General features: G+C 66.8%; 45 protein-coding genes, 1 tRNA gene, 1 pseudogene and 2 riboswitches (1 of these 49 running past the window's edge). Of the genes and pseudogenes, 29 read left to right on the forward strand and 18 right to left on the reverse strand.

Going from position 1 to position 57,671, the window contains the following annotated elements:
• From ACFPOU_RS12520 to ACFPOU_RS12530, 3 genes are all read left to right on the forward strand, one after another.
• The coding region (locus ACFPOU_RS12520) for a class I SAM-dependent DNA methyltransferase (protein WP_379721561.1) at positions 1–1,018 on the forward strand (1,018 nt) is incomplete at its 5' end.
• 103 nt (positions 1,019–1,121) lie between these two features.
• Positions 1,122–2,672, forward strand: coding sequence for a PQQ-dependent sugar dehydrogenase (locus tag ACFPOU_RS12525; RefSeq protein WP_379721564.1), 1,551 nt, complete (start codon positions 1,122–1,124; stop codon positions 2,670–2,672).
• A 478-nt stretch (positions 2,673–3,150) separates the two neighbouring features.
• Positions 3,151–3,609: a hypothetical protein gene (locus tag ACFPOU_RS12530; RefSeq protein ID WP_379721567.1), complete on the forward strand. Its 459-nt coding sequence runs from the start codon at positions 3,151–3,153 to the stop codon at positions 3,607–3,609.
• 12 nt (positions 3,610–3,621) lie between these two features.
• Here the strand turns inward: ACFPOU_RS12530 and ACFPOU_RS12535 are convergent, their stop codons facing one another.
• The 3 genes from ACFPOU_RS12535 to ACFPOU_RS12545 all read right to left on the reverse strand — a co-directional run bounded on the left by ACFPOU_RS12535 (position 3,622) and on the right by ACFPOU_RS12545 (position 9,202).
• Positions 3,622–7,512, reverse strand: a complete 3,891-nt coding sequence (locus tag ACFPOU_RS12535) for an ATP-binding protein (RefSeq protein WP_379721570.1) — start codon at positions 7,510–7,512, stop codon at positions 3,622–3,624.
• Between the two features lie 157 nt (positions 7,513–7,669).
• Complete coding sequence (locus ACFPOU_RS12540) at positions 7,670–8,317, reverse strand: CatA-like O-acetyltransferase (protein ID WP_379721572.1); 648 nt, start codon at positions 8,315–8,317, stop codon at positions 7,670–7,672.
• Between the two features lie 102 nt (positions 8,318–8,419).
• A complete protein-coding gene (locus ACFPOU_RS12545; protein ID WP_379721885.1) occupies positions 8,420–9,202 on the reverse strand; it encodes a 3-hydroxybutyrate dehydrogenase in 783 nt (260 codons plus the stop codon).
• 151 nt (positions 9,203–9,353) lie between these two features.
• Here ACFPOU_RS12545 and ACFPOU_RS12550 point away from each other — a divergent pair, with 151 nt between their 5' ends.
• From ACFPOU_RS12550 to ACFPOU_RS12575, 6 genes are read left to right on the forward strand one after another with little or no spacing between them, the layout of a single operon-like run.
• On the forward strand, positions 9,354–10,253 hold the full coding sequence (locus ACFPOU_RS12550; protein ID WP_379721575.1) for an alpha/beta fold hydrolase: 900 nt from the start codon (positions 9,354–9,356) through the stop codon (positions 10,251–10,253).
• A 27-nt stretch (positions 10,254–10,280) separates the two neighbouring features.
• Complete coding sequence (locus tag ACFPOU_RS12555; protein ID WP_379721887.1) at positions 10,281–10,631, forward strand: RidA family protein; 351 nt, start codon at positions 10,281–10,283, stop codon at positions 10,629–10,631.
• Between the two features lie 3 nt (positions 10,632–10,634).
• The gene (locus ACFPOU_RS12560) at positions 10,635–12,872 is read left to right on the forward strand and encodes a RelA/SpoT family protein (RefSeq protein ID WP_379721578.1); all 2,238 of its coding nucleotides are present in this window, start codon (positions 10,635–10,637) and stop codon (positions 12,870–12,872) included.
• A 52-nt stretch (positions 12,873–12,924) separates the two neighbouring features.
• A complete protein-coding gene (locus ACFPOU_RS12565) occupies positions 12,925–13,743 on the forward strand; it encodes an MlaE family ABC transporter permease (RefSeq protein WP_379721581.1) in 819 nt (272 codons plus the stop codon).
• Between the two features lie 9 nt (positions 13,744–13,752).
• Positions 13,753–14,682 (forward strand): MlaD family protein, encoded by a 930-nt coding sequence (locus ACFPOU_RS12570; protein WP_379721584.1) that lies wholly within the window; start codon positions 13,753–13,755, stop codon positions 14,680–14,682.
• Positions 14,679–15,311 carry a hypothetical protein gene (locus ACFPOU_RS12575; protein ID WP_379721587.1) on the forward strand — a complete coding sequence of 211 codons (633 nt, stop codon included), beginning with the start codon at positions 14,679–14,681 and terminating at the stop codon, positions 15,309–15,311. Before ACFPOU_RS12570 ends, ACFPOU_RS12575 begins: the two co-directional genes overlap by 4 nt.
• 18 nt (positions 15,312–15,329) lie before the next feature.
• Here the strand turns inward: ACFPOU_RS12575 and ACFPOU_RS12580 are convergent, their stop codons facing one another.
• Together ACFPOU_RS12580 and ACFPOU_RS12585 are read right to left on the reverse strand one after the other, a co-directional pair.
• A complete protein-coding gene (locus ACFPOU_RS12580; RefSeq protein WP_379721590.1) occupies positions 15,330–16,277 on the reverse strand; it encodes an NAD(P)/FAD-dependent oxidoreductase in 948 nt (315 codons plus the stop codon).
• A gap of 32 nt (positions 16,278–16,309) precedes the next feature.
• On the reverse strand, positions 16,310–17,290 hold the full coding sequence (locus ACFPOU_RS12585) for a cation diffusion facilitator family transporter (RefSeq protein WP_379721593.1): 981 nt from the start codon (positions 17,288–17,290) through the stop codon (positions 16,310–16,312).
• A 148-nt stretch (positions 17,291–17,438) separates the two neighbouring features.
• Between ACFPOU_RS12585 and ACFPOU_RS12590 the strand changes: the two genes are divergently transcribed.
• From ACFPOU_RS12590 to ACFPOU_RS12640, 11 genes are all read left to right on the forward strand, one after another.
• Positions 17,439–17,515, forward strand: a tRNA-Val gene (locus tag ACFPOU_RS12590).
• Between the two features lie 207 nt (positions 17,516–17,722).
• Entirely contained in the window at positions 17,723–19,633 is a 1,911-nt protein-coding gene (thrS, locus tag ACFPOU_RS12595) for a threonine--tRNA ligase (RefSeq protein WP_379721596.1), read from the forward strand.
• Between the two features lie 11 nt (positions 19,634–19,644).
• On the forward strand, positions 19,645–20,193 hold the full coding sequence (infC, locus tag ACFPOU_RS12600) for a translation initiation factor IF-3 (protein WP_227496758.1): 549 nt from the start codon (positions 19,645–19,647) through the stop codon (positions 20,191–20,193).
• 338 nt (positions 20,194–20,531) lie between these two features.
• Complete coding sequence (gene rpmI / locus ACFPOU_RS12605; RefSeq protein ID WP_026354218.1) at positions 20,532–20,729, forward strand: 50S ribosomal protein L35; 198 nt, start codon at positions 20,532–20,534, stop codon at positions 20,727–20,729.
• Between the two features lie 20 nt (positions 20,730–20,749).
• The gene (gene rplT / locus ACFPOU_RS12610; RefSeq protein WP_379721600.1) at positions 20,750–21,109 is read left to right on the forward strand and encodes a 50S ribosomal protein L20; all 360 of its coding nucleotides are present in this window, start codon (positions 20,750–20,752) and stop codon (positions 21,107–21,109) included.
• Between the two features lie 150 nt (positions 21,110–21,259).
• Positions 21,260–22,276, forward strand: a complete 1,017-nt coding sequence (pheS, locus tag ACFPOU_RS12615; RefSeq protein WP_379721603.1) for a phenylalanine--tRNA ligase subunit alpha — start codon at positions 21,260–21,262, stop codon at positions 22,274–22,276.
• Positions 22,277–22,489: 213 nt separating this feature from the next.
• Positions 22,490–24,916, forward strand: coding sequence for a phenylalanine--tRNA ligase subunit beta (pheT, locus tag ACFPOU_RS12620; protein ID WP_379721606.1), 2,427 nt, complete (start codon positions 22,490–22,492; stop codon positions 24,914–24,916).
• A gap of 113 nt (positions 24,917–25,029) precedes the next feature.
• On the forward strand, positions 25,030–25,383 hold the full coding sequence (locus ACFPOU_RS12625; protein ID WP_379721609.1) for an integration host factor subunit alpha: 354 nt from the start codon (positions 25,030–25,032) through the stop codon (positions 25,381–25,383).
• 84 nt (positions 25,384–25,467) lie between these two features.
• On the forward strand, positions 25,468–25,872 hold the full coding sequence (locus ACFPOU_RS12630) for a MerR family transcriptional regulator (protein ID WP_379721612.1): 405 nt from the start codon (positions 25,468–25,470) through the stop codon (positions 25,870–25,872).
• 147 nt (positions 25,873–26,019) lie between these two features.
• Entirely contained in the window at positions 26,020–26,652 is a 633-nt protein-coding gene (locus tag ACFPOU_RS12635) for a response regulator (RefSeq protein ID WP_379721615.1), read from the forward strand.
• Between the two features lie 253 nt (positions 26,653–26,905).
• Positions 26,906–28,375 carry a CHASE3 domain-containing protein gene (locus tag ACFPOU_RS12640; protein WP_379721618.1) on the forward strand — a complete coding sequence of 490 codons (1,470 nt, stop codon included), beginning with the start codon at positions 26,906–26,908 and terminating at the stop codon, positions 28,373–28,375.
• Between the two features lie 78 nt (positions 28,376–28,453).
• On the opposite strand, the gene ACFPOU_RS12645 is transcribed toward ACFPOU_RS12640, so the two are convergent.
• Positions 28,454–29,263, reverse strand: a complete 810-nt coding sequence (locus ACFPOU_RS12645; RefSeq protein WP_379721621.1) for a Crp/Fnr family transcriptional regulator — start codon at positions 29,261–29,263, stop codon at positions 28,454–28,456.
• 290 nt (positions 29,264–29,553) lie between these two features.
• Between ACFPOU_RS12645 and ACFPOU_RS12650 the strand changes: the two genes are divergently transcribed.
• Positions 29,554–30,225, forward strand: coding sequence for a response regulator transcription factor (locus tag ACFPOU_RS12650; protein ID WP_379721624.1), 672 nt, complete (start codon positions 29,554–29,556; stop codon positions 30,223–30,225).
• On the forward strand, positions 30,222–31,553 hold the full coding sequence (locus ACFPOU_RS12655) for an ATP-binding protein (protein ID WP_379721627.1): 1,332 nt from the start codon (positions 30,222–30,224) through the stop codon (positions 31,551–31,553). Before ACFPOU_RS12650 ends, ACFPOU_RS12655 begins: the two co-directional genes overlap by 4 nt.
• A 6-nt stretch (positions 31,554–31,559) precedes the next feature.
• Here the strand turns inward: ACFPOU_RS12655 and ACFPOU_RS12660 are convergent, their stop codons facing one another.
• The 6 genes from ACFPOU_RS12660 to ACFPOU_RS12685 are packed head-to-tail and all read right to left on the reverse strand — an operon-like array spanning position 31,560 to position 38,014.
• The gene (locus ACFPOU_RS12660) at positions 31,560–34,877 is read right to left on the reverse strand and encodes a pilus assembly protein (RefSeq protein ID WP_379721630.1); all 3,318 of its coding nucleotides are present in this window, start codon (positions 34,875–34,877) and stop codon (positions 31,560–31,562) included.
• A gap of 13 nt (positions 34,878–34,890) precedes the next feature.
• On the reverse strand, positions 34,891–35,460 hold the full coding sequence (locus ACFPOU_RS12665; protein ID WP_379721633.1) for a hypothetical protein: 570 nt from the start codon (positions 35,458–35,460) through the stop codon (positions 34,891–34,893).
• A complete protein-coding gene (locus ACFPOU_RS12670; protein WP_379721636.1) occupies positions 35,457–36,527 on the reverse strand; it encodes a PilW family protein in 1,071 nt (356 codons plus the stop codon). Before ACFPOU_RS12670 ends, ACFPOU_RS12665 begins: the two co-directional genes overlap by 4 nt.
• 22 nt (positions 36,528–36,549) lie before the next feature.
• A complete protein-coding gene (gene pilV / locus ACFPOU_RS12675) occupies positions 36,550–37,134 on the reverse strand; it encodes a type IV pilus modification protein PilV (protein ID WP_379721639.1) in 585 nt (194 codons plus the stop codon).
• A gap of 5 nt (positions 37,135–37,139) precedes the next feature.
• On the reverse strand, positions 37,140–37,610 hold the full coding sequence (locus ACFPOU_RS12680) for a GspH/FimT family pseudopilin (RefSeq protein ID WP_379721642.1): 471 nt from the start codon (positions 37,608–37,610) through the stop codon (positions 37,140–37,142).
• Positions 37,604–38,014 carry a type IV pilin protein gene (locus ACFPOU_RS12685; RefSeq protein WP_379721645.1) on the reverse strand — a complete coding sequence of 137 codons (411 nt, stop codon included), beginning with the start codon at positions 38,012–38,014 and terminating at the stop codon, positions 37,604–37,606. Before ACFPOU_RS12685 ends, ACFPOU_RS12680 begins: the two co-directional genes overlap by 7 nt.
• Positions 38,015–38,231: 217 nt before the next feature.
• Here ACFPOU_RS12685 and ACFPOU_RS12690 point away from each other — a divergent pair, with 217 nt between their 5' ends.
• The gene (locus ACFPOU_RS12690; RefSeq protein ID WP_379721647.1) at positions 38,232–39,890 is read left to right on the forward strand and encodes a peptide chain release factor 3; all 1,659 of its coding nucleotides are present in this window, start codon (positions 38,232–38,234) and stop codon (positions 39,888–39,890) included.
• Positions 39,891–39,947: 57 nt separating this feature from the next.
• Here the strand turns inward: ACFPOU_RS12690 and ACFPOU_RS12695 are convergent.
• Positions 39,948–40,126: pseudogene (locus ACFPOU_RS12695) on the reverse strand (IS1595 family transposase); the annotation flags it as partial.
• Positions 40,127–40,637: 511 nt separating this feature from the next.
• Between ACFPOU_RS12695 and ACFPOU_RS12700 the strand changes: the two are divergent.
• Positions 40,638–42,350, forward strand: coding sequence for a methyl-accepting chemotaxis protein (locus ACFPOU_RS12700; protein ID WP_379721650.1), 1,713 nt, complete (start codon positions 40,638–40,640; stop codon positions 42,348–42,350).
• An 86-nt stretch (positions 42,351–42,436) separates the two neighbouring features.
• On the opposite strand, the gene gcvP is transcribed toward ACFPOU_RS12700, so the two are convergent.
• The 3 genes from gcvP to gcvT form a co-directional block, all read right to left on the reverse strand.
• Positions 42,437–45,322 carry an aminomethyl-transferring glycine dehydrogenase gene (gene gcvP, locus ACFPOU_RS12705; protein WP_379721653.1) on the reverse strand — a complete coding sequence of 962 codons (2,886 nt, stop codon included), beginning with the start codon at positions 45,320–45,322 and terminating at the stop codon, positions 42,437–42,439.
• Positions 45,323–45,455: 133 nt separating this feature from the next.
• A complete protein-coding gene (gcvH, locus tag ACFPOU_RS12710) occupies positions 45,456–45,836 on the reverse strand; it encodes a glycine cleavage system protein GcvH (protein ID WP_379721656.1) in 381 nt (126 codons plus the stop codon).
• Positions 45,837–45,881: 45 nt separating this feature from the next.
• Positions 45,882–47,000 (reverse strand): glycine cleavage system aminomethyltransferase GcvT, encoded by a 1,119-nt coding sequence (gene gcvT / locus ACFPOU_RS12715; protein WP_379721658.1) that lies wholly within the window; start codon positions 46,998–47,000, stop codon positions 45,882–45,884.
• 59 nt (positions 47,001–47,059) lie between these two features.
• Positions 47,060–47,153: riboswitch (glycine riboswitch) on the reverse strand.
• Positions 47,154–47,166: 13 nt separating this feature from the next.
• A riboswitch (glycine riboswitch) is annotated at positions 47,167–47,254 on the reverse strand.
• Between the two features lie 222 nt (positions 47,255–47,476).
• On the opposite strand from gcvT, the gene ACFPOU_RS12720 reads away from it, so the two are divergent.
• Positions 47,477–48,037 carry an ATP-dependent Clp protease proteolytic subunit gene (locus ACFPOU_RS12720; RefSeq protein WP_379721661.1) on the forward strand — a complete coding sequence of 187 codons (561 nt, stop codon included), beginning with the start codon at positions 47,477–47,479 and terminating at the stop codon, positions 48,035–48,037.
• 316 nt (positions 48,038–48,353) lie between these two features.
• On the opposite strand, the gene ACFPOU_RS12725 is transcribed toward ACFPOU_RS12720, so the two are convergent.
• The gene (locus tag ACFPOU_RS12725) at positions 48,354–48,674 is read right to left on the reverse strand and encodes a hypothetical protein (RefSeq protein WP_379721664.1); all 321 of its coding nucleotides are present in this window, start codon (positions 48,672–48,674) and stop codon (positions 48,354–48,356) included.
• A 202-nt stretch (positions 48,675–48,876) separates the two neighbouring features.
• Entirely contained in the window at positions 48,877–50,136 is a 1,260-nt protein-coding gene (locus ACFPOU_RS12730) for a methyl-accepting chemotaxis protein (protein WP_379721667.1), read from the reverse strand.
• A gap of 212 nt (positions 50,137–50,348) precedes the next feature.
• On the opposite strand from ACFPOU_RS12730, the gene ACFPOU_RS12735 reads away from it, so the two are divergent.
• The 4 genes from ACFPOU_RS12735 to ligA all read left to right on the forward strand — a co-directional run.
• A complete protein-coding gene (locus tag ACFPOU_RS12735) occupies positions 50,349–52,649 on the forward strand; it encodes a DUF1631 family protein (RefSeq protein ID WP_379721670.1) in 2,301 nt (766 codons plus the stop codon).
• A gap of 182 nt (positions 52,650–52,831) precedes the next feature.
• A complete protein-coding gene (gene smc / locus ACFPOU_RS12740; RefSeq protein WP_379721673.1) occupies positions 52,832–56,356 on the forward strand; it encodes a chromosome segregation protein SMC in 3,525 nt (1,174 codons plus the stop codon).
• Positions 56,353–57,498: a cell division protein ZipA C-terminal FtsZ-binding domain-containing protein gene (locus ACFPOU_RS12745; protein WP_379721677.1), complete on the forward strand. Its 1,146-nt coding sequence runs from the start codon at positions 56,353–56,355 to the stop codon at positions 57,496–57,498. Before smc ends, ACFPOU_RS12745 begins: the two co-directional genes overlap by 4 nt.
• Positions 57,499–57,505: 7 nt before the next feature.
• A protein-coding gene (ligA, locus tag ACFPOU_RS12750; protein ID WP_379721680.1) for an NAD-dependent DNA ligase LigA crosses the window boundary here: on the forward strand, positions 57,506–57,671 show its beginning. It continues 2,246 nt past the right edge of the window; the window shows 166 of its 2,412 coding nt (coding positions 1–166); its start codon is at positions 57,506–57,508; its stop codon lies off the right edge, out of view.

A 57,671-nucleotide genomic window follows, 5' to 3' on the forward strand; every position in this document is an offset into this window, starting at 1 on the left:
GGCCCTGGCCGAACAACCCGGCTATCCCGAGGCGGCCTGCGTGCGCGCGAATGCGCTGTTCCAGCTGCGCCGCTTCGAGGCCGCCCTGCGCGCCTACGATGCGGCGGTCGCCGCCGATGCGGGCATGCCCGAAGCGCATGCGGGACGCGGCCTGGCCCTGCTGAAACTGGGGCGCGCGCGGGAGGCGCTGGCCTGTTTCGAGACCGCGCTGGCGCTGCGCCCCGGCCATCCGGCCAGCCACCGCCAGCGTGGCGAGGCCCTGCTGGCCCTGGGCGAGCGCAGCCAGGCCATCGCCGCCTTCGGACAGGCGCGCGAGTCGGCACGGCAAGCCGGCCAGGACGCCGCGGACATCGACTTCGCGCTGGCCGCGCTCGGCGTCGGCGCGCCGCCCGAGCGGGCACCGCTTGTCTACGTGAAAGCGCTGTTCGACCAGTATGCGGGCCACTTCGACCGGCACCTGACCGGCGTGCTGGACTACCGCACGCCGGCGCTGATCGGCGCGGCCCTCGCGCGCCACGCCGGCGCGGCGCATCTCGCCACCGCCGACCTGGGTTGCGGCACTGGCTTGTGCGCGCCTTTCCTGCGGCCGCTCGCGCGCAGCCTGGCCGGGGTCGACCTGTCCGCCAGGATGCTGGAGCAGGCGCGCGCCACCGGCCTGTACGACGAACTCGCCCGCGCCGACATCGGCGCCTGGCTTGAAGCGCGTGCCGACGACCTCGACCTGGTCGTGGCCGCCGACGTGCTGGTGTATTTCGGCCCGCTGGAAACCTTGTTCGCGCAGGTGCGCCGCGCCTTGCGCCCGGGGGGCTGGTTCTGTTTCTCGACCGAGGCGATCGAGGCCGACGCGGGGCCGGACCATGTGCTGCTGCCCTCGAGCCGCTATGCGCATTCGCCGGACTACCTGCGGCGCCTGGCCCGCGAACGCGGCTTCGTGACGGTCGAAGCCGAACGCGCGGTCGTGCGCAGCGAGGACGGCGCCGGCGTCGCCGGCCACCTGCTCGTGCTGCGCGCGGCGTGAGCGGCCGGGCGGCGCCGAACGAACCCCGAATGCGCTTTGTGGTCCAACACTGACCTACGGAACCCCGCCCGGCGCTCGTGCGCCGGAGAATTGGAGGATCATCATGTTGGATACATGCGCTGGAAGAACAAGCAAGACGCAGCGGACCGGGGCGCGGCCGGTACTGGCCATCGCCATGCTGCTCGGCCTGGCCGCGCCTTTCGCGGCCGCCGATACGATCCCGGTCGCCATACTCGACCCGAACCTGCAGGTCGGCACCTATATCGGCGCGGGACTCGACCAGCCGATCGGGATCGCCTTCATCGGCACGGACGACGCCCTGGTCCTGGAAAAAGGCACCGGTCTCGTGAAACGGGCGATCGGGGGCGTGATCCAGGCCGCGCCGGTCCTCGACCTTGCCGTCAATTCCGCCTCGGAGCGCGGTCTGCTCGGCATCGCCCTGCATCCGCATTTCCCGGCCGTGCCCTTCGTCTACATCCGCTGGACCGAAAGTGCGACCGGGCTCGATACCGCCGTGGTCGGCGAGGTGCCGCTGCTGGGCAACCGCGTCGACCGCTTCCTCTGGGACGGCAACAGCCTGCGGCTCGACCCGAATTTCAAGACCGTGTTCCTGCGCGCCCGGCAGACCGACAATCTGCCCGTGCGCGGCCACGAGGAAGCGGTCAATCCGGCCGAACGCGCCAACCACAACGGCGGGCAAATCCGCTTCGGCCCCGACGGCAAGCTGTATGTCTTCACGGGCGACCTCGGGCGCCGCGGCCACATGCAGAACCTGCCCATCGGCCCCTTCGAAGGCCCGTCCTTCCGTGACGACACCTACGGCGGCCCGGCGCCCGACAGCGCCCACCTGTCCGGCGTGGTCCAGCGCTTCAACGACGACGGCAGCACGCCGCGCGACAATCCTTTCCATCTCGTCGGCGCCATCATCGGCGGCGACACCGGCCGGTCGATCCAGACCGTCTTTTCCTACGGCCACCGCAACGGCTTCGGCATGGCCTTCGATCCCTACAGCCGCTACCTGTGGCTGACCGAAAACGCGGACGACGCCTTCAGCGAATTGAACCGGGTAGTGCCGGGCATGAACGGCGGCTGGATCCAGGCGATGGGACCCTTGCGCCGCATCGCCGAATTCAAGACCATCGAAACCACGCTGTTCGGCGGCTCGCTGCAGCAGGTGCGCTATCCTCCCACCCGCATCGCCGGCACGGCCGGGCGCGCCCGCGCGCGCATGGTCATGCTGCCCGGCGCCGCGTATGTCGATCCGCAGTTCAGCTGGCGCTACGAGATCGGGCCGGCGGGCGCGGCCTTCGTGCGGGGCGACGCGCTGGGCCAGGAGTACCTCGGCAGCTTGTGGATCGGTTCGTCCCGACCCTTCATGGCGACCGGCACCAGCGGCGGCAGCCTGTACCGGATGCGCCTGACGCCCGACCGGCTCGGGCTCGATCTCGGCGCGGACGCGCGCCTGGCCGACAAGGTGGCCGACAACCTGGGCAAGTTCGATCCGACCGAGAGCGAGACCCTGCTGATCGGCCGCGGCTTCGGCATCACGCCGGACATCGCACAGGGACCGGACGGCAACCTGTACGTCGTGTCGCTTTCCGACAACGTAGTCTACCGCATCGGCCGCGCGACCTCGCCCGCAGGGACGCGATGACCAGCCCGGCCCAGGGCGCAGCGGCACGCCCTGGGTAATCGGCGCGCGCTTTCGCGGGACGCGTCCCGGCCGCCAGGCGGCGCCAGGCGCGATTTCGCTTTGGCCCCGCCGTTTCGACCGCCTGCGCCATCGAAAGCGCGTCCTGTCCGCCGGCGCCTTGTGTGTCCATCCGGATTTTCCCATCGTGCCCCATCGATCGAACCGCCTTCGAAGGATGCACCATGCTCAAACGCCGCGCCGCAGTCCTGCTCCTGCCGCTCCTGGCCATCGCCATGCCGCTCACGTCGCGGGCACGGCTCGACCTGACGGCGCTCGACCGCGACATGGCCGGGCCGCGCGCGCGGGTGCTCACGCTCGGCACGTTCCACTTGCGCACGCTGCCGGCGAGTTTCGACCCCGCCGCGCTCGACGACCTGCTGGACCGGCTGGCCGCGTTCCGCCCCGAGATCGTTACCATGGAAACCGAGAACGGCGAGGAATGCGATCTCGCCGCGCGCCACCCGGCCAGGTACGGCGCCGATTACTGTCCCTCGACGCCCCGGCCGCGATGGCCGCGGCGCATACGCTGCTGGAGGCCTGGCCGGTCCGGCCGACACCGGCCCAGCGGCGCCATCTCGCGGCCCCGTTCCTGGCCTCGTACAACCGCGCGCCCGACCTGCTGCCCCTGTACCGCGCAATCAACGACCCGCAGCGCCTGCGCGTGCTGGCCGAAGCCAATGTGGCGCCGATGATGCAGGCTCCGTTCGAGCGTGGCTATCCGCGGATCTGGGTCGCCGGCCGGGAAATCCGCAACCTGCGCATGGTCGCCAATGTCCGCGAACGGCCGGGGGCGCGCGTGCCGGCCGTGGTCGGCGCCTCGCACAAGCCCTGGTTCGACAGCTGGCCGGGGATGCTGCAGGGGGGCGAGATCGTCGATGCGCTCAAGGTGCTGGAATGAACGAAGGCGCCGTCATGGCGTCGTAAGAACCGACGTGACCGGACCTGGCGCGCCGGATGCGGGCCAGCGGCGCCTGGCGGCGCTTTCGAGCAAGGCATGCAGCTTGTCGATATCGGCCGGTTTCGCGAAATAGGCGTCGAAGCCCGCGTGCAGGCCGGCGTCGCGGTCGCGCTGCTCGCCATAGCCGGTCACGGCGATGAGCGTCGCGTCATGCGTTTCAGGCCGCTGGCGCAACTGGCGCGCCAATGCATTGCCGTCGATGTCGGGCAGGCCGATGTCGAGGATGCAGACGTCGGGCGCCTGCGCCGCGGCCAGCGCCAGCGCCGCATGCGAATCGTGTTCGACCATGACGCTGTAGCCCAGTTCTTCGAGCAGCATCGCCAGCGTGCGCGCGGCGTCGACGTTGTCGTCGACCAGCAGGATGCGCAGGCGGCGCGCCGAGTCGGATGCGTCGGCCGCCGCCTGCGCCGGCGCGGCCGCGAGCGCCTGCAGCGAGGAGGGCAGGGTGATCGCGAAGGTCGAGCCGCGGTTGGTGCCGGCACTGCGGTAGTTGATCGCGCCGCCATGCAGTTCGACCAGGCTCTTGGCCAGCGCCAGGCCCAATCCGAGCCCGCCCTGGGAACGGTCCGGCGTGCGCGTGGCCTGCGCGAACAGGTCGAACATGCGTTCGTGCAGTTCCGGAGCGATGCCGATGCCGTTGTCGCTGACCGACAGCGTAAGCTCGCCGTCGCCGGCGGCGAGTTCCAGCGCGATCGCGCCGCCCGCCGGGGTGAACTTGGCGGCGTTGTTGAGCAGGTTGGCCACCACCTGCACCAGCCGCTTCTGGTCGCCCATCACGATCGCCTGGTGCTGCGGCTGCGATACCGTCAGGCGGTGCTTGCGCGCCTCGATCAGGGGCCGGGTCTGTTCGACCGCATTGGCGACGATGGTGTTCATGTCCAGCGCCTGGCGCTCGATCGTGACCAGGCCGCGCGTGACGCGCGACACGTCCAGCAGGTCGTCGACCAGTTCGGTCATATGGCGTACCTGGCGCGTGATGATGCCGCTGGTGCGCTTGATCTTGTCGGCGTCGAGCATCGCCCGGCCCATCAGTTCGGCCGCGGCGCTGATCGGCGCCAGCGGATTGCGCAGTTCGTGCGCCAGCATGGCCAGGAATTCATCCTTGTTGCGGTCGGCGTTGAGCAGCTTCAGTTCGGCCGCCTTGCGCTCGGTGATGTCGAGCACGACCGCCAGGATGGCGCCCGGGTCGCCGCCGTCGGTGCCGGGCAGGCGGGTGACGGCCTTGGTGACCCAGACCACGCGCCCGTCCGGCCGCACGTAGCGGTTGTCGATCTCGAAGGAGCTGCCGCCGACCTCCATCCGCGCGAACGTTTCGAGGTTGGCGCGCACGTCGTCCGGGTGGATCAGGTCGCCGAGGTGGCTGCCGATGAGCTCATCCTCGCGCCTGCCCACGATTTCGCAATAGCGCGCATTGACCCGCACCAGCCGGCCCGACAGGTCGGCCTCGGCGATGCCGGCGGCCGTTTGCTCGAACAGGGAAGCGATGTGCGCCTCGCTGCGGCGCAGGGCGCTGCGCGTGCTCGCCGTCTCGATGTCGACGCGCAGCGCCGCCTCGCGCGCCATGGCCTGGCGCCGCAGGCGCGCCAGGCGGATCGCGCCATCGACCCGCGCCAGCAGTTCGCGCGCGCTGAAGGGCTTGACGATGTAATCGTCGGCGCCGGCGGCCAGTCCCTCGACGCGGGCTTCCTCGCCGGCGCGCGCCGACAGCAGCAGCACCGGCAGTTCGCGCAGGCGGGCGTCGGCCCGAATGTTCGCGAGCAGGGCGAAGCCGTCGATATTGGGCATCATCACGTCGCTGATGACCAGGTCCGGCAGGGGGGCGGCCTGCAGCAGGGCCAGCGCCTCGGCGCCGTCGCGCGCGGCGATCGTCGCATGCCCCGCGTTTTCCAGGGCCCGCTGGATGTAGTTGCGCATGTCGCGGTTGTCGTCGACCAGCAGCACGCGGGCGCCGCCGCCCGCCTCCGGCGCCGCGAGCGCAGGCGCGGGCGCCGGAGCGGGCGCGGGAGCGGGTGCGGCGGCGCCATCGAGCCATTGCCGCGCTTCGCCGGCATAGGCCAGGGCGCGCATGGACGGCGTGGACGGGGGCGCCGCCGGCGGTGCGTCGGCGGCCTCGCGCGGCGCCAGCGGAATGCGCACGAAGAAGCCGCTGCCGCGGCCGATCTCGCTCTCGACGCGTACCTCGCCGTCGTGCAGCGCGACCATTTCCGCGACCAGGGACAGGCCGATGCCGGTACCTTCCATCGAGCGCCCGCGCTGGCCCTCGATGCGGTGGAAGCGGTCGAACACGCGCCCCAGTTCCTCGGACGCGATGCCGACCCCGGAGTCGGTGACGGCCAGTTCGACGGCCTCGCCGTCGGCGCGCATGCGCACCGTGATCGCGCCCTCGAGGGTGAACTTGAAGGCGTTCGAGACCAGGTTCAGGACGATCTTCTCCCACATGTCGGGATCGACCCAGACCGGCACGCCGAGCGCCGGGCAGTCGACGTGCAGCGCCAGGCCGGCGCTCTCGCAGGCCGAGCTGAAGTGGCTTGCCAGTTCGGCCGTGGCCGCGGCCAGGTCGACGGGCTGGAACGAGACCGCGGCGCGCCCTGTCTCCAGGCGCGAAAAGTCGAGCAGGGCATTGACCAGCTTGAGCAGGCGCTGGGCGTTGCGGTCGGCCGTGGCCAGCAGGTCGAGGTGGGCCGCCGGCAGCCCGGGCGTGCGCAGCGCATCCTCGAGAGGGCCGAGCATGAGCGTGAGCGGCGTGCGGAACTCGTGGCTGATGTTGGTGAAGAAGACCGTCTTGGCGCGGTCGATCGCGGCCAGCATGTCCAGGCGCCGGCGCTCTTCCTCGCTGGCCGCCACGCGCGCGAGCGCGGCGCCGAGGGCCGCGCCGATCAGTTCGAGGAAGCCGCGAAATTCGTCCGACTGCGGCAGGCGCGAACTGGCGGCCGTCATCAGCAGGGCCACCGGCTGGGCGGCGCCGGGTCGCCAGACCGGCACGGCGAACGCGGTCTCGGGCGGCTCCGGATACGGTCCGCAAGGCGCGCCGCCGAGTGCATCGCCCAGACCGGCCAGCTCGACGATGGCCGTGGCGCCGGCCAGGCGTGCGAGCGGCCAGAAGCCAGGGGCGCCCGCTTCCAGGCTGGCGGGCGCGACACCGCCGCCAGGGGCCATTCCCGCATGCTGCCTGAGGCCGTAGCGCGCGCCGTCGGCCTCGCGTTCGTAGAGCAGCAGGAAGGGCAGGTCGAAGTCGAAATTGCGCAGCGTGCCGGTGACCAGTTCGAACACTTCGGTGCTCGTGCGGGCGCCCACCAGGCAAGCGGTCAGGTCGCGCAGCGCGCGGGTGCGCCGTTCCGACACCATGGTCTTGGTGGTCTCGGTGACCGGATGGAACAGGCCGCCGATCTCGCCGCTTTCGTCGCGGATGGGGCTGAGCGAAAAGGTGAAGAAGGTCTCTTCCAGATAACCGTTCCGGAACAGGAACATGCGCTGGTTCTCGAGATAGGAAGTGTCGCCGCGCAGCGCGCGCTCGAATGGCGCCTCGAGCGCGGACCAGGCCGACTCCCAGCACACCGTGTAGTCCATGCCGAGCGTGGCCGGATGGCGGTCCCCGCACAGGACGCGGTAGCCATCGTTGTAGATCTGGATATGCTGCGGTCCCCACACGATATTGATGGGAAAGTTCGAGGCCAGGCACAGGCTGACCGTCGTGCGCAGGCTTTGCGGCCAGGTCGAGATCGGCCCGAGCGCACTTGCGGTCCAGTCGTGGGACCGAATGAGCGTCGCCATTTCGCTGGAATCGCCAAGGAACCTGGAGTCGGTGGCCATGATCCGGCCGGCGTTCGGTAAAGAGTCTGACATTGTGCGTGCTACCGGACGAAGTAATGGGAATCCTTGCCTGGAACGGCTGGAACTCGTCGGGCACGGTCCGGCAACGCTGCGATCATAGCAGACTGAAAAGCGCGCACTGTTGCTGTCACTGCTGCTGTCCCGATTACGACCCGCCGTGCAGGCGCGGTCAGGCGCGCGGCTGCATCATGCCGGCCAGTTCCGCCCCGATCCGCAGCGCCAGCTGGTGGATATGAAAGCCGTCGACGAAGCCATGGTGCGCCTGCACCGAGAGCGGCAATTGCAGGCGGCCGTTCGGCGCGTCCTTGAACCTGCCCCAGGCCAGCGAGGGAATGTCGGGCGCGCCGAGGGTCGCGGTCGGGTGCTGGATGGCCGTGAAATCGAGCCAGGGGATGCAGGTGATGAAGACCTGGTCCTTGCACCGGCGCGCCGACAGGTCGGCATAGGCGTTGTTCAGCGCCGTCATGGCGCAGGCCTGTTCGCGCGCCCGGACGCTGCGCGCGACGAATTCGCGCAGGTCGTCGGACCAGTCGAAGAGCGCGAAATTCAGGTCCCCGTTCTGGTTGACGACGGTGAACGAGGGCATCAGGCGGTCGATGGCGATGACCTCGCCCTCGAACACGCGGTAGCGGAAGTTTTCGATGCCCAGGATCGCGCGCAGGACGGCGCACAGCAGCACGTGAAAGGGCGGCAGGCCTTGTTCCTTGCACCAGGGCCGGTAATCCGGCAGGTCGAGCGGAAAGCAGAGGTTGACCGCGGGACTGTCCATGCGGTCGAAGAGGTCGAAGCGGTCGCGCCGCTGGTCGAAATTATGCATGGGTGGCGAAAGAAAGAAGCGCGGCACCGGTTTCCGGGTGCCGCGTCGATACGGCCGGCCAGGCATGCGTGGACACGCACGCCTGCCTATGAGAACAGGTGCTTACTGCGCGGCCCAGCCGCCATCCATGTTCCAGGCAGCGCCGCGCACCTGGCTGCCGGCCGGGCTGCAGAAGAACACGGCCAGCGCGCCCAGTTCGTCCGGCGTCACGAACTGGCCCGACGGCTGCTTCTCGGCCAGCAGGGCCTTGCGCGCCTCGTCGTTCGACAAGCCGTCGCGCGCGGCGCGGTCGTCGACCTGTTTCTGCACCAGCGGCGTCAGGACCCAGCCGGGGCAGATGGCGTTGCAGGTGACGCCGGTCTGCGCGGTTTCGAGCGCGGTCACTTTCGTGAAGCCGACCAGGCCGTGCTTGGCCGCGACATAGGCCGATTTTTGCGCAGAGCCGACCAGGCCGTGCACCGAGGCCAGGTTGATGATGCGGCCCCAGTTTTTCTGCTTCATGCCGGGCAGGGCCAGGCGCGAGGTATGGAAGGCGGAGGTCAGGTTGATGGCGATGATCGCGTCCCATTTCTCGGCCGGGAAATCTTCGATGGCGGCCACGTGCTGGATGCCGGCATTGTTGACCAGGATGTCGACGCCGCCGAACTTTTCCTGGGCGAAGGCCATCATCGCCTCGATCTGCTCGGGCTTGGACATGTCCGCGTTGTGATAGGCCGTCTGCACCCCGAACTCCTGGCCGATCTCGGTGTAGAGCTTCTCGATCTGCTGGGCGTCGCCGAAGCCGTTGAAGACCAGGTTGGCGCCTTGTCCGGCCAGCGCGCGCGCGATGCCGAGGCCGATGCCGGAGGTCGAGCCGGTGACGAGTGCCGTTTTGCCGCTTAGCATGCGCGATTCGATAGTCGTTTTCATTATTTCCTCTGACGGGTAAGTGAGCGGGGTGTTCGTACGGAATTGGTAGAATTCTAATCGCTCGGGCGGGTAAAATGTGGAGCTGGCGTTTAACGACGCGACAATATTGCGATTTGGAGCGTGGAAGATGAGCGAAGTGCGGAGCGAAGTGCGTAGCGAAGCGAGGTTGAAAAGCGTGCAGTGCAGCTCGCCCGCCGGCCTGCACCGCATCGCCTACAAGGAGTGGGGCGACCCGGACAACACGCGCGTGCTGGTCTGCGTCCATGGCGTGACCCGCGTGGCCGACGACTTCGATGCGCTGGCGCGCGCCTTGTGCACGACCTACCGCGTGGTCTGTCCGGACGTGGCCGGCCGCGGCCGCTCGGGACGGCTCGCCGATCCGCAGCTGTACGCCTTGCCGCAGTACCTGGCCGACATGGTGACGCTGATCGCGCGCGTCACCGCCGGGGGCGAGGACAAGGTGCACTGGTTCGGCACCTCGATGGGCGGCTTGATCGGGATGGTGCTGGCCTCGCTGCCGGAATCGCCGGTCACGCGCCTGCTGCTCAACGATATCGGGCCGACCCTGGACGGCGCGGCCTTGCAGCGCATCGCCGACTATATCGGCCAGGACCTGCGCTTCCCGGACTACGCGAGCGGCGCGAAATTCGTGCGCGAGGTCTCCGCCTCGTTCGGCCCGCATACCGACGAGCAATGGGACAAGCTGGCCGGCGACGTGCTGCGCCAGGAACCGAACGGGGAATGGGTGCGCCATTACGACCTGGCGCTGGCCCAGCCGTTCAAGAAGATGAACGTGGAGCGCGCGAAACAGGACGAGGCTTTCCTGTGGCGCGCCTGGGATGCGATCGCCTGCCCGACGCTGCTGGTGCGCGGCGAGCATTCCGACCTGCTTTCGCGCGAGACCGCGCAGCTGATGACGACGCGCGGGCCGAAGCCGCGGCTGGTCGAGATCCCCGGCGTCGGCCATGCGCCGACCTTCGTGCAGCCCGAGCAGATCGCCATTGCCAGGGAATTTTTTACAGGCTGAGGCCTGAACATTGACATGAAAGAGATTATGCAAATCACACGACTTCACGTAGGCAAGCGACTGTCCGAGATCGCCATCCATAACGGGACCATCTACCTGGCCGGCCAGATTGCCGAGGACACGAGCCAGGACATCGACGGCCAGACGCGCGAAGTGCTGCGCCACGTCGACCGCCTGCTGCAGGAAGCCGGCAGCGACAAGACCTGCATCCTGATGTGCCAGATCTACATTGCCGACATGGCCCATTTCGCCGGCATGAACGCGGTCTACGACGAATGGGTCGCCTCCGGCCACACGCCGCCGCGCGCGACGGTCGAAGCAAAGCTCGCCAATCCGGCCTGCCTGGTGGAGATCGTCGTCACCGCCGCATTGCGCTGATCGATGGTTTCCACCGCCGCGCTCGGCGACGCCACCACCCAGCTCGTGTCGGGCCTCAGTTCCGAGGAATGCGTGCGCGTACGCGATGCGCTCGACTATGCGGCCGCCGCCTACGGCGAGCGCGCCTGCAGCTCGGGCCAGAACGCCTTCGAGTTTTCGCTCGGGGTGGCCGGCACGCTGGCCTACCTGCGCGGCGACGTCGAGACGCGCATCGCCGGCTTGCTGTTCGAGCTGGCGATCGTCGAGCCGGCGCTGGTGGAAACGCTCGAGCAGCTGTTCGGCGCCGAGGTGGCGAGCCTGGTGCGCGGCGTCCAGCAGCTGATCCGCCTGCACGACCTGACCGTCGGCCACCAGGGCGTCTGGCGCGGCAAGAACGCGGCCCAGCAAGCCGTGGCGCAGGTGGAAACGCTGCGCAAGATGCTGCTGGCGATGGCGACCGACATGCGCGTGGTGCTGATTCGCCTGGCATCGTGCGTGACGACCCTGCGCTGGTTCGCCGACCAGAAGCGCTTCGACGACCTGACGCGCGACTACGGGCGCGAAGTGATGGACCTGTACGCGCCGCTGGCGAACCGCCTCGGGATCTGGCAGCTGAAGTGGGAGCTGGAAGACCTGGCCTTCCGCTTCCTGGAACCCGAGACCTACAGGCGCATCGCCAGGATGCTGGAAGAGAAGCGGATGGCGCGCGAAGGCTTCGTCGCTTCCTCGATCGAGCGCCTGCAGCGCGAGCTGCACGCGGCCGGCATCAAGGCGGAGGTGAGCGGACGGCCGAAGCATATCTACAGCATCTATAACAAAATGCGTGGCAAGGAGCTCGATTTCTCCTCGCTCTACGACGTGCGTGCCTTCCGCGTGATCGTGGCCGACGCCAGGACCTGCTACACGGTGCTGGGACTGGTGCACAACATCTGGACCCCGATTCCGGCCGAATTCGACGACTACATCGCGCGTCCGAAGCCGAACGGCTACCAGTCGCTGCACACGGTCGTCACCGCCGAGGACGGGCGGCCGCTGGAAGTGCAGGTGCGCACCCAGGAAATGCACAACTTCGCCGAGTACGGCGTGGCCGCGCACTGGCGCTACAAGGAAGAGGGCGGCTCGACCTTCAAGAGCCAGAAGTACGACGAGAAGATCGCCTGGCTGCGCCAGCTGCTGGCCTGGAAGACCGACGTCACCAACGTCGTGGCCGCCGAGGAGGACCAGAAGGAATGGGTCGAGAAACTGAAAGCGGCGACGCTCGACGACCGCATCTTCGTGCTGACCCCGCAGGCGCGCGTGCTGGAACTGCCAGTGGGCGCGACGCCGATCGACTTCGCCTATCACCTGCACAGCGAGGTCGGCCACCGCTGCCGCGGCGCCAAGGTCGACGGCGCGATGGTGCCCCTGAACACGCCGCTGTCGAACGGCCAGACCTGCGAGATCATCACGGCCAAGGGTCCGGCCGGCAGCCAGGGCCCGTCGCGCGACTGGCTCAGTCCGGGCTACACGGTCAGCAGCCGCACCCGTTCCAAGATCCGCGCCTGGTTCCATGCGATGGAGCTGGCCGAGACGCTGGCGCAAGGGCGCACGCTGGTCGAAAAGTCGCTCCAGCGCGAAGGCAAGACCGCGGTCAACCTGGAAGCGCTGGCGCATAAACTGGGCTTCGCCAAGGTCGACGACCTGTTCGTCGCGGTCGGCAAGGAGAAGTTCAGCCTGCGCCATGTGGAAGCGGCGCTGCACGAGACGGCCGAGGCGCCCGCGCCGGACGATGCGGCCGTGGTCAACAAAAGCCGCGCCTCGAGCGTGGACCAGGGCGCGAAATCGGGCGTGCTGGTGGTCGGCACCGAAGGCCTGATGACGATGCTGGCCAAGTGCTGCAAGCCGGCGCCGCCCGATCCGATCGTCGGCTTCGTCACGCGCGGCAAGGGCGTCTCGATCCACCGCCTATCGTGCAAGAATTTCGCCGAGATGCGCAGCAAGGCGCCGGAGCGCGTGATCCAGACCGACTGGGGCAAGGGCGTCATCGAGACCGTGTACCCGGTCGACATCTTCATCCTCGCGCTCGACCGCCAGGGCTTGCTGCGCGACGTGTCCGATGCGTTCCTGCGCGAGAAGATCAATGTGACGGGCGTGAACACGCAGTCGACGAAAGGGCAGGCGCGCATGGTGTTTACAGCCGAAATCGGGTCGACGGCGCAGTTGCAGAAGGCCTTGGCGGGCATCGCCGAGGTACCCGGAGTCCAGGAGGCGCGCAGATCGTAACGGTCATGATACGAAAACCCATGCATCGTTGCTAAAATCGTATCATATGCCCATGCGCCGCTCCCTCTACCTCGCCACCCGCCCCAGCCTCTGGGGCCTCGCGCTCGTCCATTACCTGCGCAGCTGGTGGTACATGTTCCACCTCGGCGCGGTCGCCATCGTCACCGCGCTCTCGCCTTCGACCTATCGCGGCGCCAACCGCCGCGCCAACCGCCTCGCGACGGCGCGCTACATCCACGCCAGCACCTGGCAGGTGCTGCCCTGGTTCACGGTGCTCTCGGCCCTGATCAGCCTCGTCATCATCCGCATCGTGCTGGTCACCGCGATGAGCTACGGCCTGTCGCGCTATGCGCTCGAGATGGTGGTGCGGGTGCTGGTGCTCGAACTCATACCCCTGTCGGCCGCCCTGTTCGCGGCGCTGCGTTCCGGCATGGCCTTCGACGCCACCGCGCTGGGCCTGGCGCGCGCCGGCCTGCCGACGGCCGCGGTCAACGCCGAGGCGCTGCGGCGCATGCGGCGCGACCTGGTGCCGCAGCTGTTCGCCAACGCCTTCTCGGTGCTGAGCCTGGCCATGGTCAGCTCGAGCATCGTCCTGCTGCTGGCCTACCTGAACGTGTACGGCGTCTCGCCCTGGGGCGTGTCCGACTACACGCGCACGGTCGGGCGCGTGTTCGACCCGGCCGTCACCGTCGGCTTCGTGCTCAAGACCGTGCTCTTCGGCCTGGCGGTGGCCGTGATTCCGACCGCCGCCATCCTCGAACTGCAGCGCTATCCGCGCCGGCTCTCGTCGAGCGTGCAGCCGGGCGCGCTGCGCCTGCTGTTCGTGCTGCTGCTGATCGAAGGCGCTTCGCTTGCCCTCAAATACATCTGACTCCCACCTATGACCGATACCGATCCCGACGAGCCGGCCCATGTCGAAACCAAGGCCATGATCCTGCTCGGCCTCGTCGCCGCGCTGATCATCGCGTTCGTCCTGTACGTGATGTATGCACGCGGCGTGTTCGAGCCAACCCAGACGCTGGTGCTCACCACCGAGAACTCCGAGGGGGTCATTCCGGGCATGGACATGACCTTCGCCGGCTTTCCGATCGGGCGCGTGCGCCTGGTCGACCTGGCCAGGGACGGCAAGGTCCAGGTGCTGGTCGACGTCTCGAAGTCCGATGCCAAGTGGCTCAAGGCCTCGAGCGTCTTCACGCTCGAGCGCAGCGTGGTGGGCGAGACGCGCCTGCGCGCCTTTACCGGCGTGCTGGACGACGCGCCGCTGCCCGACGGCGCGGTGCGCCCGATCCTGCGCGGCGACGTTACCGCCGAGATTCCCGGCCTGGTCGCGACCGCGCGCTCGCTGCTCAACAACCTCGACAGCATGACCGCCGAGGGCTCCAGCGTGGCCGGCAGCCTGGAGAACCTGCAGACCCTGACCGGGCGCATGTCCGGCAGGTACGGGCTGCTCGGCGGTGCGCTGGGCGACGAGGAAGCGAAGAAGTTCGCCGGCACGCTGCAGCGGCTGGACCTCCTGCTGGCGAAAACCGACCAGCGCCTGTACGGCAAGAAGGGCATGGTCGACGACGCCCAGGCCGCGGTGGTCGAGCTGCGGGGCGTGCTGCAGGATGCGCGCGCCACCCTCAAGCGCGTCGACGCGGTGCTGGTCGAGGCGCAGGCGGTCGGCGCCAACGCACGCGTGGCCACCGAGGACCTGGGCGCCCTGCGCGGCGAGGTCGATGCCAGCCTGCGCAAGGTGAACCGCCTGGTCGACCAGGTCAACCGCAAGTGGCCGTTCGCCGGCAAGAACGAGGAGATCAAGCTGCCATGAGAATCGCACTGTTGACGATCGCGCTGGTGCTGGCCGGCTGCGCCAGCCGGCCCGCGCCGCCGAGCTGGCAGCCGAATGCGAAGGATGCGCTCGACGCTTTCACGGATGACTACCTGCGCGGGAACACGGGCGCGGCCAACGCGCAGTTCGCGCGGGCGCGGCGCGAGACCACCAGTACCGGACGCGCCGACCTGGTGGCGCAGGTGGAGCTGGTGCGCTGCGCGGTGCTGGCCGCCAGCCTCGAATTCGACGGGTGCCCCGGATTCGCGGCGCTGGCCGGCGATGCGTCGGCGCAGCAGCGGGCGTATGCGGCCTACCTGGCCGGGCGCTGGGACGGGATCGACGTGGCGGCGCTGCCGGAGCAGCATCGGGCCGTGGTCGGTTCCGGGTCGGCGGCGGGCGTGGCCGATCCGCTGGCGAAGCTGGTGGCGGCGGGGGCGCTGTTCAAGGCGGGGCGGATCGCGCCGGCCGACATCGGCGCGGCGACCGAGGCCGCTTCGGCGCAGGGGTGGAGAAGGCCTTTGCTGATGTGGCTGGGCGTGGCGCAGCAGCGGGCGCAGGCGCTGGGCGATGGCGCTGCGCTGGAACGGATCACGCGGCGGATCGCGCTGGCGTCGGGACAGAAATAGCGCTTGCCCGGCCGCCGCCTACCCTTGCACCTTCGGCCGCAGGGCCCAGGGCAAGGCGTTATGGATCGCGGTCGCCGCGATCGCTCCCTGTCCGGCCGCCACCGCGATCTGGTTCAATCCCCGCACCACGTCGCCGATCGCATACAGCCCCGGCACGCTGGTGCGCTGGTGGTCGTCGACCACGATCTTGTCGCACTCGGCCGTCTCCACGCCCAGGGCGGCGGCCAGCCCGGAGCGGGCCGACTCTCCCAGCATCGGATAGAACACGTCGAACTCGCGGCTCTCGCCGTCGGCGGTGTTGAGGACCGGCTTCATGCCGGGGCTCATCGACACCCCCAGCAACGGCGACTCGATATAGCGCACGCCGGCCGCTTCGACCTGCCTGCGCTCGTCGATGCTCAGCATCGACTCCTCGCCGCGGTCGAACAGCGTCACGTCCGCGCTGAACGAGCGCATGAAAAGGGCGTGGCCGACCGGGTTGGTTTCGTTGGTGACGACCGCGATGCGGCGGTCGATCACGTCGTAGCCGTCGCAGACCGGGCACAGGCGCACGGCGCCGCAGGCGACGGCCTCGCGCCAGTTCTCGATCGGCAGGCCGGCGTCGGCCACCCCGGTGGCGACCAGCACGGTCAGGGCCCGGATCGGGTGGGTGGCGCCTGCGTCGTCGACGTAATCGCCGACGAAGCTGCCGTCTTCCAGGCGCAGGCCGGTCACCTCGCCACGCAGGACCTCGCCGCCGTAGTTGCGCAACTGGCGTGTCAGGTTGCCGAGCAGATCGGCGCCGGGCACGCCCTCGGGAAAGCCCGGATAGTTGTGCGACACGGGAATCAGGCCCAGGCGGCTGTTGCCCTTGTCGACCACGGCGATGTTGCGCGTGAAGCGGCGCAGGTAGATGGCGGCGGTCAGCCCGCCGGGGCCGGCGCCGATGACCAGGGTATCGAAGACACGTTCGGTAAGTTCGCTCATGAAGCGATTATCGCGACAAACGGGAAGCGCACCTATCGGCGCGCGTGCCCGCTCTCGGTAAGCGCAGGCTTACAGTGGCCCGGGTCGAGCGGCAGGCCGCCCTCGGCTTCGGGCTGGAGCGTGACGTGGTCGATGCCGTGGCGCTCGAGCAGCATCTCCTTGACGCGGCGCAGTACCGCGGGCCAGTCGGCCAGGTCCTTGATTTCGAGGTGGCCGATGAGGGCCGGATGGCCGGGCGACATGTCCCAGACGTGCAGGTCGTGCACCGAGAGCACGCCCTCGACCCCGGCCAGGTCGGCGCCCACCTGCAGGTAGTCGATCCCGTGCGGCACCCCTTCCATCAGGAAGTGATAGGACTCGCGCAGGATGCCCCAGGTCGATTTCAGGATCAGCAGCGACACGAAGATCGACAGGATCGGGTCGATCCGGACCCAGTCCGTGAAGTAGATGACGGCGCCGGCGGCGATCGCCGCGACCGAGCCGAGCAGATCGCCCATCACGTTGACCAGGGCCGCGCGCGTATTGATGCTCTGCGTTTCGCGCGACAGCACCCATGCGACCAGCAAGTTGATGCAGGCGCCGATGGTCGCCACCACCAGCACGACGCCGCCCTGCACCGGTTCGGGATGGGCCAGGCGCTGCGCCGCCTCGTAGACGATCCAGGCGACCAGGGCCAGCATCGCCAGGCTGTTGACGAAGGCGGCGAGCGCCTCGGCGCGCACGAAGCCGAAAGAGTGGCGCGAGGAGGGCGGACGCTTGGCGATCAGCTGCGCCAGCAGGGCCAGGCCGAGCGCGGCGGCGTCGGTGACCATGTGGCCGGCGTCCGAAATCAGGGCCAGCGAATTGGACATGAAGCCGGTGACGACCTCGATGACGGCGAACAGCAGCGTCATCGTGAGCGCGATGCCGAGCGCGGTCTGGCTGCGCGCCTCGATGAAGTGGCCATGGCTGGCGTCGCCGTCGAGGTGGGCGTGGAGGTGCTCGGAACTGGGTGCGGCGTGATCGGATGACATGGGAAAATCGGTCGATTGGAACAACCGGCAAGTGTAATGGATAAGCGCGGTGGGTCAGCCTCATGCGAGGTGCAAGTTTTCTGTCTCAGCACTTAATTCTGGACAAGCCTTGCGCGACGTCCACGCACCCCCTATAATGCACGTCATTGGGCGGTTAGTTCAGCTGGTTAGAATACTTGGTCGACATCCAAGGGGTCGCAGATTCGAATTCTGCACCGCCCACCAGAATACTTGGTAAGAGCGAGAAAGGCATCGACGGTTATGACACCGCGAACTACAACTCAGTTGTGGGGGAATCGCTAGACGCGGTTGTGGTGTTCTTTTGCTCAATACACTGAAATCAACGCGGCTAGCCCGCGTTTTTTTTCGTCCAGATTTTTAAAGTTTCAAATCTTTTAATATTTCGGCGCGGTGCGCCACATGGAGATCACTATGCTGAATGTGCGACTTCCCGATGGCTCCAGCCGTCAGTTCGACGGCCCCGTGACGGTTGCCCAGGTGGCGACGAGCATCGCCCCCAGCCTCGGCAAGGCCGCGCTGGCCGGCAAGGTCGACGGCAAAGTGGTCGACACCTCCTTCCTGATCGAGCAGGACGCCGATTTCGCCGTCATCACCGATCGCGATCCGGAAGGCCTGGACGTGATCCGCCACTCGACCGCCCACCTGCTGGCGCACGCGGTCAAGGAGCTGTTCCCGGACGCCCAGGTCACGATCGGTCCCGTCATCGAAAACGGTTTCTATTACGACTTTTCCTATAAGCGCCCGTTCACTCCGGAAGACCTGGCCAAGATCGAAAAGAAGATGGCGGAACTGGCGAAGAAGGACGAGCCGGTCACGCGCAAGGTGCTGCCGCGCGACGAAGCGGTAGCCTATTTCAAGTCGATCGGCGAAGAATACAAGGCGGAGATCATCGCCTCGATTCCGGCCGGCGAGGACGTGTCGCTGTATTCGGAAGGCAGTTTCACCGACCTGTGCCGCGGCCCGCACGTGCCGTCCTCGGGCAAGCTGAAGGTGTTCAAGCTGATGAAGCTGGCCGGCGCCTACTGGCGCGGCGATTCGAAGAACGAGATGCTGCAGCGCGTCTACGGCACCGCCTGGGCCAGGAAGGAAGACCAGGAGCAGTACCTGCACATGCTGGAAGAAGCGGAAAAGCGCGATCACCGTAAACTCGGCAAGGCATTGGACCTGTTCCACTTCCAGGAAGAAGCGCCGGGCCTGATCTTCTGGCACCCGAAGGGCTGGACGGTCTGGCAGCAGGTCGAACAGTACATGCGCCACAAATACCAGGTCAACGGCTACGACGAAGTCAAGGCGCCGCAGATCCTCGACGTCACCCTCTGGCAGAAGACCGGTCACTGGGACAATTATCGCGAGAACATGTTTACGACCGAGTCGGAAAACCGTTCCTACGCCCTGAAGCCGATGAATTGCCCCGGCCACGTGCAGATCTACAACTCCGGCATGAAGAGCTACCGCGACCTGCCGCTGCGCTACGGCGAATTCGGCCAGTGCCACCGCAACGAGTCCTCGGGGGCGCTGCACGGCATCATGCGCGTGCGCGGCTTCACCCAGGACGATGGCCACGTGTTCTGTACCGAAGAGCAGATCGAGGCGGAAGTAACGGCCTTCCACGCCCAGGCGATGGAAGTCTACGACGACTTCGGCTTCACCAGCATCGACGTCAAGCTGGCGCTGCGCCCGGAAAGCCGCATCGGCAGCGACGCGGTATGGGACGAAGCGGAAGAGGCATTGCGCTCGGCCCTGCGCGCCTGCGGCGTGGAATGGACGGAATTGCCGGGCGAGGGCGCCTTCTACGGCCCGAAGATCGAGTATCACCTGAAGGACAGCCTCGGGCGTCCATGGCAGGTCGGCACGATGCAGGTCGACTTCTCGATGCCGGGCCGCCTGGGCGCAGAATATGTTGCCGAAGACAACACGCGCAAGGTGCCGGTCATGCTGCACCGCGCGATCGTCGGTTCGATGGAGCGCTTCATCGGCATCCTGATCGAGAACTACGCCGGCGCGCTGCCGCTGTGGCTGGCCCCGGTGCAGGTTGCGGTGCTCAATATCTCCGATGCGCAGGCCGATTATGTGAAAGCCGTGCAGGACCGCCTCAAGAAGGCAGGGCTGCGCGTTCACGCTGATTTGCGGAACGAGAAGATTACCTATAAAATACGCGAACATTCCGTCCAAAAGTTGCCATATATTCTAGTTGTTGGCGACAAGGAGCGTGAAGCAAACACCGTGGCCGTGCGCGCACGGGGCAATGTCGATCTGGGCGTGATGTCCGTCGATGCCCTGATCGAGCGCCTGCTTGGCGAAGTTGCAAACAAAGCCAGGTAAGCCGGCCGGTTATTCAGACATTAAAAGGAAACAACATAGCTACTGACAAGTCGTCGCATCGCATCAATGGCGAAATCAACCACCCGGAAATGCGTTTGTCCGGCGTCGATAACGAGCCCTTGGGCATCGTGAGCCTGGCCGAGGCGTTTCGTCTGGCTGAAGAAAAGAACGTCGACCTGGTCGAGATCGCGCCGAACGCGGTCCCGCCGGTCTGCCGCCTCATGGACTACGGCAAGTTCAAGTACTCGGAACAGAAGAAGGCCCACGAGGCCAAGCTGAAGCAGAAGATCATCCAGGTCAAGGAAGTCAAGTTCCGTCCCGGTACGGATGAAGGCGACTACAGCATCAAGCTGCGTAACCTCATCAAGTTCCTCGATGAAGGCGACAAGACCAAGATCACGCTGCGCTTCCGCGGCCGTGAAATGGCGCACCAGGATATCGGCTTCCGCATGCTCGAACGCCTGAAGGGTGACCTCGAGCCGTACGGCCAGGTCGAGCAGTTCCCGAAGATGGAAGGGCGCCAGATGATCATGATCATTGCGCCGAAGAAGAAGAAGTAATATTTAGAGGTAATACTTAGAAGTAATACTTAGAAGTAATACTTCGTTCGCTGGTGCCAGGGCCGGGCCCGGTGTTGCAGCTTTGCTGTGGCGCCGGGCCCGGCCCTGTGTCGTTCTTGCCTCCGTCTTCCCCGGCTGGACGCGCCGCGCGGCGCTGCAACGGCAATACTTTTCCCCCGATACTTGTGTTAGAATCTGCGGTTCCTGTTTTTCGAAGCAGGTTGTAGCGTGTCTCGCATGCGCTGCAAAACAAGTGAAAGCAGGCATCTAAGCGCAACGTCTTGTTGCCACCTGCAATCCTGTTATAGATGAGGCTGTCCGTGAAAGGACAGATGACTATGCCAAAAATGAAAACCAAGAGCTCCGCGAAGAAACGTTTTCGCGTGCGTCCGGGCGGTACTGTGAAATCGGGTATGGCGTTCAAGCGTCACATCCTGACCAAGAAGACCACCAAGAACAAGCGTCAGCTGCGCGGTACCCGTAACATCAATGCGTCGGACGTGACCAGCGTCTACCGCATGATGCCATCTGCTTAATCTCACACTAAGGAGCTAATATGCCTAGAGTTAAACGTGGGGTTACCGCACGGGCCCGTCATAAGAAAGTTCTTGAGCTTGCAAAAGGCTACCGTGGCCGTCGCTCGAAGGTCTACCGTGTTGCCAAGCAAGCAGTCATGCGCGCCGGCCAATATGCCTACCGCGACCGCCGCAACAAGAAGCGCGTCTTCCGCGCACTGTGGATCACCCGTATCAACGCGGCATCGCGTTCGCACGGCATGACCTACAGCGTGTTCATGAACGGCCTGAAAAAAGCCGCGATTGAACTGGACCGCAAGGTCCTGGCCGACATGGCCGTGCATGACAAGCCGGCCTTCGCCGCGATTGTCGCTGCCGTCCAGGCCAAGCTGGCCGCCTGATCGCAGTTTGCCGGCATCGCGCCGCCCTGACGTGGCGCGAAAAGAGCGGGGCAGGGTTATTCGACCTCTGCCCCGTTTTTGATTGTGGGACCTTGTCAAGCCGACTACGGTTCCCGTGGCTCCTGCCACCATCGAAACAGGAAGAATCGCATGAACTCGCTGGAAGAACTCGTCGTCTCGGCCCAGGCTGACTTTGGCGCTGCCCTCGATGCGGCGGCGCTGGAAAACGCAAAAGCAAAATACCTCGGCAAGACCGGCCGGGTTACCGAACTGATGAAGGGCCTCGGCAAGCTCGACCCTGACCAGCGCAAGGCGCAGGGCGCCCTGATCAATGCTGCAAAAGAAAAAATCGAACACGCATTGACCGGCCGCCGCGACGCGCTGGCGAACGCCCAGCTCGGAGCGCGCCTGAACGCGGAAAGCATCGACGTCACCATGCCCGGCCGCGGCCGTTCCATCGGCGGCATCCACCCGGTCATGCGTACCTGGGAACGCGTCGAACGGATCTTCCGCTCGATCGGTTTCGACGTGGCCGACGGTCCGGAAATCGAAAACGACTGGACCAATTTCACGGCCCTGAACAGCCCGGAAAACCATCCGGCGCGTTCGATGCAGGACACCTTCTATATCGAAGGCCAGGACAGCAGCGGCAAGCCGCTGCTGCTGCGCACCCATACCAGCCCGATGCAGGTGCGCTATGCGCGCACCCATACGCCGCCCATCAAGGTCATCGCTCCCGGCCGCACCTACCGCGTCGACAGCGACGCCACCCACTCGCCGATGTTCCACCAGGTCGAAGGCCTATGGATCGGCGAAGATATTTCCTTTGCCGACTTAAAGGGCGTCTACCTGAATTTCGTCAAGGCTTTCTTCGAAACCGAGGACTTGCAGGTGCGTTTCCGTCCGTCTTATTTCCCGTTCACGGAACCGTCGGCCGAGATCGACATCGCGTTCGGCTCGGGCCCCCTGAAGGGCCGCTGGCTGGAAGTGTCGGGCGCGGGGCAGGTACATCCGGCGGTGGTGCGCAACTTCGGGCTGGATCCGGAAAAATTCATCGGCTTCGCGTTCGGCTCCGGCCTCGAGCGCCTGACGATGCTGCGTTACGGGATCAACGACCTGCGCCTGTTCTACGAAGGCGATCTGCGATTCCTGAAGCAATTTAATTAATTTCGTCGATTCATTAAGATTCATACTAAGAAACTATCTCAGCAGGAATCGAGTCGTTGCCGACGCGGTTGACAAGCCGGCGCTGCATTGCTCGTCGTTGCGTGGCGCCACGCGGCCTCCGCGCGCCTTGCTCGCCCTTGCCGTGCAACGTCATCGGCTTCCTTCGTCCCACCGAGATAGGTTCCAAATAACGCGGTTACGAGGCAAAAGATTATGCAATTTTCCGAAAGCTGGCTCCGTTCCATGGTCGACCCGAAGATGACTTCGGAAGAACTGTCCCATTTGCTGACGATGTCCGGCCTCGAAGTCGAAGAGGTCGACGCCGTCGCGCCGCCGTTTTCGAACGTGGTCGTGGCCGAGGTCGTCGAAGTGGCCAGGCATCCGAACGCGGACCGCCTGAACGTCTGCCAGGTCGACGTCGGCACCGGCACCTTGCTCAACATCGTCTGCGGCGCACCGAACGTGCGCGCCGGCATGAAGGCGATCTGCGCCAAGGCCGGCGCCGTGCTGCCTCCTGGCGCGGACGGCAAACCCTTCGAGATCAAGGTCGGCCAGCTGCGCGGCGTCGAATCGCAAGGCATGATGTGCTCGGCGAAGGAACTGAAGATCTCGGAAGAAGGCAGCGGCCTGATGGAACTCCCGGCCGACGCGCCGGTCGGCGCCAGCATCCGCGACTATCTCGGCCTGGACGACCTGAAATTCACCATCAAGCTCACGCCGAACAAGGCGGACTGCCTGTCGGTGCTGGGCGTGGCGCGCGAAGTGTCGGCCCTGACCGGCAGCCCGCTGCACCTGCCGACCACGGTGCCGGTCCCCGTCACCATGGACGAGATCCTGCCCGCCAGGATTTCGGCGCCCGACCTGTGCGGCCGCTTCACCGGTCGCGTGATCCGCGGCCTGGACGCGAAAGCGGCGACGCCGGGCTGGATGAAGCAGCGCCTCGAGCGCTCGGGCCAGCGCTCGGTCTCGGCCCTGGTCGACATCTCGAACTACGTGATGCTGGAAGTGGGCCGGCCCTCGCACGTGTTCGACATGAACAAGATCCACGGCAGCCTCGACGTTCGCTGGGGCAGGAAGGGCGAGCAGCTCAAGCTCCTCAACGGCAACACCGTCGAAGTCGACGAGTGGGTCGGCGTGATCGCCGACGAGAAAGAAATCGAATCGCTGGCCGGCATCATGGGCGGCGATTCGACCGCCGTCACGCTCGACACCACCGACATCTACCTGGAAGCGGCCTTCTGGTGGCCGAACGCGATCCAGGGCCGTGCCCGCAAGTACAATTTCTCGACCGATGCGGCGCACCGCTTCGAGCGCGGCGTCGATTACGCGACCACGGTCGAACATATCGAGCGCATCACGGCGCTGATCATCGAGATCTGCGGCACCGGCGCCACGAAGGTCGGTCCGATCGACGACCAGGTCGTGAACCTGCCGGAGCGCAAGCCCGTCGTGCTGCGCACCGCGCGCGCCCGGAAAGTCATCGGCGTGCCGGTCAGCGACGAGATGGTGGCCGACATCTTCACCCGCCTGCACCTGCCGTTCACGCACGAGGCGGGCAAGTTTTCGGTGACCGCGCCGTCCTACCGTTTCGACATCGAGATCGAGGAAGACCTGATCGAGGAAGTCGCTCGCGTGTACGGCTTCGAGAACATTCCGGCCAATCCGCCGACCGCCCCGAGCGCGATGCTGATCGAGCCTGAAAACACCCGCTCGCTGTTCGCCGTGCGCCATCGGCTGGCCGACCTCGGCTACCAGGAAGTGGTTAACATGAGCTTCGTCGAAAGCGTCTGGGAACAGGATTTCGCCGGCAATGCGTCGCCGATCAAGCTGCGCAACCCGATCGCCAGCCAGATGAGCGTGATGCGCTCGACCCTGATCGGCGGCTTGCTGGCCAACGTGCGCTACAACCTGAACCGCAAGGCGGGGCGCGTGCGCGTCTTCGAGGCGGGCGCCATCTTCAAGCGCAACGAAGCCGTGGCCGACGGTCCCCTGACCGTGGCCGGCTTTGAGCAGCCCAAGCGCGTCGCCGCGATGGCCTACGGCCCGGCGCTCGACGAGCAATGGGGCATGCCGACCCGCGCGGTCGACTACTTCGATGTGAAAGCCGACCTGGAAGCGCTGTTTTCGCCGCGTGTGGTACGCTTTGTCAAGGCTGAGCACCCGGCGCTGCATCCCGGACGCTGCGCCAATGTCGAGCTCGATGGCCGCGTCGTCGGCTTCATCGGCGAACTCCATCCGCGCTGGCTGCAGAAATACGACCTGCCGCAAGCCCCGGTGCTGTTCGAGGTCGACGCCGATGCGCTGCTGGCGCGCGTGGTGCCGCGCTACACCGAGATTTCGAAGTTTCCAGGCGCCACGCGCGACCTGGCGCTGGTGTTGAAACAGCATGTTCCGGCCCAGGAAGTGATCGATGCATTCACCGCCGCCGCAGCTGCTCACCCCAACGGCAAGATCGTGCAAGCCGTTGTTTTGTTTGATGAATACCGCGGCAAGGGCCTGGAGGCGGACGAAAAATCGCTTGCTTTCCGCTTTACCTTGCAAGATACTCAATCGACCTTGCAGGACGATGTCGTGGAGGCCGTGATGGCTGCCGTGGCTGAGGCCGCAAGAGAAAAACACAGCGCAAAACTGCGCGGCTAAGTTCGCAACGCGTCCAAACATGTCCATATCGAAGGCAGGGCTTCAAAATTAATAACAACGACGTTGATTCGGCCGTATTCCAGGAAGCACTGGCGGCCGACCTGCATCGCGCGATGCAGGTGGCACGGGTACGGAAGGAAGCGGAAAAGGACTTGCCGACCCTGACCAAGGCCGAGCTGGCCGAGCTGCTCTTCGAGCAGGTCGGCTTGAACAAGCGCGAAGCCAAGGACATGGTCGAAACTTTTTTCGACGAGATCCGTAACGCGCTCGAGCGCGGCGAGGCTGTCAAGCTGTCCGGCTTCGGCAACTTCCAGTTGCGCGACAAGCCCCAGCGGCCTGGCCGCAATCCGAAAACCGGGGAAGAAATCCCGATCACGGCGCGTCGCGTCGTGACTTTCCACGCTAGCCAGAAACTGAAGAGCATGGTCGAAGAAACCAGCCCGGCATCGATGGCGCGCGCCGCCTGATCCGGCTATCGCGTACAGCTTCCCGGTACAGTTTCTTGGTACGGTTTTTCAGTACAGTTACTCAGTACAATTAATAAGTGAGCCATGAACGATCGCCCGAACAGGATTGAACTGACCGCGCTGCCGCCGATACCGGCCAAGCGCTACTTCACGATCGGCGAAGTGAGCGAATTGTGCGGCGTCAAGCCGCACGTGCTGCGCTACTGGGAGCAGGAATTTACTCAGCTAAAGCCGGTCAAACGTCGAGGAAACCGCCGCTATTACCAGCACCACGAGGTGCTGCTGATCCGGCGTATCCGTGAACTGCTCTACGAACAGGGTTTCACGATCAGCGGGGCACGCAACAAGCTCGACAGCCGCGCCAGCAACCTGGCTGGCGGCATCGAGGAAGTCCAGGTCGAGGAGGCGCCCGGCGTTGACACGGCCAGGCTGCGCGTGGAACTGCTCGATATTCTCGCTTTGCTCAAGCAAAGCGTGCCGCAGGCTTAATGTTCCGTTAACGCGGCAGTTGTGCGCTGTTGTAGAAGAGCGCATGGGTGCTAAAATGTTACATGCGGTTTAGGTAATTCAACGCATGATAGCCGGGTGAGGGTTTCCCCGGTACTTTCCTGTGCCAGGAAAATTTAAGGGAAGACAATGATACGCGTTGCCATTTGTGACGATCACCAGATAGTTCGAGCAGGTTTCAAACAGATTTTCTCCTCGTCCGGCGATTTCGATGTCGTCGCTGAAGGCGCCACCGGCCGCGAGGCGCTGGACATCGCACGCCGCGAGATCTGCGATGTACTCTTGCTCGACATCGCCATGCCCGACCAGAGCGGGATCGACATTTTGCGTACCATCCGCCAGGGCCAGCCGAACCTGCCGGTGTTGATTCTCTCTGGCTATCCGGCACAGCAGTACGCACTGAACCTGTTCAAGATGGGCGCCAATGGCTACCTGAACAAGGAGTGCGATGCCGACGAATTGAAGACCGCCGTGCGTACCGTGTTCCAGGGCCGCCGCTATGTGAGCTCCACCGTCGGCGAATTGCTGGCGCAAAGTTTCGACCGCGATCCGAACACGGCGCTGCATACCGAACTGTCGGACCGTGAATTCCAGGTGTTCCTGCGCCTGGCCAAGGGCGCGACCGTTTCCGACATCGGAAATGCGCTGTCGCTGTCGATCAAGACCGTGTCCACCTACCGTACCCGCATCATGGAAAAGATGGGCCTGCAGTCGAACAGCGACCTGACCTATTACGCCATGAAAAACAACCTGCTCGACTGAGAGCAGGCAGCGGGCGCCGCCCGGCGCTCGCCCTTGCCGGCCTACATGCCGGCGCTACGGCCACGGCCGTAACGAGCGTCAACGCGCGGCGTCCGCTCCTGCCGTCTTCTCCAGGAATGCGGCAACAAGAGCCTGGCCGTCGTCGCACATCTGTCTCATCCCTTCACTTCAGCGAAATTGCTGCGCTGCATTAATGTCCTACAGGGACTATAATCAGCCCGGTCCGGTTAGTTGCGCGAAAGGAACCCAGCAGATGTATTTCTCTATCGATCCCCTCCCGAAACGCGCCCGCTCGCTGCCGCTCTACAAGGTATTGCTGTGCTTTTTCTGCGTCGCGATCTTGCTCGTGAATGCCGTCAGCCTGCTGCGCAACCTCGATGGGCTGAAGGCCGCCAATACGCTGCAAGACCGGACCACCGAGGTCAGCAACGAACTGCAGCACCTGAACCTGCTCGTCACGGATGCCGAGAGCAACCTGCGCGGCTATTTCCTGTCCGGCTCCCCGAGCTACCTGGGCACGGTGCAGGGCGCGCCGGCCCGCATTGGCGAACAGTTGCGCAAGCTCGACAAGCTGCTGGCCGATAATCCTTCGCAGCAAAAGAACCTGGCCCAGCTGCGCCTGCTGGTCGAGCGGCAGCTGCGCATGATGGACGACGCGCTGACGATCTACCGCGACGGCGGCTTGCAGGAAATCCTGACCATCGCCGGCGCGCCCGGCGAAGGCGACAGCGACGAGATCCGGCTGCAAGCGGTCATCATGCTGAGCGAGCAGAACGAATTGCTCAATGCCCGCAGCGCCGCCTTCTACGACCAGCACCGGCATGCCGTCATCCTGGGCCTGGGCATCAACGCCGCCGCCATCATCGTGCTCCTGTTATTCTATCAAGCGGTGCAGCGCAGCTTCGCCGCCCGCGCCCGCGCCGAGCAGGCCTTGCAGCTGGTGAACGAACAGCTCGAATCGCTGGTGGCGCGCCGTACCGAACAGCTGTCGGTGCTGTCGCGGCACCTGATCCATGTATCGGAGGAAGAGAAATCGCGGCTGGCGCGCGAGCTGCACGATGAGATGGGCGCAAATCTGACGGCCATCGGCATGGACCTGGCCACGGTCGGCGAGCAGTTGCGCACCAGCCGGCCCGAACTGGCCGCCGTACTTGCGCGCGCCCGCGCCACCCTGGTCGACACGGTCCAGCTGAAACGCCGCATCGTCGAAGACCTGCGCCCCAGCCTGCTCGACAACCTGGGCCTGGCCGCGGCCCTGCAAAGTTATTGCGAGGATTATGCCCGTGTGACCAGGCTCGATTGCGACGTGCTGATCGACGGCGACGTCGACAGCGCCGGACCGATGCATGCGATCGCCCTGTTCCGCATCGTGCAAGAGTCGCTCAATAACGTCGCCAAATACGCCCAGGCGCGCAGCGTGATCGTGCACCTGGCGCGCGAGGACGACGTGCTGGCGCTCGAGGTCACGGACGACGGCGTCGGCATCGCGCCGGACGCCCTGGCCCGTTCCAAATCGCATGGCTTGCTGGGCATGCGCGAACGCGCCCTGCTGCTGGGCGGGAAGCTCGAGGTAGAGCGCGGCATCAACGGCGTCGGAACCTGCGTGCGGGCGCGCATCCCGGCGCCGGCGGCCGCCACCGGCGCGGTGACCCTGATGCCGGCGGCGCCGGCGCCACCCATGCCGGTAGCCGAGCACAACAGCCTGGGACGATTTGCCGCCTGAAGCGGGCCAAGGCCGATCCGGGCCTGGAAAAAAAGAAGGGCGCCTCGACGGCGCCCTTTCTTCACGATACCGCCTCGCTCAGCGTGCCACGTCTTCCAGCAGGCGGTCGTATTCGGTCTTGGCGACCTTGTAGCATTCGCCGGCATACTCTTCCAGGCCGGTACGGTCGAGCACGGTGATGTTGCCGCGGCGGTACTGGATCAGGCCTTCATCCTGCAGCTTGCCGGCTGCCGCGGTGATGCTTTCGCGGCGCACGCCCAGCATGATCGAGATGAGTTCCTGGGTCACTTTCAGTTCGTTGCCTGGCGAGCGGTCCAGGCGGTCCAGCAGCCAGCGGCACAGTTTCTGCTCGATCGAGCTGTGACGGCCGCCGACGGCGTTCTGGGCCATCTGGGCGAACAGGGCGTTGGTATAGCGCATCAGGAGCTGGGGCAGGGCGCCGCCGCGGTTGAAGGCGTCGCGCAGGTATTGGGTTTTCAAACGGTAGCCGTAGCCGGCGCTCTGGACGACGGCGCTGCACATGGCGCGCTCGCCCATGAAGAGCGACACACCGACCACGCCTTCATGGCCGATCACGGCGATCTCGGTGGTGGCGCCATCTTCCATGACGTACAGCAGCGACACGATTGAGGTCGTAGGGAAATACACGTATTCCAGTTTGGTGCCATACTCGAACAGTTCCTTACCGAATGGCATTGGGACCAGTTCCAGGTGCTCGAACAGGGTTTCCAGGTCTTGGCGGGGAAGGGCTGCCAGCAGTTCGTTTTGCTGGGTGCCGCTGAAACTGACAACTGGACGGGACGCCGCTTTGATATCCTCTTTGGCCGAAAGAAGCTGATTGACCGATTGTGCTTTCTGCGTGACACCACCGAGTTGAGCGTTGTTCATTTTCTGTCCTCTTATCTGACTTGCTGCATGAAGTGCGATTCGCCGAGAGCTTGCAGTTGACTGTGTTTCTACTCAGTTGCAATTCTCTCAATCGCGATGTAGCTACGATAAGGCTTCCGTCTGTTGGCGAACATAAGATTAGGTGTTGCCCCGGTGTAGGCTGCATGCATGATGTCTTGTCAGCCCAGTCCTACTAGGAAAGCTGCGGCGAATCAGCCGGTTTATGCTAGTAGGCAAAAGTTTTGCTTCATAATGGATGCGTTCGCAACCATTCAGTTCCTTTACCGCGCATGCATGTCCTGCTCGCCGAAGACGACGCCGTCCTGGCCGATGGCCTGACCCGTACCCTGCAGGGCCATGGCATGCAGGTGGAACTGGCCACCGACGGCCTCCAGGCCGACGCCCGGCTCCAGAGCCATCCCCCGCAGGTGGCGGTCCTCGACATCGGCCTGCCGGGCATCGACGGCTTCGAAGTCGTGCGCCGCCTGCGCGCGCGCGGCGCGACCACCCCGGTCCTCGTGCTGACCGCGCGCGACGCCGTCGAAGACCGTGTGCGCGGCCTCGAAACCGGCGCCGACGACTACCTCGTCAAACCCTTCGCCACGGCCGAACTGGTGGCGCGCATTCGCGCCCTGGCCCGGCGCAACGCCCCGCCAGGCGGCATTCTCACGCTCGGCAACCTGGTCCTCGACGCGGGCGCGCGGCGTGCGCGCATCGGCACGCGCGCGCTCGCGCTGTCGGCGCGCGAATGGGCCGTCCTCGAATACCTGCTGCAGCAGGCGGGCAGGGTGGTATCGAAGCAGCAGATCATCGACACCATCGCGCCCTGGGGCGAGGACCTGACACTGAACGCGGTCGAGGTCTACGTCTCGCGCCTGCGCCTGAAGCTCGACGGCGCCGGCCTGTCCCTGCGCACGGTCCGCGGTTTCGGCTACCTGCTGGAAGCGGCCGCGCCCGCATGAGCAGCATTCGCGTACGGCTGCTCAAATGGCTGGTCGGCCCGATCGTGGCCGTCAACCTGGGCGCCGCCGCGCTGACCTACCTGCTGGCCTGGACGCCGGCCCAACTCGCTTTCGACGAAGGCTTGCGCGCAAATGCCGCTACCCTGGCAGCGCGCGTGCGTGTCGGCGGAACGCCCGCGCTCGCCTCCGCCCTTTCCGACGACAGTGCGGGAGAAGCGAGCTGGGCGGCCGTGCACGAGCGCGGCGGACGGGTGCTGGCCGGCGCCGCCAGCCTGCCGCCGGCACTGCGTCCGGGCCTGTACGACGCGCGCCTGCACGGCGAGCCGGTGCGCGTGGCCGTGGCCGCGGTGGGCGGTGCCGATGGACTGCACGTCAGCCTGGCGCGCACCACGCGCGCGCGCCAGCAGGTGCGCGCGGCCATCGTGCGTTCGCTGGTGCTGCTGGAAGTATTGTTCAGCCTGGCGCTGGTCGGGCTGGTCTGGTTCTCGGTCGGCAACGGCCTGGCGCCCCTGGCGCGCCTGCGCGCCCGCCTCGATGCGCGTGGCAGCGCCGACCTGGCGCCGCTCGACGACGCCGGCATGCCGCGCGAATTGGTGCCCGTGGTCGGCGCCTTCAACGCCTTGCTGGGACGAATCGAGCTGGGCGCACGCGCCCAGGACGAGTTCCGCGCGAACGTCGCCCACCAGCTGCGCACCCCGCTGGCCGGCCTGCGCCTGCAGCTCGCCGGGCTGGCCGCGCGCCACGCCGGCGACCCCGAGACGCGCCGTTCGGTCGACCTGATGCTGCAGGCGAACGAGCGCATGATCCGCCAGACCAGCCAGCTGCTCTCGCTCGAGCGCGCCGAGCCGAACCGCTTCGCGCGCGCGCGCCTGGCGCCGCTCGACCTCTCCGAGCTGGTGGCCGGCAGCGTCCAGGCTTTCGTGGAGCAGGCCGCCGCGCGCGACATCGACCTCGGCTTCGAGCTGGAACCGGCGATCGTCGACGGCGACCGCTTCCTGCTGCGCGACCTGGTCGACAACCTGGTCGACAACGCACTGCGCTACACGCCGCGCGGCGGGCGCGTCACGCTCAGCTGCGGCAAGGCGGGGCAGGGCAGCGTGCTGCGGGTCGAGGACAACGGCCCCGGCATTCCGGCCTGCCGGCGCGCCCAGGTGTTCGAGCGCTTCGTCCGGCTCGACGAGCGCACCGCGGGCAGCGGGCTGGGGCTGGCGATCGTGCGCGGCATCGCCGACCTGCATGGCGCCGAGGTGGCGCTCGCCGACGCCGAAGGGGGCGGAGCGGTGTTCGCCGTCGCCTTCCCCCTGCCGGGCCGCGCCGCCCGCCAATAAGCACTGTCAATCGGCGCCGGAAGTATAGGAGTAGGAACGCTTGCGCTTGGAGGTGATGGCCGGACGGATACGCTGCGGGGCGATCGCCACGCTGACGCCGGCCGGGCTGTCGGAACCTTTCTGGACGGCGCCGATCACGACCGTGGTGGCCTTGCCATCGATCATCACGCCGTTGGCCAGCACCGGCGACGGCGGCAGGCCGCCGCCCACGAAGGGCGAGGAGCGCTGGCCGCCGCAGGCGCCCGGGGTATTGATGGCGCCGGCCGCGTTGAGCAGGTTGACCCAGTAGCCGCGCGCCTCGCCCAGGGTGGTGGAGCAGGTGCCGGCTTTCGGCGCGATCGGCCGATTGGTGCTGAAGGTGATCATCCCACCGGCGATCAGCGCCGAGGTCACCACCTGTTCGCCCTTGCCGTTCTGGTTCAGGTCCATGAACCAGCCCTTGAGGTCGTTATCGGGCAGTACGCGCGGCGTGCTGCAGGAATTCTGGCCCGTGTAATCCTGCAAGGCGTCCAGGTCCTGCGCCGGCGACGAGGCCGCGGCCAGGCTGTCCTTGTACACATAGAAGCGGTTCACCACGTTCGCGTACGGATAATGGGCATACAGGGGATGTTCGCGGTCGCCGCTGCCGAGCGCCACGAACACGTGCCCCTGCGAGGCCAGCAGGGCCGGGGCGAACAGGAACTTGCGCCCGGCGCCCGCGGTGGCGGCCACCTTGCGGCTGGTCCAGGCGCTGGCCGCGAGTTCCTTGCGGGTGGCGGGACCGTCGATGAAATCGATGCGGTACACGCTGCCGCCGGTATCGACGGCGTAGGCATAGTCGGGCAATGCATCGTTGTCGATGTCGACCATCGCCACGTCGGCCGCGACGGCGCGCTCGGTGGCGAAGGAGCGCACCACGGCGCCGCTGTCGGCGTCGAGCACGTAGACGATGCCGCCCTTGGTGCCGGCGCAGTCCGGCGCCTTGCTGTCGGCGTCCTCGCAGCGGTCGTAGCCGCCGCCCACGACCACCACCGGCTTGGTGGCCGAATAGCCCTTGATGAAGGCGACGCTCGGGGTCGACCAGGTCTGTCCGATGCCGCTCATGCCGGCGGTGCAGCCCGAGTCGTCGGTGAGGTTGGGGCAGCCGACTTTCCATTTGAAGGCGGGCGCGTCCACCGTGCTGACGTCGAGCGCGTAGATCATGCGCCCGCCGCGCCGCATCGTCGGGTAGATCCACACCTGGGTGCTGGCCGCGTTCTGGTAGACGCCGGTGGAGCCGTCGAAGAAATAGTCCTTGGGCGTCGGCTTCGGGCTGATCTTCTCCGGCAGGTTCGGATAGGCCACCAGCGGCGAATTGTTCATCAGCCGCGACAGGCGCGGGAAGAATTCCGGCGCCACGAAGGCCCAGCGCTCGACGCCGGTGTCGGCGTTCAGCGCGCGCAAGGTGCCGTCGTTGGCGCCGTAGAACACGGTGACGCCGGCGCTGCCGCCGTAGTTGACCGGCAGCGGGCGCGAATGGATGACGTCGCCATGGATCGAGGGGCGGGTGGTCGTCAGCTGGCCCGTGCCCTTTTCATTGTTGACGTCCTCGCCGCGGATGAACCTGTGCAAAGACGGGTCGAGGAAGGTGCTGGCCGACGAAAAATTGACCAGGGTGGCGCCGAACTGGGTGTACATCCTGCGGTTGACGGCGTTCGAGCCGGGGGGCGCGCCCGCCGCGTTGCCCTGGCGCAGGACCTGGGCGGCCGCGCCTTTTTCGACGAAGGGACCGTCCGGCGCGTCCGAATACTTGTTGAAGCCGCCGAGCGTGCAATTTCCGGCAGGCTCGGGCTTGACCCCCATGCCGCTCCAGTAGCTGCCGCTGTCGCCGGTCCAGTAACTGGTTGCGCAGGGCGTGACGAAGCCGGTTTGCGGATTGACCGCCGGTTTGCCGGCGACGTCGCCGAGGTCGAGGGCGCCACCTGAATTGATCAGCTGATAGCGCTTGAGGTTGCCGAACCAGCGCGGCTTGGCGTCCGCATCCGGGCGGAACATGCCGATGAAGACCTGGTTTTCGTTCTGCGAGCGGTTGGTCGCGTTGACCGGCAGGCTGGTCGAGGCGAAGCTGGTATTGACGGCCTGGATCTCGATCAGGATTTCCTTGAGCGCGGCGAGGATGGCTTCCTCGTTCCTGGCCGCGAAATACTTGCCGCCGCCGGCCTTGGCCATGCTCAGCATGAGCGAGGTATGCTCGGCGTTCGGCTGGGCGTTGTAGACGTCGATGGTGTAGGTGGCGACCGAAGGGCGGATGGTGGTGCCGGCGACCGGGACGCCGCGGTCGTGCAGCAGGCGCGCCCATTCGTCGGCATTGCGCGGGCCGGTGTCGGTGCTGTAGGTGCCGGTTGGGACATTGGTGATGACGGTATCGGTGGCCACCACGCTGTACTGGCTCTTGCCGGTCGCGCACACGCCTTCGGCGCTGGCCGCGACCGCGCCGATCTTGCAGCCGTCGGTATAGCCGCTGCAGGTCTCGGCGAATGCCGCCAGGCCGGCCGAGGCGTCGGCCGCGTTGGCGTAGCAGGCGGCGGTGGTGCCCACCGTGGTCGTGGTGCTGACGGCCTTGCTGGAAAAGTTGGGCAAGCCCAGCTGGGAGACCGGCAGCAGGGCGCCGCTGGCATTCCTGTTGTTGTTGAGCGCGTTGAGCAGCTGGGTATTGGCCGCCGTGTCGGACGACGGGCCGCTCGCGTTGGGGTTGCCGATGAAGATGACGTAGCTCTTGCCGCAGGTATTGTCCGAAGTGAGAGGCGAAGCGAATTGCCCGTAAGCCGTCGTGTAGCCGCCCGCGTCGGCCTTGCTTGCGAGGACGGCGCCGGGCGAATACGACTTGTCGCCGGCAAAATAGTTGTACACGTCGTACATCAGGTTGCCGTAGGGCGTATTGGCGTTGCGCTTTTCGTCCGGGCTGTTGATGTTGCCGTGTATCGTCGTCAGCTGGGTCGACATGGCCGTGCGGTTGCTTTCCTCCATCGGACGCACCGCGTAGCGGATGAAGCCGCCGTCGTCGCCGGCATTGCCGCCGGTGACGAATTCCATCAGGCCCAGGCTGACGCTGCCGTCGAGTTCGGCAACCAGGCGCTTGATCGCGTTCACTTCCGACTGGCCCTGGCTCGCGCCCGGCCATTTCTGGTTCTGGCGCGACCAGTTCGAGGTGTTGTCGAGCACGATCAGGATGCGCGGATTGACGTTCGCCCCGGCCGAGGCGCCGGTGAAGATGTCGATGTCGTCGGCGCCGGCCGAAAGAGGCGCCGCGGCCAGCGCGCAGGCGAGCGCTCCCGCAATGGTATGGATGACGGTGCTGCGGATCATGGCGTTCTCTTTTTCACGTGGAAGGGCAGTTGTTGGTCACGTCGTCGCGCGCGACGCGCACCGCGACGCCCTGGGTGACCTCGACTTCGGCCTCGGTCTCGACATCGGTGGCGACGGCCGTGATCTCCCAGATACTGTCGGCGCAGGCCGAATTGCCGTCGACGGCGCCGGCCATGCCGAAGTTCTGGGCGCTGCCCATGCTGCAGGTGGCGTCCTCGGCGACGGCCATGTTCAGCGAAGTGTTGCGGATCAGCGGGGCCACCACGCATTTCGGCTTGGGCGCGATGGCCACCTTGACGTCGGTCTTGCCGTCGCCGTTGGTGTCGACGCAGCGCTGGTTCGGCGCGCCGCAAGGGTTGGCCAGGATATGCTCGGGCGTGACGAAGAAGCGGGTATTGCTGATCGTCTCTTCGATCACTTCGCGGGCGGCGGCCGTGGCTTCGTCGCGCTGCTGCATGTTCGAGACGATTTGCAGGTTCGACTTGCCGAGATTAAAGCTCGTCAGGGCGACCAGGGTCAACAGCACCAGCATGATCAGCGCGGTGATGAGGGTGATGCCGGCCTCGCGGCGCGGGTGGGTCATGGAATTCTCCTTCCGGCCGGGTTCGGCAGTGCGACCAGGGCCTGGAACACGTGGCGCTTGTAGGGGTCCCCGGCGGCGGCGATGTCGTTGCTGCTGCCGTCGGCCTTGCGGCCGAGGGTATAGGTCTTCTTGTCGACCCAGCCGGCGGTCGCGGCGGCATTGCGCGCCAGCACGTGCAGCCTGACCGCGACGGCGCCGCGCCAGTTGCCCGCGGCGCAGGCGGGCGCCGCGCAGCCGTCCGCCTTGGCCGGATCGGCCGCCGTCAGCTCGGCCACGCCGTCGCCGCCGGCCGGGGCCAGGTCCAGGCCGTACTCGAGCTGGAGGTTTTCGATCCCCTCGGCCAGCGGCACGATCCGCCATGCGGCGCCCGCGCCGTCGGCAACGAGCTCGGCGCGCTTGAGGGTGGGAATGCCGTCCTTGGCGGTATTGTTGTTGGCGACAAAATAGAGATGGGTTTTATAGCGCCGCAGCGCGGCGGGGACGCTGCAGTTGCGCGCGCGCCGGGTCAGCCCTGCCGTATCGAGCGAGAGCGCGTAGAAATCGGTGACCTTGGGCGAGTTCAGTTCGGTCGCATCGTTGCACAGCGAAGCCTGGAAGAACGGACCGGGGCCGGACGCGGCGTCGCAGCCGGCCTGGCCGGCGATGCAGGCGGCGGTGCGCCGCACCACCAGCACATCGGTGCCTGCGCGCAAGTCATCCAGGCAATCGAGTCCGGCATCGCCATCGTCCACGCCCTGGACCGCCAGCGCCAGGCCGGCGTGCAGGTCGGCCAGAGCGGTGGAGCAGGGCGCCGGGAGCACCGCCGGCGTGGCCAGCAGGGTCGGATTGAATTCGGCGAAGTACCCGGCATTGCGCAGGTCGACCGCGAGCAGGTCGATCGCATAGCGGCCGTTCTCGACCTGCCGATGGGTTTTTTCGATCTCGGCCTGGGTCCGGGTGTTGTTGACGAACAGGGTCGACAGGCCCGCCAGCAGGATCAGGCCGATCGCCGCGGCGACCAGCAGTTCCACCAGCGAGAAGCCGCGCGCGGTGCGCAGGGCGGGAAGGGGGCGGAGCGAGCGGGTCATCCGGTGATCCTCGGGTGCGGCTTCAAAGGCAGGTGGGCAGGCCGACCGCGACCCGTGCCGAGACGAGCCGGCGGTTGGTGTCGGCACCGTACAGGTTCTTGCCGCAGGCCTGGGCGGGCGCGCGCGTCGCATGCAGGCCCTGCCAGGCGACGCTGACCAGGTAGACGGCGGGCGTGCAGACGCCGGCCGCTTCGTTCTTGACCTGCACCTGCGTGACGCAGCCGCGCGCGCCCTGCATCGCGCCGCCGGGCACGTTGTCACGCTTCTCGGCCGCGCCTTTCAGGGCCGCGCTCCACTCGCACTTGTCGCGCGCGCTGCCGGCCGCTTCCTTGCTGCAATCGGTCGCGAGGGTGTCGCCGGTGCCGAGCGGGGCGGTGGTCAGGTAGCCGGCGGCGTTGGCGCTGTTGCCGCTCAGGCGGGACTGCATGTCCTGCAGCAGCACGGCGGCCTGGGCTCGCTGGTAGGACTCGATCGAGCCGATCTGCGCCTTGGACTGGAAAGCGGCCAGCCCGAGCAGGCCGAAGGCGAGCACGACCATCGTGACCAGTACTTCGATCAGGCTCACGCCGCGCTGGCGGCTCGGTGTCGGAAGAGGCAGGTCGGCCATGGCGTTCAGCAGGCGCTGGTGCTCTGGTTGGGACGGCCGGACAGGTCGATTTTCACGCAGCGGCGGGTGTCGTTGCCGCTCATGGCGATGTCGAAGGCCGGCAGGCTCGCATCCTTGACCCGTCCGTTGGGCAGGTAGACCACGCTGGCGGGGCCGGCGACGGTGGCGCCCGGCACCGCCGGGTGGTCGTCGAGCTTGCGGCCGGTGCCGGCCGGGTCTGCGATGCTCCAGCCGTGCTGCCACTGGCGCGCCGCGACCGGCGCCAGCGTGACCTCGGCATTGCGCTTGATGGCCTCGCTGCGCGCGCGCGCAAGCGCGGCGTACAGCTCGCTGCTGACGCTGCGCGAGCGTGTTGCCGCGATCATCGAGGAAAAGGCGGGCGCGGCCACCGAGGCCAGGATGGCGACGATGGCAACGACCGTCAGCAACTCGGGCGTGGTGAATCCCCGCGCGCGGCGGCCGGCGGCGCTTACCATTTGCCCGCCGGAGTGCGGGTGCCCGCGCTGTCGATCGCCAGGTCGCCGTCGCCGGCCTGGGAGCTGCCCGCGACCGGCTTGGCGGTGATGGTGAAGGCGGACGGCGGCCCATCCTCGAGCTTGATCGCGATCGTGTACTTGTCCGAGATGGCCGTCGAGGTGCTCATGCCCAGGGCGGCCACGCTGGCGGCGTAGGCGCGCGAGTCGGCCATCATCCGGCTCTGGGCCTGGGCCAGTTCCATCATGTGCACCTGCGCGCTGGTGCGGTGCGCCTTGACCACGTACCGGGTATAGCCGGGATAGGCGACCGCGGAAAGGATGCCGATGATCGCGACGACGATCATCAGTTCGAGCAGGGTGAAACCGGCGCTGCCGGCACGGCGCTTCGTCGGGGAGCGGGCCATGGCGTTTCCTCGGATTGGATAATATTGCCCAGTATAAACATCTTCCCTGTCATTTAGCTGAAAGTTTCCTGACGGAATGCTGACAGCGTGGCATACGCGCACACCCGCCCCCGCGCGCCGGGGCGCCGGGGGCGGGCCCGCCAATCAATTCACACAAGCATCTGGAGACCCGGTAAAATCGCCGGTTTTGCTAGGACCCACCGCTTTGGCCGAGATTATGGACACCGATACCGCAGCACCCATTCTTGAGACGACCGACAGCGACGTGGCTGGCAAGTCGGCGGCACTGATCGCGAACGAAGTCGCGCGCCGCCGCACCTTCGGCATCATTTCCCACCCCGACGCCGGCAAGACCACGCTGACCGAAAAGCTGCTGCTGTTCTCGGGCGCGATCCAGCTCGCCGGTACCGTCAAGGGCCGCAAGAGCGGCCGCCATGCCACCTCCGACTGGATGGACATCGAGAAGCAGCGCGGCATTTCGGTCGCTTCCTCGGTGATGCAGTTCGAGTTCCGCGACCATGTGATCAACCTGCTCGACACGCCCGGCCACCAGGACTTCTCGGAAGACACCTACCGCGTGCTGACCGCCGTCGACTCGGCGCTGATGGTGATCGACGCGGCCAAGGGCGTCGAGGCGCAGACGATCAAGCTGCTCGACGTCTGCCGCATGCGCAACACGCCGATCGTCACCTTCATGAACAAGCTCGACCGCGAAACGCGCGATCCGCTCGAACTGCTCGACGAACTTGAATCGGTCCTGAAGATCGAGTGCGCGCCGGTCACCTGGCCGATCGGCATGGGCAAGAACTTCCGCGGCGTCTACCACCTGCTGAAGGACGAGATCATGCTGTTCAAGGCGGGCGAGGAGAAGGCCGACGGCGCCTTCGAGATCCTGAAGGGCATCGACAACCCGAAGCTGGCCGAGATGTTCCCGCTCGAGATCGAGCAGCTGAAGATGGAAGTGGAACTGGTGCACGGCGCCTCCCATCCGTTCGATCTGGAGCGTTTCCTGTCGGGCGTGCAGACGCCGGTCTTCTTCGGTTCGGCCATCAACAACTTCGGCGTGCGCGAGATCCTGTCGGCGCTGGTCGACTGGGCGCCGGGCCCGCGCGAGCGCGACGCCACGGTGCGCGCCGTCGAACCGAGCGAAGCGAAGTTCACCGGCTTCGTCTTCAAGATCCAGGCCAACATGGACCCGGCCCACCGCGACCGCATCGCCTTCCTGCGCGTGTGTTCGGGACGTTTCGAGAAGGGCATGAAGGTCAAGCACCTGCGCCTCGGGCGCGAAGTCAAGCTGTCCTCGGTGGTCACCTTCATGGCGTCCTCGCGCGAGCAGGTGGAAGAGGCCTACGCCGGCGACATCATCGGCCTGCCGAACCACGGCAACATGCAGATCGGCGACAGCTTCTCCGAAGGCGAGATGCTCACCTTCACGGGCATTCCCTATTTCGCGCCGGACCTGTTCCGCACGGTGCGCATCCGTAATCCGCTGAAGATGAAGCAGCTCCATAAAGGCTTGCAGCAGCTGGGCGAGGAGGGCGCGGTGCAGGTCTTCAAGCCGGTGCTGGGCTCGGACCTGATCCTGGGCGCGGTCGGCGTGCTGCAGTTCGAGGTGGTGGCGAGCCGCCTGTTGAACGAATACGGTGTCGATGCCGTCTTCGAAGGCTCCAGCATCAGCAGCGCGCGCTGGGTGTCCTCCGACGACAAGAAGTCGCTGGCCGACTTCGAGGTGCAACTGGGGCATAACGTGGCCTACGACGCGGCCGGCAACCTGGCCTACCTGGCCACCTCCGGCGTGAACCTGCGCCTGACCCAGGAACGGTGGCCGAAGCTGACCTTCCACGCGACGCGCGAGCACGCGGCCAAGCTCGGCTGAGGTCGGCGGGCGGCAAATGGGGGCCGGCAGCATTGCCGGCCTTTTTTTTCGAGGCGCTGTCACCGTTACGTGTGGACGAGTCCCATTGCCGCTCGCAGGAAGCGCTCCGGCGACGCAATGCGCTCGCCATCGGGCGCCCAGCGCCAGCCCAGGTAATTCGGCAAGTAGGGTGAAGCAACGCCATGGAGGCGTGCCAGCCACTGCCTGAATCGGCGGTGATAGGCGTTCACGTTTCGAGCGAGGGCCGCAGCGCCTGCACGAGGTGCGCACGCTGGCGCCTCGTCAATGGACTCGATTGCCTTAGAGCGCCTAACAAAACCTCCATAGCTGCGTTGCAGCTCCTTGCCGTACAGTCGTACTGTCTTCGTCGCCGCGCCTTGCTCTGAAGGTTTTGTTAGGCGCTCTTAGCCATGTTGTGAAGCGTCTTGCCTGCATGCCAGACTCCGCTCGATGGTCGAATAGCAGTTCGACCTCGCTAGCGCCCAGCGGTTCAATGTCTACACATAGCGGTGACAGCGCTTTTTTCGACGGCAGGGCCGGAACGGCGGCGCGTCTGTCTGCAAATGTCCACCTGCAGGAAGGTGTTGATCCGCCTCAAGGGCGCTGGGGAAGCGATGCCGTAGATTGGTCGAATGCGTTAAGGAAATATTGCGCATTATCGACTCGCGAGGCCATCATGCTTGAGCACCAGCGTTTCCCCGCGGCGGCCGCACCGGCCGCCTTTCCTTTCCTGTCCAGGGGATTGACATGCTCTCGCGCCTGAAAATCGGTCCCAAACTCCTGCTCGCGCCCGGCGTGGTGCTGCTGCTGCTGGTGCTGCTCTCCTGCGGTGCCTGGTATGCGATGGTGCGCCAGAACGCCTCGCTCGAAGACATCGTCGGACGCCGCGCGGCGCACATGCGCGCCGCCAGCGACCTGGTATTTACGGCCCAGCGCGCGCATGCCGAGATCTACCAGTTGCAGAGCTGGATCGGGGGCAGCTTCCCGAAAAGCCGGATCGCGCCCCTGATCGGCGACATCCACCGCCAGCATGCGCTGACCACCGCCGGCCTGCGGCGCCTGGCGCGCATGACGCCGCCCGGCAGCGCCGAGCGCCGCTATGTCGACGGCGCCGGCACGGCCCATGCCCGCTACGTGCAGGCGGTGGTCGAGGTGATCGAACTGGCGCGCGACGACCAGTCGATCAGCGCGAACGCGATGAGCAAGGCCGAGTCCGCGTTCGCCGACGTGGCCCGGCGCCTGAACGCCTTGTCGCAGCTCGAGCAGTCCTTGTCGCAGGAAGCGTCCGACAGCGCCGCCGCCGACTTCCGTGTCATGACCTGGCTGATGCCGCTGGTGATCGTGCTGGCATGCGCCGTCTCGCTGCGCATCACGGTCGCGGTGCGCAAGGCGCTGCTGGGCGAGATCCGCGGTATCGGCGCCGCGGCGGTCGACCTGGCCAGCGGCGACCTGACGGCCAGGGAGCGCGTCTACGGCAGCGACGAGATCGCGGAAACCTCGCGCGCACTGAATGCCAGTATCCGCAACCTGAACCTGACGCTGCGCACGATCCTGGAATCGGCGCGCTCGATCGGCTCGGCCTCGCGCGACCTCGCCCTGGGCAACCTGAACCTGAGCACGCGCGCCGTCTTTCGCGCCAGTTCGCTCGAACACACGGCCTGCTCGATGCAGGAACTGGCCGCCACCGTGCACCTGACGGCCGACAGCGCGCAGGCCGCCAACCGCCTGGCCGAATCGGCCTCGAACGTCGCCCAGCAGGGCGGGAACGTGGCCGACCGCCTGGTGACGACCATGGAATCGGTGAAGGGCAGCGCCTGCCGCGTGGGCGAGATCAGCCGCGAGATCGACGCCATCGCGGTCGAGACCGGCACGCTGGCAGTGAATGCGGCGCTGGAAGCGGCGCGCGCCGGCGAGCACGGGCGCGAGTTCGCGCTGGTGGCGGGCGAAGTGCGCTCGCTGGCGCTGCGCACCGGCAGCGCGGCGCGCGAGATCCGCGAGCTCATCGCCCGGTCGGTGGCCGAGATCGAAGGCGGGACCGCCTTTGCCGCGCAGGCCGGCAGCAGCATGGCGACGATCGCCGTCTCGGTGCAGCAGGTGGGCGACATCATCAGCCAGATCAGTTCGGCCAGTATCGAGCAGGCCAGCGGCCTGTCGGAAGTGAACGAGGCGATCGTGCAGATGGACCAGGTCACGCAGCGTAATTCCTCGCTGGTGGAAGAAGCGGCGCAGGCGGCGCGCAGCCTGCAGATGCAGGCGATGACCTTGTCGCGGGCCGTGGCGGCCTTCCGCCTGGACGAAGCGGTGCTGCCGCCGGAGCCACCGGCGCGCGCTTCGAGCGTGGCCGACGTCGACATACGCGAGGTGCTGAAGGATGGGCGGCGCGACGCCAGCCGCGAGCCGGGGCGCGAGCGCAGGAAGGCGCCGCGGCCGCACCTGAGGCTGGCCTCGCGCAGGGATTGAGGGCGGCCGCCCGGCGGGTGCGGTGCATGAAAAAAAGCGGCGCCGGGTTCGCTCCCGGCGCCGCTTTTCATCTTACCGCCAGGCCCTTACTCGTAATCGCTGATCGGCGCGCAGCCGCAGAACAGGTTGCGGTCGCCATACACGTTGTCCGCGCGGCCGACCGGCGGCCAGTACTTCTTCTTGCGCAGCGAGGCCACCGGGAAGGCCGCCACTTCGCGCGAATAGGTGTGCTGCCAGTCGTCGGCCGTGACCACTTCGGCCGTGTGCGGCGCGCCCTTGAGCGGATTGTCCATCTTGTCGTACTCGCCGCGCTCGACCTTGACGATCTCGGCGTGGATCGTGATCATCGCCTCGATGAAGCGGTCGATCTCGATCTTCGACTCCGACTCGGTAGGCTCGATCATCAGGGTGCCCGGCACCGGGAAACTCATGGTCGGGGCGTGGAAGCCGAAGTCCATCAGGCGCTTGGCCACGTCTTCGTTCGAGATTCCGGTCTTGTCCTGCAGCGGGCGCAGGTCGATGATGCACTCGTGCGCGACCAGGCCGTCGTGGCCCGTGTAGAGCACCGGATAGTGCGGGGCCAGGCGGCGCGCGATGTAGTTGGCGTTCAGGATCGCCATCTCGGTCGCCGCGGTCAGGCCTTCGGCGCCCATCATCGCGATGTACATCCACGAGATCGGCAGGATCGAGGCCGAGCCGTACGGCGCCGCGCTGACCGCGCCGATGCCCTCTTCGTTGCGCACGTAGCCGCTCGAGCGCTGGTTCGGCAGGAAGGGTGCCAGGTGGGCGCCAACGCCGATCGGGCCGACGCCGGGGCCGCCGCCGCCGTGCGGGATGCAGAAAGTCTTGTGCAGGTTCAAGTGACTGACGTCGCCGCCGAAGGCGCCCGGCGCGGCCACGCCGACGAGCGCATTCATGTTGGCGCCGTCGATGTAGACCTGGCCGCCGTGCGCGTGCACGATCTCGCACAGTTCCTGGATGCCTTCCTCGAACACGCCGTGGGTCGAGGGGTAGGTGACCATCACGCAGGCCAGGTTCGCGCTGTGCTGTTCGGCCTTCTTCTTCAGGTCGGCCAGGTCCACGTTGCCGTTCTCGTCGCAGGCGGTGACGACCACCTGCATGCCGACCATGTTGGCCGATGCCGGGTTGGTGCCGTGCGCCGAGGATGGGATCAGGCAAATGTTGCGGTGGCCTTCGCCGCGCGCCTGGTGGTATTTCTGGATCACGAGGAGGCCCGCGTACTCGCCCTGCGAACCGGCGTTCGGCTGCAGCGAGATCGCGGCGTAGCCGGTGACGGCGCACAGCATTTCCTCGAGCTGGCCGATCATCTCGCGGTAGCCGACGGTCTGGTCGTCCGGGGCGAACGGGTGGATGCTGGAGAACTCGGGCCAGGTGACCGGGATCATTTCCGAGGTCGCATTGAGCTTCATCGTGCATGAGCCGAGCGGGATCATGGTGCGGTCCAGCGCCAGGTCCTTGTCGGCGAGCGAGCGCAGGTAGCGCAGCATCTCGTGCTCGGCGTGGTAGCGCTGGAAGGTCGGGTGGGTCAGGAAGGCGCTGGTGCGGGCCAGGGCCGCCGGGAAGGCTTGCGCGGCGTCCTTGTCGAGCGAGGCGACGTCCGGCGCCGCGGCGCCGTTGGCGAAGATCGAGAACAGCAGGTCGAGGTCCTCGCGGGTCGTGGTCTCGTCCAGCGACAGGCCGACGTGGCCGTCGTCGATGCGGCGCAGGTTGACGCCGGCCGCGCTCGCCGCGGCGTGCAGTTCGGCGGCGCGCCCGGTCTCGACCGTCAGCGTGTCGAAGAAGGTCGCGTTGGCCAGCGCGTAGCCCATCTGCTTGAGCCCCGAGGCGAGGATGCCGGCCATGCGGTGCACGCGCCGGGCGATGCGCGTCAGGCCTTGCGGGCCGTGGTAGACCGCGTACATGCCGGCCATCACCGCCAGCAGCACCTGGGCGGTACAAATGTTCGAGGTCGCCTTTTCGCGGCGGATGTGCTGCTCGCGCGTCTGCAGCGCCAGGCGCAGGGCCGGCTGGCCCTGGGCGTCGACGGTGACGCCGACCAGGCGGCCCGCCATCGAGCGCTTGAATTCGTCGCGCGTGGCGAGGTAGCCGGCGTGCGGGCCGCCGAAACCGAGCGGCACGCCGAAGCGCTGGCTGTTACCGACGACGACGTCGGCGCCCCATTCGCCCGGCGGCGTCAGCAGCGTCAGGGCCAGCAGGTCGGCGGCGACGATGATCATGGCGCCGGCCGCGTGCAGCTTTTCGCAGGCGACCCGGTAGTCGCGCACTTCGCCGTTCACGCCCGGGTATTGCAGCAGCACGCCGAAGCAGCTTTCGTCGAGCGACTCGACGCCGGCGGCGGCAACGGTGCGCACTTCGACCCCGATCGGCTCGGCGCGCGTGCGGATCACTTCCAGCGTCTGCGGCAGCACGTCGTCGGCGACGTAGAACACTTTCGAGGCGGACTTGCCGACGCGCTGGATCAGCGTCATCGCTTCGGCGGCGGCCGTGCCTTCGTCGAGCATGGACGAGTTGGCGATGCCCATCCCGGTCATGTCGGTGATCATCTGCTGGAAATTCAGGATCGCTTCCAGGCGGCCCTGCGAGATCTCCGGCTGGTAAGGGGTGTAGGCGGTGTACCAGGCCGGGTTCTCGAAGATGTTGCGCAGGATGACGGCCGGCGTATGGGTGCCGTAATAGCCCTGGCCGATGACCGACTTCATCACCTTGTTCTTGGCGGCGATCGCCTTCAGCTTGGCCAGCGCGCCTTGCTCCGGCAGCGGCTCGAAGAACTGGCCCAGGTCGAGCTTGTCCTTGCGGCGGATGTTGGCGGGAACGACCGCGTCGATCAGCGCCGCGCGCGACGCGTAGCCGAGCGTCGACAGCATCGCCGCTTCTTCGGTTTCGGACGGGCCGATGTGGCGCGGGATGAACGAATCGCGCGCTTCAAGTTGAGTCAGGCTGGTGCGGGTCATGGTGGTGGCCAAAAAGAGGTGACGGTGGCGCCGGGGGCGGCCGGTCGATGGATGGAGTCGGGAATGCGCTAGAGCAGGGCGGTACGCCCGGTGCGCGCACCACGGATGCGCGAACCGGGCGCACCTGTCGATATCAGTTGCCGGTGGTCTTGCCGTAGGCGTCGGCGTCGAGCAGGCCGTTGATCGCGTTGGCGTCGGCCGGCTTGAGCTTGAACAGCCAGGCGCCGTAGGCATCCTGGTTGATCGAGTCCGGCGCGTCGGCGGTCGGCTGGTTGACGGCGACGACGGTGCCGGCGACCGGCGCGTAGATGTCGCTGGCCGCTTTCACCGACTCGACCACGGCGGCGTCCTGGCCGGCCGTCAGGGTCTTGCCGACCTGCGGCAGTTCGACGAAGACGATGTCGCCCAGCGCGTCCTGCGCGTACTCGGTGATGCCGACGGTCAGCAGGCCGTCGGTCTCGAGGCGGACCCACTCGTGGGACTCGGTGTATTTCAGGTCGGTCGGAATGTTCATGTACAGGGCTCCAGGTTGGTATGTGGCGGTATTATAAATCTTGGGTCAGGCGGCCAGCACCTTGCCGTTGCGGACGAACGGCAGCTTGACCACGGTGGCGGCCAGCTTCTTGTCGCGGATCTCGACGTGCACGGTGTCGCCGATTGCGACATCCATCGGCAGGCGCGCCAGCGCGATCGCCTGCTGCATCGAGGGGCTGAAGGTGCCGCTGGTGATTTCGCCGGCTGCGCCCGACGCGGCCACGACGCGCTGGTGCGCACGCAGGATGCCGCCTTTCTCGCGCAGGATCAGGCCCATGAACTGGGCGTTCTGGCCCCTGGCCTGCAAGGCGGCCTTGCCGACGAAGTCGCGCTCGGAGACCAGGTCGATGGTCCATGCCAGGCCGGCGTCGAGCGGATTGACCGATTCGTCCATGTCCATGCCGTACAGGTTCATGCCCGCTTCCAGGCGCAGCGTGTCGCGCGCGCCCAGGCCGGCCGGCTTGACGCCGGCCGCGACCAGGGCGTTCCACAGCGCCTCGACCCGGTCGGCCGGGCACCCCAGTTCGAAGCCGTCCTCGCCGGTGTAGCCGGTACGCGCGACCATGACTTCGCCGAAGGCCGTATCCGGCACGATCACGACGTTGAAGGGTTTCATCGCCTCGGAAGCGGCGCGGGTCTCGGGCAGCACCTGCCAGACCCTGGCGCGGGCGTTCGGGCCCTGCACGGCGACCAGGGCGATGGCGTCGCCGCCGTCGCGGCGCTGGGTGATCGCCAGGCCGCTGCCGGTAGCGTCGTTCTGGCGGCGCATCCAGGCCACGTCTTTTTCGGCGGTGCCGGCGTTGACGACCAGGCGGAACCAGTCTTCGCGGAAGAAGTAGACGATCAGGTCGTCGATGACGGTGCCTTCGGGATTGAGCATGCACGAGTAGAGCGCCTTGCCCGGCACCTGCAGCTTGTCGACGTTATTGGCCAGCAGGGCGCGCAGGAAGGGACGGGCATTGGCGCCTTCGAGGTCGACCACGCACATGTGCGAGACGTCGAACATGCCGGCATCGGTGCGCACGGCATTGTGCTCTTCGATTTGCGAGCCGTAGTTGACGGGCATGTCCCAGCCGCCGAAATCGACCATCTTGGCGCCGAGGGCGCGGTGTGCGGAATTGAGCGGGGTGGTCTTGAGCGTCATGGAGTCCTCGGGCAGTCGTATAGGGGAGCCGCCACGCCGGCCGAACCGATGCGTGCGCTGCGCGCCCCTCTGTCCTTGGTACCTGAGAGATAGCGACCGACGTCGCCTGCCCCTTCGGTGGGCCCTCGCGGGCCGCTCTCCAGAGTTGGTCCGCACCTCGGGTGCCGACCCTTGACCGGTCCTTTTGCCTGAGAGTTTTTGGGTGATGCCCCTTCGGCGCCAGCGCATCGGCTGACCTCTCCCGATCAAGACTGTGGAGAATATGTCACCGCCTCGATTGTGTCAATCTCGCGCGGCCCGATTCGCCCTCCCGCGCCCGCTGTTAAGGCCGCTTTAAGGCCGCTTTAAGGACGGCCGCACCAGGGCCTGCGCACCGTTGGCGTGCCGGTGCGCAGGCTTTTTCCTCGATTTGTTACACTGGCGATCACACTTTGGGGAATAAAACAACGGGGTAGATCACGGGGTAAAACACGACTATGAGCGAAGATAAAGCGAAACGCAGCAAGGAAGCCTGGTTCACCCTGTCGGGCGACGTCAACAGCGACATGGTGCACCGCGTGTTCGAGGCGGTCGGCCACATGACCGAGGACGGCATCGAAACGGCGCACGTGCTGGTGCAGTCGAACGGCGGCTATGTCAGCGATGGCCTGTGCCTGTACAACTTCATGTCGAAGTCGCCGATCGAGTTCGTGATGTACAACGGCGGGGCGGTGGCCTCGATCGCGGTCATCATGTACCTGTCGGGCACGCGCCGCTACGCCAGCGAGACGGCGCGCTTCATGGTGCACAAGTCGCATGCGACGGCGTCCCCGGGCTCGCGCCCCGACGCCCTCAACATCATCGTCGAGGGCTTGCGCGCCGACGATGCACGCACCGAATCGATCCTGCGCAAGCACGTCGAGCTCTCGCCGGAGCAGTGGGCCATCCACCAGTATTCCGACTTGCACCTCAATTCGCGCGACGCGAAGATCGCCGGCATGATCAACGACATCGCCGATTTCTCGCCGCCGAAAGGGGCGCACCTGCGCAATATCTGAGCGCGGTAAACCGGCACGGGCCGGCATTCGTTTCCATTCGAATCGAAGGAGGCGATGCCGGCCTTTCCTTTGTTCCGCGAATGGCGTATCCATGCAAATATCATGTGCAATTGAATGCGTGGATGCAAATTATATGTGCATGGATGGATAATGCAGGGCCCGGCATTTTCGCTGGCCGGCCAATGGAGTTAATATGGTGATGGGTATTATCCGGGCAAGGCCGGATAATACCCAAGCCGAATAAAAAAGAGCCCGGACAGCGGAATCGGCCGGGCTCTTTTCCGTTGCCGCCGCCCTTGGCGGCGGTCAGGGCGAATTACTTCTTTGCGTCGTTCTTGTGGCTTTGACGGCCGGCCGCGGCATGCTGCTCAGGCGTGCCGCCGCGGGTACCCGCGCCGGAACCCGAACGCGAACCCGAGCCGGAACCTGACTGCTTGTTGTCGTCGTTCCTGCCCTGGCGGCCCATGTCGAGATTCTGCTCCTGCGCGCCGCTGCGCGAACCGGCGCCGGCATCCGAGCGCGAACCCGAACCGGAACCGGACTGCCTGTTCGCGTCGTTCTTGTGGCTTTGACGGCCGGCTTCCGCATGTTGCTCAGGGGTTCCGCCTTGGACACCTTTTTTCTGATTCGAGGCCATGATGATTTCCTTTCAATGTGAAAAAACAGGTCTGCTCGCCGAACCGCCGGATGCATTCGGCGGCTGTTTTTCGGTGTTGCAATCATGAGAGCCGTACTGTTGAACCGGTATCGGATGACCGCCTGAGCCCGTGTAGGATACTTTCCTACCTATTGAAAATAAACCATGCCCTGAATACGTCAATGTTTTTTGGTGGTGATATTTAAAACTCTTCCCAATCGATATCGGGTTTGTCCGCCATCCGCCGGATCGGCGTTACCGTGGCGGCCGCTGGAAGCTGCGCCGCCTTGCGCGACGTTGCCGCTGTCTTCGCCGGCGGCTGCTGCACGGCAGCGGGCGTCGCCGGCGCCGCATCGCCCGCCAGCACGAAGCCGCCGGTGGCGCGCGTCAGCGCCGCGGCCTGTTCGCGCACCGCGGCGGCGGCGGCCGCTGCTTGCTCGACCAGGGCCGCGTTCTGCTGGGTCGCCTGGTCCATCGCGGCAATCGCCCCGTTCACCTGTTCGATGCCGGCGGTCTGCTCGATGCTGGCCGCGGCGATTTCACCGATGATGTCGGTGACGCGCTTGACGCTGGCGACGACCTCGTCCATCGTGCGTCCGGCCTTGTCCACCAGCTGGGTACCGGCCTCGACCTTCGCCACCGAGTCGTCGATCAGCGCCTTGATCTCCTTGGCCGCGGCCGCCGAGCGCTGCGCCAGGCTGCGCACCTCGGAAGCGACGACGGCAAAGCCGCGTCCCTGTTCGCCGGCCCGGGCCGCTTCCACGGCCGCATTCAGGGCCAGGATATTGGTCTGGAAGGCGATACCGTCGATCACGCCGATGATCTCGGCGATGCGCCTGGATGAATCGTTGATCGAGGCCATGGTGCCGACCACGTCGCCCACCACGGCGCCGCCCTTGACCGCGACTTCCGAGGCCGACAGGGCCAGCTTGCTCGCCGTACGCGCCGAGTCGGCGTTCTGGCGCACGGTAGCCGTCAGCTCTTCCATCGAGGACGCGGTTTGCTCGAGCGAGGCGGCCTGCTGTTCGGTGCGCCGCGACAGGTCCAGGTTGCCGCCGGCGATTTCCATGGTGCCGCTGGCGATGCCCGCCGCGCCGCCGCGCACCTCGCCGACCATGCCGGCCAGCTTGGCGGCCATTGCGCCCATGGCCGCCATCAGCGCCCCGGCCTGGCCGCCGGCATCGCCGGCGACGCGCAGGCGCAGGTCGCCGCCGGCCACGCGCTGCGCCACGCTCAGCGCCTCGTGCAGCGGACGCCCGGCCTCGCGCACGGTCCAGGCGGCAATCAGTGCCGTGACGACGGCGCCGGCGCCGATGCCCGCCACGGCCGCGCCGCGCACGGCCGCGGCGGCGTCGCCCAGCTGCGCCAGCAGCCAGAGCAGGCAGGCCGCTCCCAGTACGAACAGGAGCGCAAAAGCGCCGACGATCTTGAACCGGGTATCGCGTTGACGAATCAGTTTCATGGCAGCTTCCTCGGGTGGGCTGGAACGTGGAGTGGAAAAAGGGAACCTTGTCATGTTAGGGAAACAAAGAAGACGGCGGTTGCGGCATCGCAAGCTAAAGATGCCGTAAGTAAATGCCGTGAACAGGGTAAATTTAGCGTTAGAGTATTTCCAAGTGGAAATTATGTGCAACAATGACGTGCCGGCGCTTAGCGCCACAGGATGAACCGACCATGGCCCACGCCGCCAACGAACCCGCCAGCTCCAAGCCGTCCGCGCTCCCGCGCGAGCTACTGGCCGAACTCGTCCGCGACGCTTGCGCCAGCGCCGGCGAGCAGCTGGCCGCCATGGCCGACCGGCTGGTGGCGGCAATGGCCGACATGACAACGGCCGGCCTCGACCAGCAGGCCGCGTATCGCCGCGCCAAGGCCGGCAAGCTCTTGAAAAGCAACACCTACGCCTTCGTCCACCTGGCCGGCGAGGCGATCGAGCGCTCCCTGCGCGAGGCGGTCGACGAGCTGGTACCGGGCGCCAGGACCCGGGCCGACGCCATCTCGCTGAGCCTGGTGCCGCTGGAAGTGATGGATCACCGGGTCGCCTTCGGCAGCTTGTGCCGTCCCTTCGACATCGCCCATTCGGAAGTGCTGGCCAGCCTGTGCGTGCGCATCGGCCTGCTGCTCGGGCGCGAGCTGCTGCGCCCCGGCCAGAATCCCTTCCGCCCCGAGCTCTTCCTCATCGCCATCCACGATGCCTGGCGCGCCTTCACCCCGGACGCCGGCGACCACGCGCTGCTGCTGCCGCTGCTGCGCCCCGAGCTCTTCCTCGACCTGGGTCCGCTGCTGGCGGCCCTCGACGCGACGCTGCGCGCGCGCAGCAAGCAGGCGCGCGAACGCTTCCATATCAGCAAGACGACCGACGCCGGCCGCGTCCGCCGTACGGGAATGGATGCAGCGCTGGCGCAGCAACTGCGCAGCCTGCTCGGGAACGCGGACGCGGAGGGCGCCGCGCTCGTGCCGGATGTGCCGAATATGCCGCAGGGAAATGGCTGGCGACCGAGTTCGGCCACGGGATTCGGCGCGCCCGAGCGTACGGCGGCGCTGCCGGCCGGTGCCGCTTGCGACCTGGCCGGGGCGTCCGTTCGCGCGGACGCCTATCCCGGCTTCGCGGCCGCAGCGGGCGCGCCGGCGCTCCCGGCAGCGGCCCTCCGGCAGCATGCCTCGCTGCTCGACCTGCTGGCCGGCCTGCAGCTTCCGGCCACCGCCGCGGCCGTGCCGGCGGGCGATGCCGGTGCCACGGCGGCGCCGCACAACGGCGTCTATCTGCCGCGCCTGAAGCAGAGCCTGCCCCAGGGCGCCCTGTCGCGCGGTGAAGAAAACACGCTGGACCTGCTCGCGCGCATTTTCGAGACGGTGCTATTGGACGACAGTATCCCGGCAGAAACGCGCGGACTGATCCGCTTCCTGCAGGTGCCGGTGCTGAAGGCGGCGCTGCTCGACCAGGAGTTTTTCTTCCAGGAAGCGCACCCGGCGCGGCGCATGATCGACCTGCTGTCGACCATGGGCTGGGAGGGACGCAAGCATGTCGACGATCCCGTGGTGCAAGCCATGCGCCGCGGCGTCGACCGCATCGGCCGCGCACCCGACGCCCAGCCGGCCGCGTTCGCCGAAGCCGTGGCCGAACTCGAAGCCCAGCTGGCGGCCGAGGAGCGCGCGGCCGAGGAAGCGATCGCCGCCCCGATCGCGCGCGCCACCAGGATCGAACGGCAGACCGTGGCCCAGCGCTCGGCGCGCCAGGCGGTGCGGGCGCGCGTTGCCGACGGCGCGCTGCTGCCCGTGGTCTCGATCTTCCTCGAACAGCGCTGGGTCGACGTGCTGACCTTTGCCCACCTGATCGAGGACGAGCGCCCGGGCGCGCTGCAGAACGCCACCCAGACCATGGACGAGCTGGTCTGGACCGTGAAGCCGAAGGCGACCCAGGAACAGCGCAAGGCGCTCATCGCCAAGCTGCCGGGCCTGCTCACAGCGCTCAATAAATGGCTCGACGCGATCAAATGGCGCGACGCCGAGCGCCTGCAATTCTTCGCCGAACTGGCGAAATGCCATCTCTCGATCGTGCGCGCGCCGCTCGAACTGTCGCCCGAGCGCCAGCTCGAACTGGCCGTCGAGGCGGCCCAGCAGGACGCGCTGCGCCGCATCGCCCAGGAACAGGCCGGCGCCGCGCAGGAGGCGGCGCCGGAGCAGGACGACATCGGCGGCCTGGTCGCGACCCTGGAGCGCGGCATGCGCCTCGAATTCGTCCAGCCTGACGGCGCCGTGCGCAAGGTCAAGCTGGCCTGGGTCAGCCCGCTGCGCACGCTCTTCATCTTCTCGGCCGGCGTGCGCCAGGAAGCGTTCTCGCTGTCGGCCGAGCAGCTGCTGGAAGTCTTGCGCGCCGGCAGCGTCCGGGTGCTGGCAGCGGAAGGCGTGGTCGGGCGCGTCCTGACCGAAGCCATGCAGGCGGTCAACGATCCGGCGCGCCGGCGCCTCGCGGGCTGAGAGTTCGCCCAGGACTCTCTATTTCATCCCAGCAAGCGCGTGCGCGGGCGGCATCGGCCAGGGGCGCCGCTCCGGGCCGATGCCCAGGAGCCGAATGCCCGGTCCGCTCGCAAACTTGGCCGAAAGGCAAGCGACAAATGGTATGATGCGTCCTTTATCGATTCCCGAGTACCCCAAGCAACGTGCGACTATCCTCCATTAAATTGTCGGGATTTAAGTCTTTCGTCGATCCCACCAATTTCCAGGTGCCTGGGCAACTGGTCGGCGTGGTTGGCCCGAATGGCTGCGGCAAGTCGAACATCATCGACGCCGTGCGCTGGGTGCTGGGCGAATCGAAAGCCTCCGAATTGCGCGGCGAGTCGATGCAGGACGTGATCTTCAACGGCTCGACCCACCGCAAGCCCTCGGGCCGCGCCTCGGTCGAACTCGTGTTCGACAACAGCCTCGGCAAGGCCGCCGGACAGTGGGGCCAGTACGGCGAAATCGCCGTCAAGCGCACGCTCACGCGCGACGGCACCTCTACCTATTACATCAATGGCCAGCCGGTGCGCCGGCGCGATATCCAGGATATTTTCCTGGGTACCGGCCTCGGTCCGCGCGCCTATGCCATCATCGGCCAGGGCATGATCGCGCGCATCATCGAATCGCGCCCGGAAGAATTGCGCGTCTTCCTGGAAGAGGCGGCCGGCGTCTCGAAGTACAAGGAACGCCGGCGCGAGACCGAAAACCGGCTGTCCGACACGCGCGAAAACCTGCTGCGGGTCGAGGACATCCTGCGCGAACTGAACGCCAACCTCGACAAGCTCGAGGCGCAAGCGGCCGTCGCCAACCGCTTCCACCAGCTGCAAAGCGACCAGGAAGAAAAGCAGAAGCTGCTCTGGCTCTTGCGCAAGAACGAGGCCAGGGCCGAGCAGGCCCGCTACTTCCGCGAGATGGAAGAAGCGCAGAACAGCCTGGAAGAGCAGACCGCCAGGCTGCGCAACGTCGAACTCGAACTCGAACACCTGCGCCAGCACCATTTCGCCGTCGGCGACCGCCTGCACACGGCGCAGGGCGCGCTCTACCAGACCAATTCCGAGATCGGCAGCCTGGAAGCGCAGATCAAGTTCGTGATCGAGTCGCGCACGCGCCTGCAGAACCAGCTCGGCACGCTCGCCGCCCAGCGCGACCGGTGGCTGGCCCAGGCCCGGGAATACGAAGAACAGATCGAGGAAGCGACCTGCAAGGTCGAAGAGCTGGCCGCGCGCGCCGAAGGCGCCCAGATCGCGGTCGAAGCGCAGGGCGAACGCCTGCCCGAACTCGATAGCGCCTGGCGCGAAGCCCAGCGCCGCGGCGACGAGGCCCGCGCCCGGATCGGCGAGGTGCGCCAGCGCATCGAGCTGGCCGCCGCCCACGGCCGCAATGCCGGCAATATCCTGAACGGCCTGGCGACCCGGCGCGAGCGCCTGCAGGCCGAGCAGAAGTCGCTGGCGCCGCCCGACAGCGCGCACCTGGCCAACCTGCGCCTGCAGCTCGAGGAAAAACAGCAGGCGCTGGAAGAGCAGACCCTGATGCAGGAAGAGGCGGCCGCGCTGATGGACGCCGCCGAGAGCGAGCGCAGCGCCGCCCACGCCCAGTCGCAGCGCGAGTCGGCCACCAACGCCCAGCTCGAAGCGCGCCTGTCGGCCTTGAAGCAGTTGCAGGACCGCGTGCAAACCCAGGGCAAGGTCGCGCCGTGGCTGCGCAAGCACGAACTGGACTCGCTGCCGCGCCTGTGGCAAAAGGTGCAGGTCGAGGAGGGCTGGGAAACCGCCCTGGAAGCGGTGCTGCGCGAGCGCGCCGGCGCGCTCGAGGTGTCGAACATCGACTGGGCCAAGGCCTTCGCCGGCGACGCCCCGCCCGCGCGCCTGGCCCTGTATGCACCGGCGCCCGGCGCGCCCGCCGCCGTCGAGGTAATGGGGCTGAAATCGTTCGCCAGCCTGCTCAAGCTGAACGACCCGGGCCTGCGCGGCGTGCTGGGCGACTGGCTGCACCTGGTCTTCGTCGCCGCATCGGTGAGCGACGCCTTTGCCGGGCGCGCGCGGCTGCCCCAGGGCGGCAGTTTCGTGACGCGCCAGGGCCATGTCGTCACCGGCTCGAGCGTGCGTTTCTACGCCGCCGACGCCGAGCAGGACGGCATGCTGGCGCGCCAGCACGACATCGACAACACGGCCACGCAGCTGCGCGCCCAGGCCTTGCTGACGGACGAGGCGCGTACGCGCGCCACCCGCGCCGACGCCCACGTGGCGGAACTGACGCGGCGCCTGCAGGACGCGCGCGCGCGCATCGCCACGCTCCAGCGCGAAGCCCATGCGCTGCAAATCGAGGTGGTGCGCCAGAACGAAGTCGAGTCGCGCTTCAACCAGCGCAGCAGCCAGATCGACGTCGACCTGGCCGAGATCGCGGCCCAGGAAGAAGAGCAGCGCATGGTCCAGCAGGAAGCCGAGCAGCAGTTCGAACAGCACGACATCGAGCTGGCCGGGCTGCAGTCCGGTTTCGAGGATGGCCAGGCGCTGTTTCTGCAAAGGGAAACGGCGCTGTCGGAGGCGCGCGACAAGCTGCGCGAGCTCGAACGCGGGGCCCAGGAAGCGCTGTTCGCCGAAAAGACGGGCCGCGCGAAGATCGAGGAGCTGCGGCGCAGCATCGCCACCGCCACGCAGCAGGCGGCGCAAGTCGCCGATAGCCTCGCCTCCGGCCAGGCCGAACTCGCGGCGCTCGAAAGCGGCAGCGCCCATGAAGGCTTGCAGGAACTGCTGGCGCGCCGCAGCGCGCAGGAAAAGGCGCTGTCGGACGCGCGCCACGAACTCGACCAGGTCGCGCAGCAGCTGCGCCATGCCGAGGAATCGCGCATGTCGTCCGAGCGCAGCCTGCAGCCGCAGCGCGACCGCATCACCGAGATGCAGCTGAAGGAACAGGCCGCGCGCCTGAACCAAGAGCAGTTCGCCGAAGCCCTGGCCGCCACCGGTGCCGACGAGGCGACGCTGGCCGTGAAGCTCGATCCGGAGCTCAAGCCGCAATACCTGCAGGGCGAGGTCACGCGCCTGTCGAACGCGATCGCGGCGCTCGGCGCGGTGAACCTGGCCGCGGTCGAGGAACTGGCGACGGCGTCGGAACGCAAGCGCTTCCTCGACGCGCAGAACGCGGACCTGAACGAAGCCATCGCCACGCTGGAAGACGCGATCCGCCGCATCGACAAGGAAACGCGCGAACTGCTGATGGATACCTTCGAGCGCGTCAACACGCATTTCTCGGAACTGTTCCCGATCCTGTTCGGCGGCGGCAATGCCAGGCTCGTCATGACGGGCGACGAGATCCTCGATGCCGGCGTCCAGGTGATGGCCCAGCCGCCGGGCAAGAAGAACGCGACCATCCACTTGCTCTCGGGCGGCGAAAAGGCGCTCACCGCCACGGCGCTCGTGTTCTCGATGTTCCGCCTGAACCCGGCGCCGTTCTGCCTGCTCGACGAGGTCGACGCGCCGCTGGACGACGCCAATACCGAGCGCTTTTGCCGCATGGTCAAGCGCATGTCCGAACATACCCAATTCCTTTTCATCTCGCACAACAAGATTGCGATGGAAATGGCCAATCAACTGATCGGTGTGACGATGCAGGAGCAGGGCGTATCGCGCATCGTGGCGGTGGACATGGAGTCCGCCGCCCATTTCGCTACTGAGGCACAAGCAGCATGACAGACCTTCAAATGAGCCTGATCGCGGCGGGCGGCGTCTTCGTCGTCGGCGTCATCTCCTACAACAAGTGGCAGGAGCACAAGGCGCGCAAGAGCGTCGAACGCGCCTTCGCTTCCGATCACGACGACGTCCTGATGCGCCCGGACGGCAGCGCGGCCGAACGCAGCGAACCGGTGCTCGACCTGGGCGCCACGCCCTCGATGGGACCGGTCGAACCGGGCTTCGGCACCGGAGCGCCGGCCGCCGCGCCCGCCGCCGCCCCTTCCGCCGCCTTCGATGCGCCGGCATCGCTGGAGCCGGCCGCCACGCCGGCCGGCGCCGCGCCCGACAACGCGCCCAGCGAACTGGCCGAGAGCCTGGTCGACCCGCTGATCGACTGCATGATTCCGCTGGCGCTGGAAGGCCCGGCGCGCGGCGAGAGGATCCTGCCGGCGCTGCACCAGCTGCGCCGCGTCGGTAACAAGCCGATCCACTACATCGGCCTGGCCGTGAGCGGCGACTGGGAGCCGATCGCGCATGGCGGCGTCTATACCAAGCTGCAGGCGGGCGTGCAGATGGCGACCCGCACCACGGCCCTCAACGAGCTCGAATACTCGGAACTGGTCACGCGCCTGCGCGCGGTGGCCGACGACATCGGCGCCGAGCCGGAAGTGCCGGACATGATCGAGGTCATGAGCGAAGCGCGCACCCTGCACAAGTTCGTCGCCGGCCATGACGCCCAGCTGGGCGTGAACCTGAAATCGAACGGCACGCCGTGGGCGATGTCGACCCTGATCGGCGCGCTGGAAAAGGCAGGCTTCGACGTCGGCCCGAGCGGCCGCTTCGCCATGCCCGACGGCGCAGGCGGCGTGCTGTTTACGCTGTCGACCAACGTGACCCTGGGCGCCGACACCACCGACCGCCTGACCCTGCTGCTCGACGTGCCCTGCGTGGCGCCGAGCCGCGACGGCTTCGGCGCGATGGTCAAGGCCGCGCGCGACCTGATGATGCGCCTGGACGCGACCATGGTCGACGACTTCGAGCAGCCGCTGCTCGACTCCACGCTCGACGAAATCGCCGGCCAGGTGAAGGATTTCTATACCGAGATGGAAGCGGCCGACATTCCCGCCGGCTCGACCCGCGCGCTGCGCCTGTTCAGCTGAGGAGCCGATGAGCGAGCAACCCGACACGGCCGGCCAGGACCTGGCGCGCATGGCGGCGCTGGTGCAGGAACTCAATCGCCATATCTATAACTACCACGTGCTCGACGCGCCGACCATTCCGGACGCCGAGTACGACCGCATGTTCATCGAACTGCAGGCGCTGGAAGCGGCGC

The organism is Massilia jejuensis (assembly GCF_042656795.1).
GTDB lineage: Bacteria > Pseudomonadota > Gammaproteobacteria > Burkholderiales > Burkholderiaceae_D > Telluria > Telluria jejuensis.

Excerpts from the sequence above, each read along its gene's own strand:
- pheT (WP_379721606.1), top strand. The coding sequence starts at position 22,490 with ATGCAATTTTCCGAAAGCTGGCTCCGTTCCATGGTCGACCCGAAGATG.
- ACFPOU_RS12680 (WP_379721642.1), bottom strand. The coding sequence starts at position 37,610 with ATGGTAAGCGCCGCCGGCCGCCGCGCGCGGGGATTCACCACGCCCGAG.
- ACFPOU_RS12580 (WP_379721590.1), bottom strand. The coding sequence starts at position 16,277 with ATGAGCGAACTTACCGAACGTGTCTTCGATACCCTGGTCATCGGCGCC.
- rplT (WP_379721600.1), top strand. The coding sequence starts at position 20,750 with ATGCCTAGAGTTAAACGTGGGGTTACCGCACGGGCCCGTCATAAGAAA.
- ACFPOU_RS12625 (WP_379721609.1), top strand. The coding sequence starts at position 25,030 with ATGCAGGTGGCACGGGTACGGAAGGAAGCGGAAAAGGACTTGCCGACC.
- thrS (WP_379721596.1), top strand. The coding sequence starts at position 17,723 with ATGCTGAATGTGCGACTTCCCGATGGCTCCAGCCGTCAGTTCGACGGC.
- ACFPOU_RS12685 (WP_379721645.1), bottom strand. The coding sequence starts at position 38,014 with ATGGCCCGCTCCCCGACGAAGCGCCGTGCCGGCAGCGCCGGTTTCACC.
- gcvP (WP_379721653.1), bottom strand. The coding sequence starts at position 45,322 with ATGACCCGCACCAGCCTGACTCAACTTGAAGCGCGCGATTCGTTCATC.
- rpmI (WP_026354218.1), top strand. The coding sequence starts at position 20,532 with ATGCCAAAAATGAAAACCAAGAGCTCCGCGAAGAAACGTTTTCGCGTG.
- ACFPOU_RS12725 (WP_379721664.1), bottom strand. The coding sequence starts at position 48,674 with ATGGCCTCGAATCAGAAAAAAGGTGTCCAAGGCGGAACCCCTGAGCAA.
- ACFPOU_RS12530 (WP_379721567.1), top strand. The coding sequence starts at position 3,151 with ATGCGATCTCGCCGCGCGCCACCCGGCCAGGTACGGCGCCGATTACTG.
- ACFPOU_RS12660 (WP_379721630.1), bottom strand. The coding sequence starts at position 34,877 with ATGATCCGCAGCACCGTCATCCATACCATTGCGGGAGCGCTCGCCTGC.
- ACFPOU_RS12745 (WP_379721677.1), top strand. The coding sequence starts at position 56,353 with ATGACAGACCTTCAAATGAGCCTGATCGCGGCGGGCGGCGTCTTCGTC.
- ACFPOU_RS12540 (WP_379721572.1), bottom strand. The coding sequence starts at position 8,317 with ATGCATAATTTCGACCAGCGGCGCGACCGCTTCGACCTCTTCGACCGC.
- ACFPOU_RS12640 (WP_379721618.1), top strand. The coding sequence starts at position 26,906 with ATGTATTTCTCTATCGATCCCCTCCCGAAACGCGCCCGCTCGCTGCCG.
- pilV (WP_379721639.1), bottom strand. The coding sequence starts at position 37,134 with ATGGCCGACCTGCCTCTTCCGACACCGAGCCGCCAGCGCGGCGTGAGC.
- ACFPOU_RS12670 (WP_379721636.1), bottom strand. The coding sequence starts at position 36,527 with ATGACCCGCTCGCTCCGCCCCCTTCCCGCCCTGCGCACCGCGCGCGGC.
- ACFPOU_RS12525 (WP_379721564.1), top strand. The coding sequence starts at position 1,122 with ATGTTGGATACATGCGCTGGAAGAACAAGCAAGACGCAGCGGACCGGG.
- ACFPOU_RS12545 (WP_379721885.1), bottom strand. The coding sequence starts at position 9,202 with ATGCTAAGCGGCAAAACGGCACTCGTCACCGGCTCGACCTCCGGCATC.
- ACFPOU_RS12700 (WP_379721650.1), top strand. The coding sequence starts at position 40,638 with ATGCTCTCGCGCCTGAAAATCGGTCCCAAACTCCTGCTCGCGCCCGGC.
- ACFPOU_RS12690 (WP_379721647.1), top strand. The coding sequence starts at position 38,232 with ATGGACACCGATACCGCAGCACCCATTCTTGAGACGACCGACAGCGAC.
- ACFPOU_RS12565 (WP_379721581.1), top strand. The coding sequence starts at position 12,925 with ATGCGCCGCTCCCTCTACCTCGCCACCCGCCCCAGCCTCTGGGGCCTC.
- ACFPOU_RS12630 (WP_379721612.1), top strand. The coding sequence starts at position 25,468 with ATGAACGATCGCCCGAACAGGATTGAACTGACCGCGCTGCCGCCGATA.
- ACFPOU_RS12585 (WP_379721593.1), bottom strand. The coding sequence starts at position 17,290 with ATGTCATCCGATCACGCCGCACCCAGTTCCGAGCACCTCCACGCCCAC.
- ACFPOU_RS12655 (WP_379721627.1), top strand. The coding sequence starts at position 30,222 with ATGAGCAGCATTCGCGTACGGCTGCTCAAATGGCTGGTCGGCCCGATC.
- pheS (WP_379721603.1), top strand. The coding sequence starts at position 21,260 with ATGAACTCGCTGGAAGAACTCGTCGTCTCGGCCCAGGCTGACTTTGGC.
- ACFPOU_RS12635 (WP_379721615.1), top strand. The coding sequence starts at position 26,020 with ATGATACGCGTTGCCATTTGTGACGATCACCAGATAGTTCGAGCAGGT.
- ACFPOU_RS12650 (WP_379721624.1), top strand. The coding sequence starts at position 29,554 with ATGCATGTCCTGCTCGCCGAAGACGACGCCGTCCTGGCCGATGGCCTG.
- ACFPOU_RS12555 (WP_379721887.1), top strand. The coding sequence starts at position 10,281 with ATGCAAATCACACGACTTCACGTAGGCAAGCGACTGTCCGAGATCGCC.
- gcvH (WP_379721656.1), bottom strand. The coding sequence starts at position 45,836 with ATGAACATTCCGACCGACCTGAAATACACCGAGTCCCACGAGTGGGTC.
- ACFPOU_RS12645 (WP_379721621.1), bottom strand. The coding sequence starts at position 29,263 with ATGAACAACGCTCAACTCGGTGGTGTCACGCAGAAAGCACAATCGGTC.
- ACFPOU_RS12550 (WP_379721575.1), top strand. The coding sequence starts at position 9,354 with ATGAGCGAAGTGCGGAGCGAAGTGCGTAGCGAAGCGAGGTTGAAAAGC.
- ACFPOU_RS12720 (WP_379721661.1), top strand. The coding sequence starts at position 47,477 with ATGAGCGAAGATAAAGCGAAACGCAGCAAGGAAGCCTGGTTCACCCTG.
- ACFPOU_RS12735 (WP_379721670.1), top strand. The coding sequence starts at position 50,349 with ATGGCCCACGCCGCCAACGAACCCGCCAGCTCCAAGCCGTCCGCGCTC.
- ACFPOU_RS12560 (WP_379721578.1), top strand. The coding sequence starts at position 10,635 with ATGGTTTCCACCGCCGCGCTCGGCGACGCCACCACCCAGCTCGTGTCG.
- ACFPOU_RS12570 (WP_379721584.1), top strand. The coding sequence starts at position 13,753 with ATGACCGATACCGATCCCGACGAGCCGGCCCATGTCGAAACCAAGGCC.
- ACFPOU_RS12665 (WP_379721633.1), bottom strand. The coding sequence starts at position 35,460 with ATGACCCACCCGCGCCGCGAGGCCGGCATCACCCTCATCACCGCGCTG.
- ACFPOU_RS12575 (WP_379721587.1), top strand. The coding sequence starts at position 14,679 with ATGAGAATCGCACTGTTGACGATCGCGCTGGTGCTGGCCGGCTGCGCC.
- ACFPOU_RS12730 (WP_379721667.1), bottom strand. The coding sequence starts at position 50,136 with ATGAAACTGATTCGTCAACGCGATACCCGGTTCAAGATCGTCGGCGCT.
- gcvT (WP_379721658.1), bottom strand. The coding sequence starts at position 47,000 with ATGACGCTCAAGACCACCCCGCTCAATTCCGCACACCGCGCCCTCGGC.
- ACFPOU_RS12535 (WP_379721570.1), bottom strand. The coding sequence starts at position 7,512 with ATGTCAGACTCTTTACCGAACGCCGGCCGGATCATGGCCACCGACTCC.